This window comes from Acidobacteriota bacterium (assembly GCA_009861545.1).
In the GTDB taxonomy this organism is placed as follows: Bacteria; Acidobacteriota; Vicinamibacteria; order Vicinamibacterales; family UBA8438; genus WTFV01.
In genome coordinates this window covers 1-48598 of record VXME01000099.1, presented here as the reverse complement: position 1 = coordinate 48598, position 48598 = coordinate 1, and the positions used below count along the sequence as shown (strand labels likewise).

The following is a 48598-nucleotide window of genomic DNA, read 5'->3' as shown; positions in this document are numbered from 1 at the left end:
CCCCCCCCCCCCCCCCGCCTATTTATATACCACCCCCCCCGCCCTCCGCAGCTTCCCTCTTGTCCGGTGGGCTCGCTGATGTGTATACGTCACAGGGGCCGGGTGGACGGCGCTCCCCTGCTTTCGCCCGGAATTCGCGGGCGGGCAGTCCGGTCGAGGCTTGAGAAACGTTGCGAAAACAGCCTATACTGCGCGGAATAGCGAACTCGCAGTCCGACGACCTTCCCGGAAGGCCGCTCGTCCGTTTACCGTCCGGCTCGGCGCGGGAGGAGGGCAGGATGTTCAGGCCGTTATGCGTCGTTCCGTTGGGGTGCATCGTCGTCCTGGCGGCGGCGTTCTCCCTGGGCGCCACGCCGCTCCAAGCCGCGGAGGCCGGGCCGGGTCCGGCGCAGGCCCCCACGGTTCAGGCGGTCTCCGCCGGCTCCGCATCGCCTGCGACCGATGCGCGAGCCTTCCTCGACCGCCACTGCGTCGCCTGCCACAACGACCGGCTGCGGACCGCCAACCTGCTGCTCGACGAGGCCGACGTAGCTCACATCGGCGCCGGCGCTGCGACCTGGGAGAAGGTGGTCGGCAAGCTGCGGAGCGGCGCGATGCCGCCGGCCGGCCGCCGGCGGCCCGAGCCGGCCGCGCTCGACTCGTTCGTAACCTGGCTCGAGACCGAGCTCGACAGCTACGCCGCCGCGCATCCGAATCCGGGCCGCGTCGCCGATCACCGCCTGAACCGCTACGAGTACGGCAACGCCGTCCGCGACCTGCTGGCGCTGGAGATCGACACCGACGAGCTGCTGCCGGCCGACGAGTCGGACCAGGGCTTCGACAACATCGCCGAGGTGCTGTCGATGTCGCCGACGCTGCTCGGCCGCTACATGTTCGCGGCGCGGCGCATCAGCCAGCTTGCGGTTGGCGATCCGACCATCGGGCCGGCGGTCGAGACGTTCAACCTGTCGCGCGGACTGCGGCAGGACGAGCGGATGAACGAGGGCCTGCCGTACGGCACGCGCGGCGGCACGCTCATTCGCCACTACTTCCCGCTGGACGGCGAGTACCTGGTGAAGATCCGGCTCGGCCGGAACTTCACGAACTCGCGCATCCGCGCCATCAGGACGCGCGAAGAGATCGACGTGCTGCTCGACGGGGCGCTCGTCACCCGGTTCGCGATCGGCGGCGAGTGCAACGACGCCGACTCCGACTCGCCGCTGTGCACGGGGTCCGGGATATACCGCACGTCCCCGTATCACCTGACGGCGGACGACACCCTGGAGGTGCGGTTCTCGGCGTCTGCGGGCATGCACGACCTGGGGGTGGCGTTCGTCCGCAAGAGCGTGCTGACCGAGGGCATGGCGCCGACGCTGCTGCCGCCGCGGCACACCAGCTCCACCTACGAAGCGCCGCGCATGGACGTCGACACCGTGCGGCTGGAGGGACCGTTCGACCCGACGGGGCCGGGCGACACACCCAGCCGTCAGCGCATCTTCGTCTGCCGTCCCGCGGGAGAGGCCGACGCGGAGCCGTGTGCGCGGGAGATTCTCGGCACGCTGGCGCGGCGCGCCTATCGCCGTCCGGTGACCGACGCCGACATCGATACGCTGTTGCAGTTCTACCGGTCCGGATACGGCGAGGGCGGATTCGAACGGGGCATTCAGGAGGGGCTGGCGCGGCTGCTGGTCTCGCCGCAGTTCCTGTTCCGCATCGAGCGCGACCCGGCGCAGCTTGCGGACGGCGGCGTATACGAGATCAGCGCCCTGGAGCTCGCCTCGCGGTTGTCCTTCTTCCTGTGGAGCAGCATCCCCGACGATGAGTTGCTCGCCATCGCCGCGGACGGCAAGCTCCGCGACCCCGGTGTGCTGGGCGCCCAGGTGCGCCGCATGCTGGCCGACCCGCGGGCGGCGGCCCTGGCCCGCAACTTCGGCGGCCAGTGGCTGTACATCCGCAACCTGCAGGCCGTCGATCCCGACGCCAGCGCCTATCCGGAGTTCGACGACAACCTGCGCGAGGCGTTCCAGCGCGAGACCGAGCTGTTCATCGAGAGCCAGATGCGCGACGACCGTCCGCTGACGGAGCTGTTGACGGCCGACTACTCGTATCTGAACGAGCGCCTGGCGCGGTTCTACGGTGTGCGCAACGTGTATGGGGCGCATTTCCGCCGCGTGCCGCTGCGCGATCCGAACCGGGCCGGGTTGCTGGGCCACGGCAGCGTGCTGACGGTCACGTCCTACGCAACGCGGACGTCGCCGGTGGTGCGCGGGAAGTACCTGCTCGACAACATCCTGGGTGCGCCGCCGCCGCCGCCGCCGCCCAACGTGCCGGCGCTCGAGGACGCCGCCGGCGACGGGCACGAGCCCGCGTCGATTCGCGAGCTCATGGCCACGCACCGCCGGAGCCCGGCCTGCGCCACCTGTCACCTGCGGATGGACCCGCTGGGGTTCGCGCTCGAGAACTTCGACGGCATCGGCCGGTGGCGGGACATGGACGGCCCGACACCGATAGACGCCTCGGGCGTGCTGCCCGACGGAACGGCGTTCGACGGCCCAGTCGAGTTCCGTGAGGCGCTGCTGGACCGGAGCGGGGAATTCGTGCGCACGTTCGCGGAAAAGCTCCTGACCTACGCCCTCGGCCGGCCCGTCCAGCACTACGACATCCCGGCGGTCCGCTCCATCCTGCGCGACGCGGCCGCGGAGGACCACCGCTGGTCGTCGCTGGTTCTCGGTATCGTGGAGAGTCCGCCGTTCCAGATGCGCAGGGTGCGCGAGGAGCCGGCGACCGTCGCACAACAATAGCCCGTAATGCAGACCTTGCTCTGACCCGGCAATGAGGAGTCCCTGATGGTAATCACGAAGAAGTCGCTGTCACGCCGAACGATGCTGCGGGGCCTCGGGGCCAGCATCGCGCTCCCGTTGCTCGACGGCATGGTGCCGGCGTTCGCCGCCATCCGGAACACCGCGGCGAGGCCGGTCAAGCGGCTCGGCGCCATCTACGTGCCGAACGGCATGAGCATGGCCCGCTGGCTGCCGCCCGCCGAAGGCCGCCTCGAGATGAGCCAGGTCCTCTCGCCGCTGACCCCTGTGAAGGACCAGTTGCTCGTGCTGAGCGGCATGGCCAACAAGGAGGCCAAGCAGCGGCTGGACGAGGGCGACGGCGACCATTCGCGGTGCCAGGCGGCCTATCTGACGGGCGCGCATGCGGTGAAAGCGTCCGGGACCAACAGCACCCTCGAAGTGGGCGTGTCGATGGATCAGCTCGCGGCGCGCGAGCTCCGCGAGGACACGCAGCTTGCCTCGCTGGAGCTGTCGCTGGAGGCCAACGAGCTGGTGGGGCAGTGCGAGGACGGCTATGGCTGCGCCTACAGCGCCACCATCGCCTGGCGCGACGCCAACACGCCGATGCCGATGCAGACGAACCCGCGCGCGGTGTTCGAGCATCTGTTCGGGGCCGTCGACAGCACGGAGCCGGCCGCGCGGGCGCGGGCGCTACGCCGGGACAAGAGCATCCTCGACTCGGTGAACGCCGAGATCTCCGACCTGCAGCGGCAGCTCGGCCGCGGCGACCGCTCGAAGCTCGCCGGCTATCTCGATTCCGTCCGCGACATCGAGCGGCGCATCCAGATCGCCGAGTCGCAGAGCGATCGCGCACTTCCGGAGGTGGAGCAGCCGGCCGGCATCCCCGGCGACTTCGAGGAGTACGCCGACCTGATGTTCGACCTGATGCTGGTCGCTTTCCAGGCCGACCTGACCCGCGTCTCCACCTTCCTGGTGGGTCGCGAGAAGAGCGTGCGCACCTACCCCGAGATCGGGGTCGCCGAGCCGCACCACCCCGTCTCGCACCACCGGTTCCGCGAGGAGCAACTGGTCAAGCTGGCCAAGATCAACACGTTCCACATGTCCATCTTCGGGCGCTTCCTGGAGAAGATGCGGGCGACGACCGACGGCGACGGAACGCTGCTCGATCAGTCGATGGTCGTCTACGGGGCCGGCATGGGCAACAGCAACGCGCACGACCCGCTCGACCTGCCGATGGTGGTCGCGGGCGGCGGAGCAGGCACGCTGAAGGGCAACCGCCACGTCCGCCTGCCGGAAGGCACGCCGCTGGCCAACATGCACCTGACGCTGCTGGAGAAGATGGGCATGCCGGCCGAGCGTTTGGGCGACAGCACCGGCGAGCTGCCGATCCTGTCGGGTGTGTAGGAGAACAAGATGCGCACAATCATCCGACTCATGAGCGTCCCGGCCGTCGTTCTGTTGTCATCCGCCATTGCCGTCGCAGCCCCGCCGGATCCGCGGGTGGCCGACGCGGCGAGGAGCCAGAGCGTGGAGGCGGTCCGTGCGTTGCTCGAGGCCGGGGCCGCGGTGGACGGCGTCCAGGCCGACGGCTTCACCGCGCTGCACTGGGCGGCGCAGTGGGATCGCACGGACCTCGCCGACCTGCTCATCGGCGCCGGCGCGGACGTGGATGCGGCCGACCGCTACGGAGTCACCCCGCTGGTGCTGGCCTGCACGAACGCCAGTCCCGGAATGGTCGAGCGGCTGCTGGAAGCCGGAGCGGATCCGCACGGTGGCCAGGCGACGGGCGAGACCGTGCTGATGACGTGCGCGCGCGGCGGCGTGCTGGATACCGTGACCTCGTTGCTCGACCGCGGCGCCGACGTGAACGCGGGCGAAGCCACGAACGGCCAGACGGCGCTGATGTGGGCCGCGTGGGAAGGGCACACGGACGTGATCCGTACGCTGCTTGCGCACGGGGCCGAGGTGGATGCGCGCACGACCACGGGATACACGGCGCTGGTGCTCGCGGCGCGGGAGGGCTATCGGGAGGTAACCGAACTGCTGCTGGAAGCGGGCGCGGACGTCAACGCCTCGGCGGTGGACGGCACCACCGCCCTGCTCGTCGCCACGGTTCGCCGGCATCTCGACTACGCGGAGTTTCTGCTGGACCAGGGGGCGAACCCGAACCTCGGGCCCGGTTTCTCGCCGCTGCACTGGGCCGCGGGGAAGTGGGACACGGAGCTGAACGACCTCTCCAACGGCGTCGCCGAGGGCAACCAGTGGAGCCCGTTCGGCGGGCTGCACGCGGCCGACCGGCTACGGATGGTCAGCGCGTTCCTCGAGCACGGCGCCGACCCGGACCGCCAGACGGCGCGGACCCCCGGGTTCCACATCCAGGTGAAGGGCCATCTGGGGAACATGCGCGGGGCGACCGCGTTCGCGATCGCGGCCAAGGCGAACGACCTGCCGGTGATGCGGGCGCTGCTCGACGCCGGCGCCGATCCGTTCATTCCCACCGTCGACGGGACGACGCCGCTGATGCACGCGGCCGGCATCGGCCACGAGCCGGGCATCACCCGGTCGACCGAAGTCGAGGCGCTCGACGCCATCCACCTGATCGTGGAGATGGGCGGTGACGTGAACGTGGCCAACGACCGGGGCGACACCGCGCTGCACGGCGCGGCGTGGCGGGAACGCGCGGACTCGATCGTGCAGTTCCTGATCGACCGCGGCGCCGACATCGACGCGAAGAACAACCGAGAGTGGACGCCGCTCGTAGTCGCCGAGGGCATCCACACCGGCGGCAATTTCGCGAAGTCCGACACGACGGCCGCGCTGCTGCGCTCGCTGGGCGCGGAGCGGAGCCCGCCGGACATCGTGCGGGAGCCGGACGCGCGCTAGGAGTCTGCGCCGTAGAACGGCGTAGACTCCTAGTCAGGCCCGGTTGGGCGGCAATCGGAGCCGCAGGCGACGATTGTCGGGCTAGGAGTCCGTCGTGAAACGCCGCGTGGCAGGGAATAATCTGGCCTCACACCGGTTTTCTGCCGGCAAGAACAAGACCTGAGCGGGGAGGCGATGGCCTCCCCGGCTCCGTATCGCGGCTCCCGGGTTAGACTGATCCGGTGGGTGCCAGGATTGGTCGGGCCGCCAGCGGCTCGGACGCGCTCGTCGACGGGCTCATCCACCTCAGCCTCGAAGCCCATCCCACCACGCAGGCGATTTATCGGTACGGCACCTGGGCGACCGCTGCCCACCGTCCGGACAGCGACCTGGATATCGCCGTGCTCCTGCCGTATGGCGAGGCAATGCGGGTTGATCGCTGGCAGTGGCATCTGCTCGCGGTGAGGCTCGCCGGCGCGGCAGGCACGGAGCATGTGGATCTCGTCAATCTGCGGCGCGCCGACACGACGCTTCAGGCGGAGATCCTGCGCACCGGTCGCTTGGTGTACTGCCAGGACGACGGTGTCCGGCTGGAGTTCGAAACACTTGTCCTGTCGATGTATCAGAGGCTGAACGACGAACGCGCCGGGATCCGCGCTGCGATCGTCGAGAGCGCACGGGCGCCGGCACCGTGAGCGATGTCCTGATCGGGAAGCAGCAGAGCCTCGATCGCTGTCTGCTGCGCGTGCGTCGTAAACCTGAGGAGGCTCGGCTGGCCTCGGACCAGCGGGGAGAGTTTCGATCTGCTCGCGCGGGCGGGAGTAATCCCGGTGCAGATGGCGGCGAACATGAAGGCGATGGTCGGCCTGCGCAACGTCGTCGTCCATCAGTATCAGGATTTGGACCTCGACATCATCAAGGCAGTGATTCGAGACCATCTGGACGACCTGTCCGACTTCGCAAGAGTCATGGTCGCCGGAATGCACGATGAGATCGATCCGGAGACATTCGAGTGAGTCGGCCGCCCACGCCTGGCTATTCGTGAGTCTGAACAAGCGCATCGACAACTTGACGGTGCGAATCGACGGGCTGTACGAGTTACAGACAGCAGATCGGAAGCCTTGATGCCCACACTCCAGGAGGATCGGGGCGGCGCTGCTACCGGGCGCCCTGCGAGGTCGGCCTCGGCGGGGCGCTCGGACCCATCAACTTGCGCAACAGCGCCGCTGTCTCGTCGTGCGCCCGGAAATAGGGGCCCGCGACGACGCCGTCGGCGATCGTGACCGGCATGCGCCCCAGATCGTCCTCGATATCCAGCCGGGCGCCGTGGTCGATCAGGTACATCGCGATGGAGTTCGCACCCCGGTAGGCGGCGCCGTGGAGCGCCGTCTCGTTCTTGTCGTTGGTCGTGTTGACGTCCTCGCCCCGCTCGACCAGCATGCGGACCGCTTCGAACGCCTTTTCCTCCGACGCGATGATCTGGCCTTCGATGTAGCCGATACCGGCCGCCACGAGCAGCGGCGTCGTGTTCTCGTCGTTCCCGATCGCCGGGTCGGCGCCATGATCGAGCAGGAGGCGGGTCATCGTGGTGTCCGAGGCCTTCACCGCGAGGAACAGCGGTGTCGCCCCGACGTGACTCATGTAGGTGTAGTCGTAGGTCCCGTTCTTCGGTGGATCGGCGCTCATCCGCGCGTTGACATCGGCGCCGCGGGCAAGCAGCAGCTCGGCCAGCGCAACGCTGTCCAGCGGGCCGGAGCGCACCGGGCAGGGGAGGGCGGTCCGCTCGCAGTTGCGCGTCCGCACCAGGCCGTGCAGCGCGGTTCCGCGCGGGCCGTCCGCGTTCAGGTCGGCACCCTCCGAAACCAACCAGGCCGCCAGGTCGTAGTGCGCGTTCTCGATGGCCGTGGCCAGGACGCTCGAGCCGAGGCGCGGCGGCACGTTTTCGTCGGCGTGCTCCTCACGGCGCCGCGCCGGGATGGCGTCCATGGCCGTCTCGTCGATGCTCGCGCCGCCCGCCAGCAGCGCCTGGACAGTATGCAGGTCGCCGCTACGCGCCGCGAACAACAGTGCCGTCAATCCTCGGGAGGAGCGCGCGGCCACGTCGGCTCCCGCCTCGACCAGCACCCCCGCGGCCTCGGCGTTGCCTTCCGCCGCCGCCCACATCAGCGCGGTCTGTCCGCGCCAGGCTTCGGCCCCGTTGACGCCGGCGCCACCAGCCAGCAGCAGGCGGAGCACCTCCGGGTTCCCGGTGCGTGCCGCGGTCATCAGCGGGGTCTCGCCCTCCGGGGCGGCGAGGTTCGGATCCGCGCCGGCGTCGAGCAGGAGCGCGACGGTCTCGGCGTTTCCGTTCGTGCCGGCCAGCGATAGCGGAGTGATGCCGTAACGGTTCGCCGCGTTGGCGTCGGCCCCGGCCCGCAGCAGCAGCTTGGCGATCCCGGACCGGTCCTGCCGCACCGCCCAGTGCAGGGCGGTCGTGCCGTCGGGCTCGGCCACGTCGACGTTTGCACCTGCTTCCACCAGCGCCCGGACGGCGGCGGAATCGCCGTTCCGTACCGCGTCGACGAGTCGCTCGGCGGCGGCTGCAACCGCGGGACCGGCTGACGAAAGCAGGAGAATCAACAACCCGTACAGGCAGGTGACGCGCATGTCGATGCCCTCCGATAAGAATGAGCGGACGGCGGTGGCGGAAACGATCAGCCGCAGTATAGCGCCGCCAACCCGTCGCAAGGCTCCGTGTTCGGGTCCACCGCCCCACGGGTCTGCACCGTGGAACTCGTTCCGTTGCGTTCTACGGCGCAGACCCATAGACTACGGGAACTCGCTTCCACAGCTTGATTCGGGTCGACGGCGTCGGGAGTCTCGCGGCGTCTTGCAGCAGGTGATGCACGGCAACTTGGCCGGGCCAAACGGATTGCGGCGACTGTTCCGGAGCGCCGGGAGTCTGCTCCGCAGGAGACTGCTCGGGCGCAAACACCCGGCCGGAGGGGCGGCTCTTCCGGAAGAACGGCGCTGCCCTCGGGCGATCTGCCCGGGCGTCCTGGGCGCCTGCTGTCTGGTGTTCCTTCTGGCGTCCGCGTCGAATTTCCATGCCGTCGGCGGCCCGCGGCAGGAGGCAGTCCTCGCGCAGCAGGAGGATGGGGCATCCGGCGGCGATGCCGCTCCGTCGCGCGAGCTCCTCGACCGCTACTGTGTGGCCTGCCACAACGAGCGGGTCGTGCAGGGCCGTGGCGGCGCGGCGTCGCCGCTCGCCGCGCAGCTCCGCGCGGTCGGGCTGACCCTCGACACGCTCGACTTGTCGAACGTCGGCCGCGACCCGGAGATCTGGGAAAGGGTCGTCCGCAAGCTCCGTGCGGGGGCCATGCCGCCCGCCGGCCGTCCGCGCCCGGACGCGGAGATGCGCCACGCGTTTCTCGCGCGCCTCGAGGCCGATCTCGATGCCGCCTGGGCGGCGCGGGCCGATCTGCCGCGGACTGCCGTCTTCCATCGGCTCAACCGCGCCGAGTACGCCAGCGTCATACGGGATCTGCTGGCCCTGGACGTCGACGTCGCGTCCCTGCTGCCGCCGGACGATGCGAGCTACGGGTTCGACAACATCGCCGATGCGCTGGGCGTATCGCCGCTGCTGCTCGAGCGCTACCTCGGCGCGGCCCGGCGCATCAGCCGGTTGGCCGTCGGCAGCGCAGCGATCAGTCCGGCCATTTCAACCTACCTCGTGCCGACGGTGCTGACCCAGAACGACCATCTCGACGGTCTGCCGCTCGGCACGCGGGGCGGCATCGCCGTGCGGCACCGGTTTCCGCTCGACGGCGAGTACGTCGTCCGCGTGCGCCTGCTGCGAACGGTCATAGACACGATTCGGGGATTGGGAGAGCCGCACCAACTCGAGGTCAGCCTGGACGGCGAGCGTGTGCGGCTCTTCACCATCGGCGGCGCCCAGCCGCGGGCGGACGCGTTCGAGGTGGATGACGACGCCGACGAGGAGGCGCGGGAGGCGGCGCGGCGAGCCGCGCGGGAAGCGGCGCTGGCGTACTCGATGAACGCGGATGCGGCACTGGAGGTGCGGCTGCCGGTCCAGGCCGGAACCCGCACGCTCGCCGTGGCGTTCCTCAGGAAGACCTCGGCGCAAGTGGCCACGATTCGCCAGCCGCTGCTGCGCAGCAACATCGATCCGGCCGACACGTCGGGCCCGCCGCACGTGCGGAGCGTGGCCATCGGCGGACCGTACGGCGCGACAGGACCGGGGGACACGCCGAGCCGGCGCCGGCTGTTCGTCTGCCGTCCGGATCATGCGGAAGAGGAAACGGCGTGCGCGCGGCGAATCATGGCGCAGGTCGCTCGTCGCGCCTATCGCCGGCCGGTGACCGCGGCGGACCTTCAGGTATTGCTCGGGTTCTACGCGGCAGGGCGCCGGGAAGGCACTTTCGAGGACGGCATCGGGCGGGCGCTGCAGCGCGTTCTCGTGAGCCCGGAGTTCCTGTTCCGCATCGAGCGCGACGCCCCGACAGACAGCGCCGGCACGGCGAGGCCGCTGCGCGACCTGGAGCTGGCGTCGCGCCTGTCGTTCTTCCTGTGGAGCAGCATTCCCGACGACGAGTTGCTCGACGTGGCCGAGGCCGGGCGGCTCGGCGATCCCGGCGTGCTCCACGGGCAGGTGCGCCGGATGCTGCGGGACCCGCGCTCGAAGGCGCTCGTGGACAACTTCGGGGGGCAATGGCTGTACCTGCGCAACCTGGCCGGCACGGCGCCGGATCCCATCCAGTTTCCGGATTTCGACGAGAACCTGCGGCAGGCGATGCAGCGGGAGACGGAGTTGTTCTTCGACCGGGTGATCCGCGAGGACCGCAGCGCGCTGGAGTTCCTGACGTCGCGCACGACGTTCCTCAACGAACGGCTGGCCCGGCACTATGGGATTCCGCGAGTCTACGGCAGCCACTTCCGCCCCGTGACGTTGACGGATCGGAACCGGTCGGGCGTGCTGGGACATGCCAGCCTGCTGACGGCGACCTCCTACGCGAACCGGACGTCACCGGTGACCCGCGGCAAGTGGATCCTGGAGAACATCATCGGCGCGCCTCCTCCGCCGCCACCACCGGATATCCCGGAACTCGAAGAGGAGACCGCCGACGGCCGGGTGCGGTCGATGCGGGAGCGGATGGAACAGCACCGCAAGAATCCGAGCTGCGCGGTCTGTCACGCGCAGATGGACCCGCTGGGGCTGGCGCTGGAGAACTTCGACGCGGTCGGCCGCTGGCGGGAACGAAGCGAGTCGGACGAACCGGTGGATGCCTCCGGGGTGCTGCCGGACGGCACCCGGTTCGACGGGCCCCAGGGGCTGCGGACCGTGCTGGAGAGCCGCGCGGAGGAGTTCGTAACGACGCTGGCCGAGAAGCTGCTGACCTACGCCGTCGGCCGGGGGGTGGAGCTGACGGATGCGCCCGTGGTACGGCGGATCGTCCGCGACGCCGCCGGCGACGCCTACCGCTTCTCGTCGCTGATTCGCGGCGTCGTCGACAGCAAGCCGTTTCGGATGCGGAGAGTACAGCCATGATCATCACGAAGAAGGCCTTGCCTCGCCGGACGGTGCTCCGGGGCATGGGAGCAGCGGTCGCTCTCCCGTTGCTCGACGCCATGGTGCCGGCGCTGACGGCCATGACCCGCACGCCCGCGCACCCCGCGCGCCGGCTCGCCTTCATCTACATCCCGAACGGCGCCTACCACGCGGCGTGGACTCCGAAGGGCACGGGCCGTGACTTCGAGTGGTCGCCCTCTCTCCAGCCGCTCGCGCCGTTCCGCGAGCAGGTCGTCGTGGTGACCGATCTGGCCCATCGCCAGCTCGAGTCGCTCGGCGACGGCGGGGGAGACCACTCCCGGGCGAGCGCAGGGTGGCTGAGCGGCGTGCACGCCAAGCGGACCGAGGGAGCCGACGTCGAGGTGGGCACCACCGCCGACCAGATCGCGGCGCGGGAGATCGGGACGGTGACGCCGCTCGCGTCGCTCGAGCTCGCCCTCGATGCCGCCGACATCGTCGGCCACTGCGACGCCGGCTACAGTTGCGCCTACATGAACACCATCTCGTGGCGCACGCCGACCACGCCCAACCCGATGGAGCGCAATCCGCGCGCGGTGTTCGAGCGCCTGTTCGGCGACGGCGACAGCACGGCCGACCGGCTGCGCGAGATGGAGATGGATCGCAGCCTGCTCGACTCGGTCACGCAGGAGATCGGCCGGCTGCACACGGATCTGGGCGCGCAGGACAAGCGGCGGGTGGACGAGTACCTCGAAGCCATTCGCGAGACCGAGCGGCGCATTCGCAAGACCGAGCAGTACAACCGTACGACGGAGTTTCCGGTCCCGGACCGGCCCATTGGCGTGCCGGAGGACTTCGAGACGCACGCCGGACTGATGATCGACCTGCAGGTGCTGGCCTACCAGGCCGATCTCACGCGCGTGACCACCTTCGCCTTCGGCCGCGAGGCCAGCTACCGGACCTTTCCGGCCATCGGCATCAACGATCCGCACCACGCCCTGTCGCACCACCAGAACGACGAGGGGAAGCTCGCCAGGCTGGGCAAGGTCAACGCGCACCACGTCGCGACCTTCGCGTCGTACCTGGAGAAGCTGCAGGCGACGCCGGACGGCGACGGCACGCTGCTCGACCACACGCTGCTCCTCTACGGGAGCGGCATGAGCGACGGCAACCTGCACAACCACTCGCCGCTGCCGATCGTGCTGGCCGGCGGTGCGGCCGGCAGGTTCAAGGGCGGTCGACACCTGCGCGCCAAGCCCGAGACACCCATGACGAACCTGCTGCTGAGCATGCTCGACATGGCCGGGGTACGGCCCGAGCGCCTCGGCGACAGCACGGGGCGGCTGACCGGCCTCTGATCGCGAATCGATCCTGGCCGGGCCGGCGTGCTGGATTCCCGCCCGACGGGCGGCGTCGACCGACTTGGCGGAGGTGCTCCGAAGCGGCGAGTGAATCCCGCGGCGCGCCGCCACTCCTCGCTTTCCTAGCGCGTCAGTCTCGCAGAGGCGGGGCAGCGCGCCTTCCAGCCTGTCCTCTTTCGGGGACGATTCGTGCCGCTCGCGGAACCAGATCGCGCACACCCCGCCGGGGAACAGCGCTTGCTTCCGGCCGCGATTCACTTGGCACGTGTCTTGCTCTCAAGTGCGGTAGCGCGCGCGGCCATCGAGTCCGGTGAGACACGCACGCGCGGAGAGGATACTCACGATGCACACTCTGTCGAATACACACCGAATCGCTCTGCCGCTGATGGCGCTCGCCATCGCGGCCCTGTCGGTGTCGCCGGCGGCCGCCGACGGGCCGAAGTACGATCTGTTCCAGCGAGTGCAGGAACAGGTGCTCCGGTACTCGTTCTTCACGGTGTTCGACAACATCGACGTGGAAATCGCCGGCGAGGGACACGTCGTGCTCAGCGGCCACGTCACCGCGGGGCACAAGGCGAAGAGCATTGAGGAGCGCGTCGAAGCGCTCGACGGGGTGACCACGGTGGGCAACGAGATCACCGTGCTTCCGGTGTCGGGGTTCGATGACCGGTTGCGATACGTCGTCGCCCGCGCGATCTACGGGAATCCCAACTTCTGGAGCTACGCCACGAGCGCGAATCCGTCGATTCACATCGTGGTGAATCGGGGGCACGTGACGCTCACCGGCGTCGTCGACAACGAGATGGACCGGCAACTGGCCAGGGCGCTCGCCGGGCAGTTCAACGCCTTCTCGGTCACCAACGAGCTACGGCTGCCGGAGGAGGTGACGGCAGAGCTCGAGGCGCTCGGATAGACCGAGGGGTTCGTACGAAGACGTGCTCGCGGCGGTCGCGCCTCGCGTGGCGACCGCCGATCACTCCGTGCGAGCCGACCACGTCGACGACATAAGATCCGCAATCGGGATGGATGCCATTCATCAGCTCCGGCGGTCACTGCGGTCCTTCGGCCGGCAACCCGGGCTGACCGCGATCATCGTGGGGACGCTGGCGCTCGGCGTCGGGCTCAACGCCGCGGTCTTCGCCGTGGCCTACACGGTGTTGTGGCGCCCCCTGCCGTACCCCGAGCCCGACCGTCTCGTCACGATCGAGCTGACCCACGGCGGCGAGCGGAGCGGCGGCGTACGAGCCGATTGGTATCGTGACTGGTCGGATCGACTCCGCGGCGCGGATCTGGCCGGGGTCCAGCAGCGCGAGCGCAGCGTCCGCGGGAACGGCCCGGCCCGGATCACGGCGACGGCATGGGTGAGCGAGAACTTCTTCGACGTGCTGGGGGTCGGGGCGGTCCGGGGTCCTGCGCCCCGCCTGGCGCCGGGGGATGGCCGCGCGGTGGTCAGCAGCAGGATGGCCCGACAGATCGCCGGCGAGAGCGACGTAGTCGGGCAGACGCTCGCGGTCGGAGACGAGCTGTTGGAGATCGTGGCGGTGATGCCGGACGCGTTGGGGTTGCCTTCCGGCGCCGTCGACGTGTGGACCGCTCCGCCACCGGGACGGGACCCATCCGACGGGCGGTTCGAACTCGTCGCTCGGCTTCGATCGGGCACGACGCAGGTCCAGCTCACGCAGGAAGCAAGCCGCATCAGCCGGGAATTGCGCGGCGACGACTGGAGCGCGGTGACGAACCGTCTCGATGACGTGCTGACGGGTGATCGCCGACCGGCGCTGCTGGCGGCGCAGGCTGCGGCGGGGCTGGTTCTGATCGTCGCCTGCTTTAGCGTCATCACGATGCTGATTGGCCGTTCGGTCGCCCGCCGGCGGGAGTTCGCGCTGCGACAGGCGCTCGGCGCCGGGACGATGCAGCTCGTGAGGATGGCCGTGGTCGAGGGCCTGATCCTGGCCGCGGCGGGCCTGACTATAGGTCTGGCCCTGGCCGCGGCGGGGATCGAGCTGTTCAAGGCGCGCGCGACGACCGTGCTTCCCCGCCTGCCGGAGATCGGTCTCGACCTGCCGATCCTGGTGGCTGCCTCGATCGTGGCGTTGCTCGCCGCGCTGGCCTGCGGCGGCGCATCGGCGGTGGGGGCGCTCGGCAGCCGGGGCAGCGAGCTGATCGCCGGCGCCGGCCGGGCCGTGTCTCCCGCGACCCGGCATCTGCGGGCGAGCCTGGTGGCGGGGCAGATCGCGCTGGCTGTCGTTCTCCTGGCCGGCGCAGGACTGTTCACCCGCAGCGTCGGTGCGCTGCTGGCCGAGGATGGCGGGTACGATACCGGCCGGGTCGTCACCGCCCGGTTGCTGTTGGACGACACCCCGTTCCCGGACGACCGCGCGCTGGTGGACTTCGTGAATCGGTTGCTGGGCGAGGTGCGGACGCTGCCCACGGTGACCGCGGCGGGAGTCGGCAGCATGCTGCCCCCGGCTGACGCTCCGATCTCGATCAATCTCTGGATGCGCGGCGACACGCGCGACGATCGGATGGTCCTCTCCTGGGGCGCCGTCACGTCCGGGTTCTTCGAAGCGCTCGGCACGTCGCTCGAGAGTGGACGCCGCTTCCGGGTCGAGGACGAACGGGCGGTGGTCCCGAACGCGATCCTGAGCGACTCGGCCGCGCGGTTCATCTTCCGGGACGACAGCGTGCTCGGCCAATCGATGGGGTGGGCCGTGGAACGGATGGGACTGACCCGCGACACCACCGTGCTCGGGGTGGTGGGCGACATGAAGTATCGCGGGCTCGCCGCCGATCGGGACGCCTCGATCTACGTGCCCTGGTCGCAACGCCCGATGGGGATGTCCTACCTCGTGGTTCGCAGCAGCGGCGATCCCGCGGCCCTCGTCCCGACCCTCCGGCGGCTCATCGCCCGGCTCGACCCGACGCTGCCGCTCCCGGAGGTGCGCACGCTGGAAGATCACGTCGCCGACTCGATCGCGGGCCGCCGCCTGCAGCTCGTGCCCACCGTGACGGTGGCTGCGCTGGCGCTGGCCGTGTCGATGGTCGGGCTGTTCGGGGCCCTCGGGCGCGCCGTGACCGAGCGCCGGCACGAACTGTCCATTCGCGCCGCCGTCGGCGCCTCTCCGGGGCGACTCGTCCGCCTGGTCGCGGCCGGGAGTCTCGCCATTGCAACCGCGGGCCTCCTTGCCGGTCTGGGGGCGGCCGCAGCGGCCGGTCGCGGGCTCGCCAGTCTGCTCTACGGCGTGAGCCCCTACGACCCGCTGACCTTTTTCGGCGTCGCCCTCCTGGTGATGGGAGGCGCACTCTGCGCCACGCTGGTGCCGGCTCGACGGGTTGCGCGCCTGGATCCGGTCATCGCCCTGAAGGGCGACTGATGGCGCCGGATCCGAACGGCTGCCGGCGGGCGATGACCGCGGGATCCCGCTATTCGGTGCCGCCGAGGGAGCGGAGCAGGTTCGCCGTGGGCGTCCGTCCCTGGCTGGCCGCCCAGGCGGCGTAGATCTCTCGATAGCGCCCGAGGGCGGCCCCGCCGATGGCCGATCCGTCGGGTGCCTCGGGCGGCGCGAGCGCAACCGCCAGCGGTGTCTGTCCCATCCGGTTGCGCGCATTCACCTGCGCGCCGCGCTCGGCGAGGAGCCGAATGACGCTGTCGAACTTGCTGTCCGCCGCTACGTGCAGGGCGGTGTCGCCCGACTGACTCGCGGCGTTCGCGTCCACACCGAGATCGAGGGCCGACCGGACCGTTTCCAGGATCTGCCATTCCGCGATCCGGAGTCGACGAAGGCCCGTGTTCTTCCCGGCCGCCGCGACCATTGCCGCCGTTCGGCCATCCTGCAGCGGCAGCGACATGTCGGCGCCGCCGGCCGCGAGCAGATGCATGATCCCGGTATCGGACCGCCGGGCCGCCAGCACGAACGGCGTCGCGCCGACCAGGAACTTGTCGAAAGCGAACGCACCCCGGTCGTGCTTGAGGAACGAGCCCTGCGTGAGCCGCACATCCGGATCGGCGCCGTGGGCCAGGAGGGTCTCCACCAGCGCACGGTCGCCGCGCAACGCGGCCCAGTGCAGGGCGGCCTGCCCCGCGCCGGCGGCGTCGGGGTCCGCTCCCCTCTTCAGCAGCACCGCGGCGACCTCGTTGAAGCCGTGCTGGGCCGCGACGACCAGCGGGGTGGTGCCGATTGCGGCCGTGTCGTCGACTGGCGCGCCGGCGGCCAGCAGGAGATCGGCCGAAGCCGCGGCCCCGTGCCGCGCGGCGAACAGCAGCGGCGTGAAGCCGCCCTGCTCGATCCAGATGGTTCCCTCGGTCTTGCCGAGACTCTTCTGGCAGCACAACAGGACATGCCGGCGTGACGACTTCGTCCGGGCGTGCGGATCCGCTCCGACTTCCAGCAGGACCCGCACGACCTGCGGATGCCGCCGCGCAACGGCCCACATGAGCGCGGTTTGTCCCTGTGCGCCCTCCGTCGCGTTCATGTCGGCGCCGTGAGCGAGCAACGCCCGAACCGCGGCGACGTTGCCCTGGCGGGCGGCGATCATGAGGGGGGTGCCGCCGGTGTCCGGCGCGATGTCCGGTTCGGCGCGCGCCTCGAGCAGTTTCGAGACCATTGCCGCGCTGCCGCCCGTCGTCGCGACCCAGAGCGGGGTGACGCCCAGATCGTTCGCCGCGTCCACGGCCGCGCCGGCCCGGATCAACAAGTCCGCCGCTTGGAGGTCGTTCAGGTGGGCGGCCCAGTGGAGGGCGGTCGCGCCGTCGCCCTGCCGCGCATCCACGTCGGCGCCCCTGTCGAGGAGCGCGCGCACCGCGGTCGCATTGCCGTTCTTGACCGCTTGAATCAGCTCGACATCGGCGGCGCTCGCGCCGTTGGCGGCGCTTGCCGCGAGTGTCGCGATGGTCAGCAGGCGGATCGACAGTCTGCAAAGCCGTCTCGTCGAGATGCGCATGTTCGTGCCCTCCCTGTACCGCGACTCGACGCGTACGCGACCGGAAAACCCGCTGGTTTGCCGAGTCTACCACGCGGGCCGAGCGCTGCCCGTACTCGAAAACACTGAGCTTTCCGCGGCCGCGATGCTATCATGCGACTTGATCGGCTGCAGGGAGGCAAGGACATGTCGCGCTGGCGCTCCGTCGGCGGGCTCGTCGCGGCGGCGTGGTTCGTTCTACTGGCGCCGCCGGCAGCCGGCCAGACGGCCGCTTCACGCCCGCAGGCTTCGCCGGCGGAACCTTCACCGCTGCGTCCCGTACTGAACCGCTACTGCGTCGGTTGCCACAATGACCGGCTCCTGACGGCGGACCTTTCCCTGGAGGCGATGGATGCCGTCCACGTCGCCGGGGGCGCGGAGGTGTGGGAGAAGGTCATCCGCAAGCTGCGGAGCGGCGCGATGCCGCCGCCGGGCCGGCCGCGGCCCGACGCGGCGGTCGTCGAGGACGTGCTCGCGTGGCTGGAAACGGAGCTGGACGGCGGCGCCGCGCTCGATCCCGACCCGGGCCGGACGGACAGCGTCCACCGGCTCAATCGCGCCGAGTACCGGAACGCGATTCGCGACCTGCTGGCGCTGGACGTCGACGTGACGTCGCTGCTGCCGGCCGACAGCGCGGACGAGCACGGCTTCGACAACATCGCGAGCATGCTGTCGGTCTCGCCGACGCTGCTGGACCGGTACCTGTCGGCCGCGCGGCGGCTGAGCCGGCTGGCGGTCGGACTGCCTCCGGCCGCACCCACCACCGACGAGTACCGGGTCCGGCTCGATCAGGACGAGTACCTGGGCGAGGACCTGCCGTTCGGGTCGCGGGGAGGCGCCGCGATTCGCCATCGCTTTCCGGTCGATGGCGAGTACGTCATCGACGTCCGCTTGTACCGCCAGTTGTTCGACGTGGTCGTCGGACTCGGGTCGCCGCACGAGGTCGAGATCCGGGTGGACGGCGAACGGATTCTCTCGTCGGTGGTCGGCGGCGAAGAGACCGGCGGCGCCCCGCCGGCCGGATTCGTAGGCGACATCTTCGGAAGTCCGGCTTGGGAACGGTACGCGCGCAACGCCGACGCCGGCCTCGAAGTGCGGTTCCCGGCGCAGGCCGGCTGGCGTCTGCTGACCGTTTCGTTCCTCGGGCGCCCGACCGAGGTCGAGGACGGCGTTCCGCACCCGCCGAGATACCCCGAGCGCGACGAGTCGCTCGAGAGCAACCCGTGGGTGCACACCGTCGCCATCCGCGGCCCGTACGGCGTGTCGGGCCCGGGCGATACCCCGAGCCGTCGCAAGATCTTCGTCTGCCGACCGGCGGAACCGCGCGAGGAGGAGCCCTGCGCGGAGCGGATTCTGACGACGCTCGCCGGCGAGGCGTATCGCCGGCCCGCGACCGCGCGCGAGGTGCGGACGCTCCTGCGGTTCTACGGGGAGGGCCGCAGCGACGGCACGTTCGATGACGGCGTGCAGTTCGCGCTGGAGCGGCTCCTGGCCGACCCGAAGTTCCTGTTCCGTATCGAGCGGGAGCCGGTCGACATCGCCCCGGGGACGGTCTATGCCGTCAGCGATCTGGATCTCGCAGCGCGTCTGTCGTTCTTCCTGTGGAGCAGCATTCCCGACGCTGAGCTGCTCGGCGCGGCGGCCCGCGGGGAACTGAGCGCTCCCGGCGAACTCGAGCGGCAGGTGCGGCGGATGCTGGCCGACGAGCGCTCGCAGGCCCTGGTGGACAACTTCGTCGGCCAGTGGCTGCTGTTGCGCAATCTGCCGAGCGCGGCGCCGGATCCGAACGCCTTTCCCGCGTTCGACGAGAACCTGCGCGAGGCGTTCGAGCGGGAGACGAGGTTGTTCGTCGAGAGCATGTTCCGGGAGGACCGGAGCGTGGTCGACCTCCTGCGGGCCAACTACACGTTCCTGAACGAGAGACTGGCGCGGCACTACGGCGTCCCGAACGTGTACGGCAGCCACTTCCGGCGCGTGACTTTCGGCGATGACGAGCCGCGCGGCGGGTTGCTCGGGCAGGGGAGCTTTCTGACGGTGACGTCGTATCCGAATCGCACGTCTCCGGTGCTGCGGGGCCGCTGGGTACTCGAGAGCCTGCTGGGCACGCCGCCGCCCTCGCCGCCGGCGGACGTGCCGGGTCTGCCGGACCGCGGCGAAGACGGACGGCCGGCGTCGGTGCGCGAGCGGCTGGAACGGCACCGCGAGAGCCCCGCCTGCTCCACGTGTCACGCGCCCATGGATCCGCTGGGCTTCGCGCTGGAGAACTTCGATGCGGTGGGCGGCTGGCGCGACGCCGAGGGCGGAGCGCCCGTGGACAGCTCGGCCGTGCTGCCGGACGGTACGCGGTTTCGGGGCCCGGCCGGACTCCGCGCGTTCCTGGTGGAGCAGCGCCGGCAGTTCGTCGAAGCGATGACCGAGAAGCTGCTGGCGTATTCCCTGGGCCGCCGGCTCGAGTACTATGATCGTCCGACGGTGCGGGGCATCGTGCGGGAAGCCGCGGCGAGCGACCATCGCCTGTCCGATATCATTCTGGGCATCGTCCGGAGCCCTGCGTTCCAGATGCGGCGCGCGGCCGGGGATCCCGTGCCGGCACGGTCGGCGGCGGCCGCCAACCCCTGAGGAGTGCCGGCCGCCATGCGGACCCTTGTGCAACCGGCGCGGAGAACGGTTCAACCGAAGCGGAGAGCCCGACCATGATGATCACGAAGACGGCGTTGCCGCGGCGTACTTTCTTGCGCGGTGCAGGCGCTGCGGTGGCGCTGCCGCTGCTGGATGCGATGGCGCCCGCGCTCACCGCGTTCGCGAAGACGCCGGCGGCCCCGGTCCGGCGCCTCGGCGTGGTCTACGTGCCCAACGGGATGATCATGCCGGCCTGGACCCCGCCCGCCGAGGGCCCGCTCGAGCTGTCGCCGGTGCTTCAGCCGCTCGCGCCCTTCAAGGACCGCATGCTCGTCTTCTCGGGGCTGGACGGCGTGCAGAACCGCGGCGGGACCCATACGACCGCGGCGACGAGATTCCTGACCGGCGTGGTCGGGAAGCGGACCGCCCAGGGGATCGAGGCGGGCACGTCGATCGATCAGATCGCGGCCCGGCAGTTCGGGCGACACACGCAGTTGGCCTCGCTCGAGCTCGCGCTCGATCGCCTCGATCTCGTCGGCACGTGCGACAACACCACGTGCGCCTTCATCAACTCGCTCTCGTGGACCAGTCCGACGACGCAGGCGCCGGCCGAGGACAACCCCCGCGTGGTCTTCGAGCGGCTGTTCGGCGACAGCGGGACGACCGACCCGGCCGAGCGCAAGGTGCGCCTGCGGCGCAGCCGCAGCATTCTCGACTCGCTGCTGGACTCGCTCTCGGACCTGGAGCGGGAGCTCGGCTCGGGCGACCGGTCCCGGCTCGACGAGTACCTGACCGCCGTGCGCGACGTGGAGCGCCGCATCCAGAACGCCGAGGCGCAGAGCGCGATGGATTTGCCGCTGGTGGAGCAGCCCGGCGGCATCCCCGCGGACTACGAAGACTACTGTGCGCTGATGTGCGATCTGCAGGTGCTGGCCTACCAGTGCGATCTGACGCGGGTCGTGACGTTCATGCTCGGTCGCGAGTACAGCGGGCGGACGTACCCGCAAATCGGCATCGCCGAGGCCCATCATCCGCTGTCGCATCACCAGGACGATCCCGAGAAGAAAGCGCTGCTCGCCAAGCTGAACACGTACCACGCCGCGCTGTTCGGTTCCTACCTGGAGAAGCTGCACCGGACGCCGGACGGCGATGGATCGCTGCTGGACCACACGCTGCTGCTGTACGGGGCCGGCATGGCGGACGGCAACTCCCATGACTCGCAGAATCTGCCGCTGATGCTGATTGGTTCGCGGGAGCACTTCCGCTTCCAGGGCGGGCGCCACCTGCGGTACGAGCACGGGCCGGCGGCATCGCTGCTGGTCACCGTGCTGGACAAGCTCGGCGTGCCCGTCGAGCGGATTGCCAACAGCAGCGGCCCGCTCGACCTCGATGCGCCTCCGAGGCCGCTGGCCGGGATCTGACCGGGGGCGCTACCTCGCCTCCACGTTCAGCAGCCGAAACGCCGGGGTGCCGAACGTCTCCCTGAACGTCTCGACCGCGAGCCGGCCGTCCGGATCCAGGTGAAGCCGGGCGGCCACCACCAGCACGCCGTCGCCTCTGCCGTTGTGGCCGAGCCGGAGCTCGATCATGCCGAAGGGGTATTCGCGGCTCCGGGCCCGACCCACCGACTCGTCGAAACCGAGGTGCCGCACGGTGAACACCCGCACCACGCGCCCGCTCTCCGTCGGCGTGGAGCGCGCCAAGGCGATGTCGTAGCCCAGGCTGTTGATGACGATCCGCCCTTTTTGCGACCGCAGGAACGCGTCCTCGAGCCGGCGCGGACCGCCGCCGGCCAGGATCTCCAGGAACTCGATGAACTCCTCGTCGCTCGTGTACTCGTCGACCTGAATGCTGAAGAAGTTGCTGCCCGCGTTGCCGAACGTGCCCGTGTTGGCGATGCGTCCTTCGAAGCGCTCGGGTCCGGCAGGCCGGCTCTGGGCGAGGACCGAAGCGGTGCAGGAGATCAGTGCGCCGGCGAGCAGCATACCGATGACCGGGGAGTGCCGCCATCCGGGGGGAATGCACCGCTGCTCGATTGCGGCGGGGCTGCTGCCCAGGGCTCCCGGCGGGACCCCGCGGTCGCGTTGGGAGTCTCGACGGCTCAAGACTCCTACGGCGCAAGCCCCTGGCTTCGTTCCACGCATCCCGACCTCCCCCGGCCCGAAGACGACGGGCCGCGCCCCGATCGGAACGCGGCCCGTCGGCCAGTCGGCCAGACCTGGATCCTGGAATCCTAGAAATCGTAGGTCGCGCTGATCCGCGCGATCCGCGGCGGGATGTTCTCGAGCACGTTGCCGAACGACGGGCCCGAGACCTGCTGAACGCGCAGGATGTCGTTGGCGTTGAGCAGGTTGAACACCTCGACCGCCATCTGGAACCGGCCCGGCCCCATGTCCAGGAACTTCGACAGGCGGACGTTCCAGACGTGCTGGGCGGTGAGCTTCGACGCGCCGTACGGCTCCACCCGGATCGTCTGCGTGCCCTGGTTGCGGAAGTGGAACAGCCCGTCGGGGTCGTTCCGCAGGAACCGCGCGGTCCGCTGCAGCGGGAAGCCGCTCAGGGCCTGATAGAAGACGCCGAGCTGGATGTCGCCCGGGAACATGTAGCTGCCGTGCGCCTTGAGGCCCCACTCCCAGGACTCGTCGAGCCCGTTGAGGGCAACCTGCGGGGGGACGAAGTCGGTCAGGGCGGCGTTCGGGAGCCAGCGGTGGTTCTGCGTGCCGATGAACGACACGAGGCCCTGCCAACCGTCCCGCAACCGTCTCTCCAGGGTGAACTCGTAGCTGTGGTAGAAGTCCGGCTCCGGGTAGTTGATCCGCTGGTTCCCGACGAACTCGGCGCCCCGGTACTCGTCGCCGTAGTCGGCGAAGTGGATCATGTTGCCCGTGTCGTCGGCGGTGTCCAGCACCCCGTCAGGTCCGGGATCCCGGCGGCTCACCGGAATGGTATAGGCGCTGAGGGGGCGGAGAATGTTCGGACCGCCCTGCGTCCCCGAGGCCGTCGATCCCCGCGTGTCGAACAGGCCCGCCTCGCGCTTGTAGACGTACACGGCACGAGCTGCCACCGAGGGCATCAGCTCGTGCTGGACGCCGACCGACATTTCCTGCGTGTTCGACTGGTAGAGTTCGCGGCCGAATCGCGGGTCGTTCGGGAGGATGGAGTTGGCCGCCCCGGTGATGCTGACGAAGTCGGGGCCGTTCAGGCTGAGGTCCACTTCTCCCGGCGTGTAGGTGTTGTCGGGGATCGCGTCGTTCCAGACGTACGTCGCCGAGGCGATCGCGTTGAGGTTGTACGTCGAGGCGAAGCTGTCGCCGAGCGACTGCTGGAAGTAGTTGTACGCGCCCCGGATCACGGTCCTGCCGTCCCCGCGCAGGTCATAGGCGAGCCCTATGCGCGGCGCCAGGCCCTTCCAGTCCACCACGTCGAGTCTGTCGACGTTTCCCTGGAAAAAGATCCCGAAGTCGTCGGGACCCTTGAATTGCTCCGGTACGTAGGAGAGGTAGTGGTCGTACCGCAAGCCGATGTTGGCGGTCAGCCGCCTGGTCACACGCCATTCGTCCGTGACGTACGCCGAGTTCACGTCCACCCGGTTGGTGGGATCCAGAGGATAGTTGAACAACCTGACCCGGTACGGATTGCCCGCCATCCCCGTATCGAACAGGGTCGCTCCCTCGTACTCCAGGATGAAGTTGCCGCCCGCGTGACTGGCCTGCCCCGTGCCGTGCGTCTCCCGATAGATCTGGACGCCGCTCTTGATCGCGTGGGCCCCTCCCGGATAGTAGGTGACGCTTCCCAGGTACTGCCACCGGTTGCGGGGGCGCCTGTCGGCGCGGGCCGCCGAGCCCGTATACAGGCGGGAGACGCGATCGAAGCGGGTGGGGGTGTCGACGCCGGCCCGCGGCTGGTAGTCGGCGAGGTAGTAGTGACGGCCCAGTGTGAGGGTGTACACGAGCCGGCTGCTGGGCGTTCCGTTGAGCTCGATCTTGCCGGTCTGCGGGTTGAATAGGTAGTCGTTCGTGGTCTCGAGCGGCCGGAACTGGGTGCCGAACCGCTCGGGCATGACCTTGCCGCTGCGGTGATAGAACGCGTCCATCCGGTAGCCCTGCGAGAGCTGGAACGTGGTTTTGATGGTCTGGCTGTTGAGCTCCCGCCGGCCGTCGCCGCGCCCGTCCTCGGTTGTGTCGTCCGGCGTCAGGTAGATGCCGTCGGGCCCGCCGTCGAGCGCGAAGTTGACCTCGTTCTGCGCCTTTCGCTGGCGCTTGTAGTCGCCGTAGAACCAGATCCGGTTCCTCCAGATGGGCCCGCCCAGCGACCCCGAGATGTCGCTGTAGTCCTTGAACGAGCTGCCCTGGGTGACGCCCCGTTCCATCAGCGCCGCATCCAGGTTGTCCGACTGCATCCGCCGGTTCTGGTACGCGCCGAAGTAGCGTCCGTGGAACTCGTTGGTGCCGGACTTGATGATGGCGGCGAAGTTCATGCCCGCCGTCGCGACCTCCGCGGTGTTGCCGACGGCGGTGATGGTGACCTCGTCCAGCGACGCGTAGTCGTAGTAGGAGCCCATCGAGGACGTGTACTGCCTGGTGTTGATCCCGTCGAGGGTCGGCGTGATCTGGCCGCGCTGGCCGTAGGCGCGCGCGGACTGGTAGTTGGCCATCGTGCTGCCGCCGACGTCGATCCGGCCGACGCGCATGCCGGGCGCCATGGCCATCAGCTCGAACTGGCTGCCCGAGTTGGGGACCGACTCGATCACTTCCCGCGTCAGGGTCTGCACAGTGGCCGCACTCGTCACGTCGACGACGGGGCTCTGGCCGCTGACCGTAATGGTCTCCTGGACGGTCGAGAGCTCCAGTTCGACGTTGATCCGCGCCGTGAACCGATCCGTGAGCCGGATCCCTTCGCGGATGACCGTGGAAAAGCCGGGCAGCGCGAACGTGACCGTGTACATCCCGATGCCCAGATCGGTGAACCGATAGGCGCCCTCGCCATCGGTTATCCGAGTGACCTGCGGCACGGTCAACTGCGGGCTCTCGAGCGTTGCCGTCACGCCCGGCAGCACGCCGCCGGTCGCGTCCGTCACGATCCCTTCGATGCCGGACGCGTTGACCACCTGCGCGTTCGTCTCCGATGCGCCGACGAGAGCCAGCGTCAGCCCGAGACAGATCGTCAGACCTCTCGGATCCGCCCGGAACTTGCGATGCAGCATCTGAACACCTCCAAACCGTGCTGTGTGGCGTACTGCGCGTCGTGCGGCCGATAGTGGCGCCGGTATTCGTCTACCGGATGGCGGCCGGAAAGCAGACCACGAGATTGCGGGTTCGGGACGTCTGTGCCGATGCGAAGCAACGGGAGCGGGAAAGCACGCGACGACGGGAGAACGGAAAAGCCCGCAGCGCCGGGAGAGGATCGAGGTACAGGACGACGGGGAGTACAGAGCGGGTTGCCGGGAAACCGCCCCCTGCGCCGGCAACGGACGGCGCGGGCGCTGCGGAGCGTCGTGATCGGGTACGGAGGTGGCGCAACCTCGGCGGCTTCCCGCCGGGACGGCGTCCGGGTCGGCCGGCTTCCCGGTGCGAGCCGGCCAGCGGCCCGGGTGGCAAGCCGCGAGACCTGAATCCCCACAGGCACCCCGTCGCCGCTCCAGGACTCGGATGCTCGCGCGCCTTCAGCCCTGTCTCCTGGCGACGCCCGCCCACGTCATCCTACGCCTGCCCCGCGGGAAACGCAATGGGTATCGGCGCAGACGCGGCGACCAGCCCGCACGCGTACACGCACGCGAACCGCAGGTCCCCGGCGCCGTCGGAGCTCCAGGTGACCAACGGATCCCGTTGCGAGCGGGCATCGTGCGCGCCGGTGCTCGGTCAGCGCGGGCGCCGGTATCGACGGCCCTCCGAGTACAGGTCCAGCAGTTGCCGGATCGTGGCAGCGAGGTCGCTTCCGCTGTCGTGCGGCAACGCGAGGGCCGCGCGAGCGGTCGCGGCAGCCTCGTCGAAGCGGCCCGCCGCGGCATGGGCCGCCGCGAGCGTGTTGAGCACGCGCGCGTCCCGGCGACTGGTGAGCTGCGCGGCATGTTCGGCAAGGCTCACCGCCTCTTGCACGTCGCGCGGCGTGGGATCCGGGTGGGTCGCCAGAAGCCAGGCGAGCTCGGCGAACGGCTCCGGCGAATCCGGCAGCAGCGCGAGCACCCGCCGGTAGAGCGCGATCGCCTCGGTGAACTCCCCCCGCAGGGTCAGCGTGCTCGCCAGGTTGTAGAGGGCGTCCTCGTCGTCGGGGCGGGCCCGTACCGCCTGCCGAAAGCGGTGGGTCGCCTCGTCCAGCCTGCCCTGCGACCGCAGCGCCGCGCCGAGATTGTTGTGCACCGGCGCGTAGTCGGGATCGAGCCGGAGCGCCCGCTCGAAACGGGCGACGGCTTCGTCGAGCTCTCCCATCCGGAGCAGCGTCGTCCCCACGTTGTACTGCGCGGCGGGAGAGTCGGGCTCCAGGCGCGCCGACTCCCGGAAGTGGGCGAGGGCCTTCGCGACCTCCCCGAACAGCAGGTAGAGGCGGGCCACGTCGTCGTGCACCGTCACCTTGCCGGGCTCGGCGTCGAGGACCGTCTCGAATCCCACGATGTCCTCGGCCATCTCGAGCGGCCGGCGGTCGGCGGCGAGGATCTCGCGGTCGGAATCGCTCCGCGCCAGGACCTGAATCGACAGGTCGCCCATCGTGTTCGACGACCGCGGGCCCCAGGTGACCCGCCGCGGGGGGAAGTGCGGGTTGCGCCGGTTGCCGGCGGAGTTGTCGAACCGGAACTCCATGGTCAGCTCCGTGCTCCTGGGAAGCACGAAGGGCTCGGCGTAGTAGTAGTAATCCTGCCAGGAGGCGTCCCAGTCCCGGATGTAGAGGAGCCAACGGCGCGTCCCGTCGGGAAGCGTCGCCAGCGCCCTGACTTCCTGCGCCAGGTAGTGCGCGTGCGGATGAATGCCGTGCACCTCGACGTCGACCGGGAGCACGTACGCGTCCCGGCTGCGGTAGTCGGTCGCCCCCGGCGGGATGTCGAGATCCTGCTTGCCCAGCCGGATCGTGAACGGGATCTTCGTCGGGGGTTCATCGGTGAAATAGAAGCCGATGCGCGACTGCACGACCTCCGGCTGCCCGCTCGGCATCAGGTGCAGCTCGAGGAGCATGTCGGTGCCCGCGTCCAGGCGCCAGGCCATCCCTTCCGCGACCAGCGGCCGGTCCTGTCCGGGCGTCCAGCCGAGCAGGTGGCCGAAGGGAAACTGTGCGTCGAACGGCGTGACGTCGTCGAAGCCGGGTGCGGGATCGCGCGCGTCGAGCGTGCGGGAGGCCGGCGTCGGGTCGAGCCGCATGTTGGCGTGGTGGATGACCCTGGGGTTCGACGCCCACGTGGAACCCGCGCCCCGGACGGCCGGCTGGAACTCGAGGCCCTCCACGAATCGCGTCTCCTCGATCGGGATCGGAATCGCGAACTTGCGAAAGACATCGTCCCCGTCGGCCTGTAGCAGGAAGGGCTCGGGCATTTCGATCACCAGGTCCGGCTCGCCGAGCCGCCATGCCCCGAACCCTTCCGGCAGCGGCGGAAGGTGGGCAGGGTCGCCCGCAGGCGCGCCGGCATCGACCCACCTGGCAATCAGAGCGATCTGGGCGTCGCTCAACCGCCGGTCGCCGATGAACGGGCCGCCGTATCCCGGCGCCGGCTTCCAGGGCGGCATCGACCGGCTCAGAGTCGCCTGCTTGATGGCGCGGGCCCAGGGCCGGGCGTCGCGGTAGGTCAGGAGGCTGAACGGAGCGGCGGTGCCGGGGCGGTGACAGGTGGCGCAGTGCTCGAAGACGAGCGGTGCGATGTCCCTGTTGAACGTGATGGCGCGGGCGGCGTCCGCCGCCGGGCGGGTTGCGCGCCGCTGCGTCGGGGCCGGCTCCGCAGACGCCGCCAGACTCGTTGCCACGAGTAGTCCGACGACCGTACCGATAGACGCCGGAGCGTACCGTGCTCCGCCGCGGATCGGACCGTCGAACAGCCCAGCCAGCATCGGACGCCAGTCCAGCATCGGACGCCAGTGCGGCAGCCGCTTTGCGGCTGCTACACGACGGTTGCCCGTCAGGGTGAGTCGTCGCCTGCCGCGGCCTCCCTCGCTTCCATCGCGCGCGCACCCGAGAGCGAGCTGGCCATGGAATAGTTGCCTTCGTGACACGCGTACTCGTACAGCGGTTCAGAGGTCCGGTTCATCTGCACCTGTGCGGTCCAGGGGCCCGCCCAGCTCGTCGGATCGTTGACCGTGAACTCGTAGATCAGCGTGTCGGCGCCGGCGCGCGTGAACCGCTCGACCAGGTGCAGGTTGGCGCTCGAGCCCCGCAGGGAGGTCTCGCCGAGAAAGTTCCGCGTCTCGATCACGAGCGTGTCGCCGTCCCAGCTCGCCCGGGAATCGCCGACCCACTGTCGAAGATGCGCCGGCAGGTGCGGGCGGCCGTCCAGGGGAACGATGCGCGCGTTGTGCACCATCTCGTTGAGGATGACCACGTGGTCGGCGGTCTGGAAGAGCTGCACGTTGTTGTTGTAGGCGCTCGGGGTCATCGGCGGCCCGGAGTTGAACCCGAGCAGACACCGCTCCGAGGCGCCGCGGTCTTCGGGGCCGTGGGCGTGCCTCCCGCGCAGGAGGCTGCGCAGCTCCGCCCGCGCCGCTACCTCCGGCCGCACCGCGGGAATGCGTCCGTCCGGCGGATCGATGACCAGCGAGGTCCGCTGCTCGGAGAGCGTATGGCCGTGCTCGAACCAGACACGGACCGAGTAGCCGAGGCGCGCTCCCAGCGGGGCGTCCTCGCGCTCCGACTCGTTGGCGGCGCGCTGCTCCGCGAGCCGCTGCTCCCAGGCGGCGGCTTCCTCCGCCGTCAACGTCGTCTGACCGGCCAGGTCCTCCGGCCGTTCCATCGGCGTGGCGGTCGAGAAGTTCCAGACGCCCTGCAGGTCCGGGTGACCGTCGGGGGTCCGGAACGACGTCTCCTGGCCGGCGGCGCCGGCGGGCAGGAGAGCGACGAGGGCAACCGCCATCGCGGCGGCGCCGGCGGCGTTCGAGAGTCTACGGGTCATGAGCAACCTCCTGGCCACGAGCGGCTGTCACGAACGGCTGGACGCCTCCTGGAGAGAGCCCATTGTAGCAGCCGGCGGTCGTATCACTTGCCATGGCGGGCATGCTTCGACGGGCATGCTTCGACGTGCGGCCGACCACGCCGCGACGAACCGGGTTTCGGTCGTCGCCCTCCGGTCGCCGCCGGACCCGCCGCCGACGCGGGCGCCTGGCGTTTCGCTACGCGCCGCGCTGGTGATAGCACAGGCGAGGGTCGCACTACAATGGGGGCCGCCACCGTTCGTCCGGTCACCACCGGCTGACCGGCCGCCGCCACCGTCCCGTTTCGCTGCGGAGGAGATCATGACCACGCCATGGCCCGTCGATCGTCGAAGATTCCTCGCCGGCAGTGCCGGCGCCCTGGGCGCCGCCGTCTTCGGGCGGCTGCCGCTGGATCTGCTGGCGGAGCAGGGCGCGCCGCCGGAAGCCCGGGATTGGGACGCCGGGCGCGTGCGTCACCTGCTGCCGGCGGTCAACGACTCGCGCGTTCTGCTGAAGGCGTCGTTCGACGGTCCGCTGTCCGGCGCGCCGACGCTGCGGGTCGGAAGCGCCGGCGTCACCGGCCGCATGAACGACACGGCGGGGGAGTACTGGCAGTTCCACGCTACCGGCCTCGACCCGGCGCGCCGCTACGAGCTGTCCCTGACCGCAGCCGACGGGGCCGCGCTGTGCGAGCCGTGGCCGCTGTCGACGTTCCCGTCGCCGGACGCGCGTCCCGAGCGGTTCCGGATGCTCTTCTTCACGTGCGCCGGCGGCCCCGGCGGCACCTACTCCGGCATCGGCGACCGGAGCGGCTTCCTGCCGACCGCCATCCGCAACCGGCTCCTCCGCCGCGCGTTGTCGTTCGAACCGGACGCGGCGATCGCCAACGGCGACCACATCTACTGGGACCTCCACACCTGGCAGGGCGAGAACGCGGGCCAGCTCAGTCCCAGCGGCCGGCAGTCGAACTTCGACTTCTCGGCGTCGGTGTTCGGCGCCAGCAACGAGGCGGCGATGAAGGCGGCGGCCGGCCCGCAGATCGTGCCGGTCTACGGCACGGACTTCCGTTCGACGCCCATCTGCTTCCTGCAGGACGACCACGACCACTGGGAGAACGACGCGGTCACCGACGACATCGCCAACTTCCCGATCCCGTGGTTCCAGCTCCAGCTCGCGCGCGCCACGCAGCAGCTCTACTACCCCGAGTTCCTGCCCGACGCCCGGCGCCCCGCCGGCCTGCCGTGGTCGGGGACGAGCGATCGCGGCGACCTCTCGGAGAGCTTCGGCACGCTGCGTTACGGCAACCTGACCGAGATCCTGCTCTACGACGTGCGACGCACGGTGAGCCTCGCGGGTCGGAACGCGGTGTTCATCGACCGGCAGGTCGAGAACTGGCTGCTCGATCGTACCGCGGCGACCGACACGCGGCACCTGGTCCACGCGCCGTCGAACCCCTTCGGGTGGAGCGCCGGCAAGTGGGGCGAGTGGTACCCGGACGTGCTCGACCGCGACACCGGCGAGTTGACGACGGCCATCGAGAAGGGCTACTGGCAGGAGGGTTGGCTGCGGCAGCACGACCGGCTGGTGGCGGCGATCGCTGCCCAGCAAGAGCGCGTGCCGCTGGTGGTGAGCGGCGACCTGCACGCCATCGGCATGGGCCGGATGCATCGCGCCGGTGCGCTCAACCTCAATGCCCGGCCGGTCACGGCAGTACTCAGCGGCCCCATCGGCACCTCGGTGCGGGGCTTTCCGTCCGTGGTGCGGGGGGTGGGCGCTACGCCGCCCGAGCACCTCGACATGGAGGAATCGGTGGCGCCGATCGAGGACCACGGGTTCACCATTGCCGACTTCCTGCCCGATCGCATCGTGCTGCGCCAGTTCCGGTGGGACGTCGACCGGCAGCCGATCGAGGCCATCGACACGATCGAGGCGTTCCACACGGTCGAGCTGCCCGCGCCCGGCTAGGGCGTCCAGCCGCGGCAGACGGTCGTAGCGGGCCAGCCGAGCGTGACCTCGACCGGCCAGGTCCGACCCGTCGCGCTCGATCAGAGAGTCGCTCTCCCGCCCACGCGCGCCGCGAGGGTCTCCGCCACGCCTGCCATCACCTGGTAGCTCTGGGAGCCGGTCAGACGGATGGCGTCTACTACGGATCTGCCAGATATTTGCGGCAGATCCGTGCCTTGTTGAGGATCTGCCGCATTCGGCGCGGGCAAGCGGTGTGCGACGATTGTCGGGCTATAGTCGGGAACGCAACAGGGGAGGGACGCCGATGACCGCAGCGGAGAGACGGGCGCGGAGTCTGTTGGCGAAGCGGATCGAACGCGCGGCGGGGGCGGCGCTCATCGTGTTCCTCGGCTGCGCCGCGGCGGGTGCCCAGGACCGCGACATCTCGCCGGTCACCGACGAGATGCTGCAGAACCCCGACCCGGCCGACTGGCTGAACTGGCGCCGCACCCTCGACGGCTGGGGCTACAGCCCGCTCGATCAGATCGACCGGGACAACGTCGACCAGTTGCAGCTCGTCTGGGGCTGGCAGCTCGGACCGGGGCTCAGCCAGGCGGCGCCGCTCGTGCACGACGGGGTGATGTTCATCCCCAGTCCGCGCAACATCGTGCAGGCGGTGGACGCGGTGACCGGGGACCGCATCTGGGAGTACAGCCGGGAGTTCGACGCGTCGACGGACTTCCTGGATTCGGTCGGCGCCGGCATGCGGACGCGCTCGATCGCGATCTACGGCGACAAGATCTTCGCCAACACCTCGGACGCCCATATCGTGGCCCTCGACGCGGCCACCGGCGAGGTGGTCTGGGATCACACCGTCGCCGACTACCGCCTGGGGTATCGCTACACGAGCGGCCCTATCGTCGTGAACGGCAACATCGTCTCCGGCATGACCGGCTGCCAGAACTACAAGAACGACGTCTGCTTCATCTCCGCCCATGACCCGGACACCGGTGAGCAGGTGTGGCGCACGTCCACCATCGCGCGCCCCGGCGAGCCGGGGGGCGACACGTGGGGCGACCTGCCGCTGACGTTCCGCGCCGGCGCCGACTCGTGGATTCCGGGCAGCTACGACCCGGAGACGAACCTGACCTACTGGTCGACCTCGCAGGCCAAGCCGTGGGCGCGCGTCTCGCGCAAGACGGACGGCGACGCGCTGTACACGAACAGCGTGCTGGCGCTCGATCCGGCGACCGGCGAGCTGGCGTGGTACTTCCAGTTCGTGCCGGGCGAGACGCACGACCTCGACGACGTCTTCGAGAGCGTGCTCATCGACCACCGCGGGCGGAGGTCGCTGTTCAAGATGGGCAAGCACGGCATCCTCTGGGAGCTCGACCGGGCCACCGGCGCGTTCGTGGCCGCGCACGACCTCGGCTACCAGAACGTCCTGGACGTCGACCCGCAGACCGGCGAGGTGACCTACCGGCCGGAGATGATTCCGGTGGCCGGCGTCGAGCTCGATTTCTGTCCCGACTTCGGCGGCGTCCGCAACTGGCGCGCGAGCGCCTACCACCCGGAGACGCAGGCGCTCTACATCCCGATCCACCCGACCTGCGTGACGGGCATGTTCACCGAGCTGGAGCAGGTCGAGGGGAACGACTACTACGCCGACCGCGGCTGGTTCTCCCGCGGGAGCCGGGTGCACCCGGACAGCGGTGAGCATGCGGGACACCTCATCGCAATGGACATCGACAGCGGCGAGATCGTCTGGCGCCACTCGACGGCCACGCGTCCGGGCGGGGCGGCCCTGACCACAGCCGGCGGCCTGGTGGTGAGCGCCGACACGGACCGCAACCTGTTCGTCCACGATGTGGAGACCGGCGAGGTGCTGTTCCGGACACGCCTGCCCGGCTCGGTGCAGGGCTTCCCGATCACCTACGCGGTCGACGGCCGGCAGTACCTGGCGGCGCCGGTCGGAGGCGGCCGGGCGAACGCGGTCTACGTGTTCGCCCTCCCGGAACGTGCCGTCTCGGCCCGTTGAGCGGGACCGGAGCCGCAAGTGCCCGCCACGGAGGGAAGAGTCGTCACGCGCCGCCGGAGTTGTACAAGGGGAAGAGACATGCACGGGAGAATCATCGCCGGCTTGCCGGCAGTCGCACTGGTCCAGCACCTCCAGCGTTGCGCGATCGAGCACGTGGATGTGCAGGAGTTCACGTTCATCGGCATGGCGTCGACGCGATGAGGGTGGCACGCTGGGCGACGTGGGGTGCGGCGGCCGGCACCGTCGCCGTCATCGCCGCTCCGCTCGGATACCGCATCGGCATCGCGCCGCTCGGGCCGGCGTTCTTGCTGCTGGCCGGCGGCGTGCTGCTCATCGCCGTCAGCGCGGGAGTCCTCGGCGCGCGGATGGCGCGCGAAACGGGGCCCAAGGGTTGGACAGCCCGGTCGGCTCTGGTTGCGGCGGTGGCGGTGGGCGCCGTTCCGGTGGCGACGCTGGTCTCGTCGCTGGGCGCACCGCCGATCCACGACGTCACGACCGACACCGAGGATCCGCCGTCGTTCGTCGCGGCCGTCGCGCTGAACACGCCGGGGCGTACCGACTACGGCGGCCCGGGCCTCGCCGAGCGGCAGCGGGCCGCCTATCCGGGCCTGAGCCCCGCGATTCTGTCGGTAGCGCCGGCCGACGCGTTCCGCCGGGCTCTGGCGGTCGTGCGGCGGATGGACTGGGAGGTCCTGGCGACGGATCCGGACACGTTCCGGATCGAGGCGACGGATCGCACGTTCTGGTTCGGGTTCCACGACGACATCGTGATCCGGGTCGCGGCGGCCGGCGAGGGCGGCAGCCGGGTCGACGTGCGCTCGCTGTCGCGCGTGGGTGTCGGCGACCTCGGGGTCAATGCCCGTCGCGTGAGGGAGTTCCTGGATGCGCTGAGCGAGGAGTAGGAGCCTGTCGTGAACGCCGCCTGGCAGCCGGAGCGGCGAGGCGCCTCCCCCCGGGCAAGGCGCGACGAAGGGCATGCCCGGCTCCCTCGCGACGGCGCGGGGCCGCCCGGCTCCCGCCGGACAGCCCCGCTCGCCGTGCTCGACCGGACTCAGTTCCCTTTGAGCTCGTCGACGATCACCTGGACGCTGTTCGTCAGGCCGGCCGGCGCCGGGGCGCGGTACCCCTCGTAGCCCTCCGGCATCGTCCAGCCGGCCACGATCTCGTCGACGCTCCGGCCCGCGGCGTGCCCGGCCCGCACGGCGGACAGGAAGTCGCGGTTGAACGCCGCGTACTCGTGCAGGTCGCTCCACGTCATCTGGGTGCTGTGCCCGGTGATGATGGTGTCGACGCCCGGGATGTTGTCGTGCGCCTTCTGCAGGCTGTCCGGAATGTCCACGCCGCTGCCGCCGTTGTTGGCGTCGAGGAAGGGCAGGTTCTTGCCCGGGAAGATGTCGCCGGAATGCAGCGTCCCGTGCACGGGAAAGACGATCCACGCGTCGCCGCCCGTGTGTCCCCGCCCGAAGTGGTAGAGGTCGACCCGGTCGTCGCCGGTCCCGATCGACATGCGTTCCGAGAAGGTCTGCGTCGGCAGCCCGCGGCCCATCGAGTCGGCGAAGACGTTGGCCGGCGGCTCCGTGCGGCCGCTGTAGGCCCGCATCACCTGCATGTTGGCCGCGGTGACCTCGTGGGTGACGATGTCGACGTTGGCCGGGAACGCGACGTTGCCGCTCACGTGGTCATGGTGGCTGTGGGTGTTGACGAGGGTGGTCACCGGGTTGTCGGTGAGCTCCCCGATCGCGTCGAGGATCGACTGGCCCCAGCCGGGGTTCTTGGAGTCGACGACGACGACCCCGCCGCTGGTGACGAAGACCGCCGTGTTGCCGCCGCCCCCCTGCCCGCGCAGGACGTACAGGTTGTCCTCGAGCTGCTCGACCTCGATGACCATGGCGTCCTGCGCGCCGACGATCCCGAGCGACAGGACGCCGGCGCCGAGCACCGCCGCCAGAACGATGATGCGTTTCATGTTTTCCCTCCCCATGGATTCGGTAGGGCGCCATGCTAGCAGAGGAGCCGTGGCCGGGGAACACCACTCCATCGGCCGTCCCGCCGGCGCGGGCGGCTCGGCGGTGCCGAGCGTTTGCAACACCGCGGCGGCCGTGGTCGTATAGGGGAAAGGGTGCGAGCGGCGCGGTGCCCCGGGGACCCGCACGCCACGCTTCATCGACGATCCCGCGAGACAGACGGAGTCGAACCATGTTCCACCGCGAAGCCACGCCTCCAGGCCGCCTGACGGCATTCCTCGCCTTCCTTTGCACGGCGGCCGTTGCGACACCTTCAGCCGTGCAGGCCCAGGGCACCCGCTTCCTGCGGCAACCGGACGTCAGCTCGTCGCACGTCGTCTTCGTGCACGCCAACGATCTGTGGATCGTGGGGCGTGCGGGCGGCAACGCCGTCCGGCTGACCAGCTCGGAGGGGGCCGAGACCGATCCGGCGTTCAGTGCCGACGGGCGGTGGATCGCGTTCTCCGGACAGTACGGCGGCAACACCGACGTCTACGTGATGCCCGCCGCGGGCGGACAGCCGGAACGGCTCACGTGGCATCCGGCTTCGGACGTCGTCCAGGGCTGGACCCCGGAGGGAGCGGTCCTCTTCCAGTCGGGCCGGGACGCGTTGCCCACGAAGCTCTCGAAGTTCTACACCGTTCCCCGCTCGGGCGGGCTGCCGGCGCCACTCCCGCTGCCGCAGGCGTACCTGGGGGAGATGTCCGCGGACGGCGGCCACATCGCCTACCAGGAGACCGTGTACTACGACCCCGAGTGGCGGAACTACCGGGGCGGTCAGGCACAGCCGGTGAGCATCGTGTCCACGTCCACCTGGGAGCGCGCGACGGCACCCTGGGAAGGCGAGCGCCACATGCATCCCGTGTGGATGGACGGGCTCGTCTACTACCTGTCCGAGCGCGACTGGGCCGGCAACGTCTGGTCGTTCGACCCGCGCACGGGAGCGGAGCGGCAGCTCACCCGCCACGCGGACTTCGACGTGAAGTCGCTGGGCGCGGGCGCCGGCGTCGTGGTGTACGAGCAGGCGGGGTACCTGCACGAGCTCGATCCGGCGTCGGGCTGCACCCGAAAGCTGGAGATTCATGTCGCAGGCGACATGAACTGGTCGCGGCCGCGGTGGGAGGAGGTCCCCCCGACGCGGTTCCAGAACATCGGTCTGTCGCCGACGGGGAGACGCGCGCTCTTCGAGTGGCGCGGAGAGCTCTTCAGCGTGCCCGCGAAGGAAGGTTCCTGGCGCAACCTGACCCGCAGCCCCGGGGTGGCGGACCGGCATCCGGCATGGTCGCCCGACGGCTCGCGCATCGCGTGGTTCAGCGACGCCGGAGGCGAGTACGGCCTGGTCATCGCCGAGCAGGACGGGTCGAACCCGCGCCGCATCGAGATCCCCGATCCGACGTTCTACTTCCGGCCCGAGTGGTCGCCCGACGGCACGAAGCTAGCGTTCACGGATACGCACTACCGCGTGCTCGTCCTGGATGTCGAGTCAGGCGGCGTGGAGCACGTCGACACCGACCTCTACGCCCACCCGCAACGCTCGCTGAACCCGGTCTGGTCTCCCGATTCGAGGTGGATCGCATACGCGCGCCGCCTCGACAACCAGTTGCGGGCCATCTTCATCCACGACACCGAAGCGCGGGAGACGCACCAACTCACCGACGGGACGGTCGACGCGATCGCTCCCGTTTGGGACGGGTCGGGGAAGTACCTCTACTTCCTGGCGTCGGCCGACTACGCTCTCAATACGGGCTGGCTCGACATGACCTCCTACGACCGTCCGGTGACCCGGACCCTGTACCTGGCGCTGCTGTCCGCAGGAGAGCCTTCCCCGTTCCTGCCCCGCAGCGACGAGGAGGAAGTTGCGGCGGAAGGGGAGTCGGAGGAGTCGGAGGAAGAGGAGGGCGAGGAGGCACAGGAAGACGAGGCGCCGGCGGACGTAGAGATCGACTTCGAGGGGATGGATCGGCGCATGGTGGGTGCGCCGGGACTACCGGCGAAGGACTACAGAGGGCTGGTTCCCGGCCCGAGCGGCTCGGTCTTCGTGACCCGGGTCGGCGGGGAAGCGGGCGATGCGACGCTCCTGAAGTACACGGTCGCGGACCGCGCGGCGGAGGATTTCCTCACGCTGGTTCACGCCGGAGGTCCGCGCGTGACGCCGGGAACCGAAATCGCCGCCTCGCATGATCGGAAGCACCTGCTCTACCGGTCCGGCTCCAACTGGCGCGTGGTCGGCACCGAGCAGCCGCCGGGGGACGGCGACGGACGGCTCGAGCTGGGCGGCATGCGGGTGCGCGTCGAGCCGAGGGCCGAGTATGTCCAGATGCTGCGCGACGGCTGGCGCTTCATGCGCGACTTCCTGTACGTCGACAACCAGCACGGGGCGCCCTGGAACGACGTGTGGGAGTGGTACGCCGCGTGGCTTCCCGACGTGCGTCACCGCGCGGACTTCAACCACCTGCTGGACATGCTCTCGGGAGAGATCGCGGTCGGCCATTCCTACGTGTTCGGCGGCGACTATCCCGACCTGGAGAATCCGCACACCGGGTTGCTCGGCGCGGACCTGGAGGAAGCCGACGGGCTCTATCGCCTCGCGCGCATCTACGCGGGCGACGCGTGGTGGCCTGGCACGACCGGCCCGCTCTCAATGCCGGGGCTGGAGGTCGCCGAGGGCGACTACCTGCTGGCCATCGATGGAGTCGAGCTGCGTCCGCCGACGAATCCCTACCGCCTGCTGGAGGGTACGGCGGGGCGGACGATCACGGTGACCGTCTCGTCGTCGCCTTCCGCGGAGCAAGCACGGGACATCGTCGTCGAGCCGATCGCGAACGAGTCCTTCCAGCGCATGTGGGCATGGGTCGCGGCGAACCAGGCACGTGTGGACGAGCTGAGCGGAGGACGACTCGCCTACGTCTGGCTCCCGAACACCTCTCGGAACGGGTACGAGTTCTTCAACCGCATGTATTACGCGCAGAAGGATCGCGAGGGCGCGGTCATCGACGAGCGCAACAACGGCGGCGGCTCGGCCGCGGACTACATCGTCGACATGCTGGACCGCGAGCTGACCGGCTATTTCAATTCGCCCGGCGCCGGCCGCAAGCCCTGGACCCAGCCGATGGCGGGGCTCTTCGGGCCGAAGGTGATGATCATCAACGAGAGCGCCGGCTCCGGGGGAGACCTGCTGCCTTACCTGTTCCGCTTCCGGGGCATCGGCCCCCTCGTCGGTACGAGGACGTGGGGCGGGCTGGTCGGGTCGTGGGACACGCCCCCGCTGGTCGACGGCGGCTTCTTCGTTGCCCCCCGCGGCGGTTTTTTCGACGTCGACGGCAAGTGGGCCGTGGAGGGCGAGGGCGTCGCACCGGACATCGAGGTCCGCAACGACCCGGCCCCGGTGATCGCGGGTGGCGACCCGCAGTTGGAGGCGGCCGTCCGCGAAGCGTTGCGGTTGCTGGAGACGGAGAAGGTCGAGCTCAAGGAGGAGCCCGCGCCGCCGGTGCGGTGGCGGAGGCCGAGCCGATAGGGGCTGCCGCCAGACCGTATCGCTAGAATGCCGTGGTGGCTTCCAGGCTCCTCGACTGGCTCCGTCAGGCGAAGGACTCCGACGATGCCATCGTTTGCGCCGAACGACTCATCGGCTCGGTAGATTGACACCCTCCGAAAGTTCCCCGGATACTACGGGGGTCTCACTGGATTCATGCCCTCACAAGGAACGTCCGCCCCTGTGTCCGGGTGTCTCGCGATGCTGCTTGGCGGCACGCTGGCCGTCTTCGCAGTCGCGGCAGTTCCGGCCCGGGCGGCAGGGCCCGCGCCCTCCGGTTCGGCGACTGCCGCGCACGTGCAGGACGCCCTTGCGGAGGGCTGGCAGCGGGCACTTCTCGACCGCTACTGCGTCGCCTGTCACAACGAACGGCTGCGCACCGCCGACCTCACCCTGGACACCCACGACGTGACCCGCATCGCCGATGCGCCGGACGTCTGGGAGACCGTGGTCCGCAAGTTGCGGGCCGGCGCGATGCCGCCCCTGCCGCGTCCGCGGCCGGACGCGGCGACCTACGACCGGTTCGTCGGCTGGCTGGAAGCCGAGCTCGACCGGGCCGCGGACGCCGATCCGAATCCGGGACGGACCGAGGCGTTCCATCGCCTGAACCGGACGGAGTACCACCACGCGGTCCGTGACCTGCTCGATTTGGAGGTCGACGTCGCCGAGCTGCTGCCGGCCGACGGGGCCAGCTACGGGTTCGACAACATCGCCGGCGTGCTCGGCGTGTCGCCGACGCTGCTGGAGCGTTACCTTGCCGCCGCACGCAAAATCAGCCGGGTGGCGGTCGGGCGTCCAGCGCCGTCGGCTACCGCCGAGGTCTTTCGTCTCGCGAGCGACCTGCCGCAGGACGACTGGGTGGCGGGCATGCCCTTCGGCACCCGGGGCGGCGGCGCGTTCCGGCACGTGTTCCCGGAGGACGCCGACTATGCCTTCCGCATCCGCCTGGCCCGCAACGCCGGCGACAACCTGGCCGTGTTCGAGACGCCGCACACGCTGGAGGTGAGCCTGGACGGCGCGCTGGTTCGTACTTTCGCCGTCGGCGGCCCGCCGCCGTCGGATGCACCGCGCGACAGCGACGAGTACCGCGCCTGGCGCGACCGGCAGCGGACCATCGACGGCGACTGGGAGTTCCGCCTCCCGGTCAAGGCGGGGCCGCACGAGCTGCGCGTGACGTTCGTGCGGAAGACCGCGGCCTATCCGGAGACGTTGCGCCAGCCGTACCTGCGGCCGTACACCAGCATCACCGGCGGCGATACGCGCGTGCAGCCGTACCTCGGCAGCGTGACCGTCACCGGGCCGTTAGCCGCCAGCGGCGGGCCGCCGGGGGAGGAGCCGCCGAGCCGCCGGCGCATCTTCGTCTGCCGCCCGGCCGGCGCCACGGACGCCGATCGCACCGAGTGTGCCGGCAGGATCCTGTCGAACCTCGCGCGCCGCGCCTACCGCCGGCCGGTTACGGACGCCGATCTGGACGTTCTGCTCGGGTTCTTCCAGGAAGGCCGGCGGGAGGGCGGCTTCGACGCCGGCATCGAGATGGCCCTGCGCTGGCTCCTCGCCAGTCCGGAGTTCGTGCTGCGGGTCGAGCGGGACCCCGTCGGCGTCGCGCCGGGGACGAACTACGCCATCAGCGACCTGGAGCTGGCGTCGAGGCTGTCGTTCTTCCTCTGGAGCAGCATCCCGGACGACGAGCTGCTCGACCTCGCCGCGGCCCGCCGCCTGCGCGACCCGGCGGTGCTGGAGCAGCAGGTCCGCCGCATGTTGGCCGACGAGCGGGCGCGCGCCCTGGTTACGAGCTTCGCCAGCCAGTGGCTCTACCTGCGGAACGTGCCGGCCGTCGTGCCCGATGAGGACCGCTTTCCCGACGTCGGCGAGGGGCTGCGGCAGGCGATGCGGCGCGAGACCGAGCTGTTCGTCGAGAGCGTCTTCCGTGAAGACCGCAACGTGCTCGACCTGCTGACCGCGGACTACACGTTCGTCAACGAGCGCCTCGCCCGTCACTACGGCATGCCGCGCATCTACGGCAGCCACTTCCGGCGGGTGCCGGTGGCGAACGCGGCGCGGCGGGGCCTGCTGGGCCACGCCAGCATCCTCGCGGTCACGTCGTACCCGAACCGGACGTCGCCCGTGCTGCGGGGCAAGTGGGTGCTGGAGAACCTGCTCGGGACGCCGCCCGCGCTGCCGCCTCCCGACGTGCCGGCGCTGGAGGAGACGACCGACAGTGGGGAAGCGCTGTCGATGCGCGAGGCGACCGAGCGGCACCGGGCGAACCCGGTGTGCGCGAGCTGCCACCGGCTGATGGACCCGCCGGGATTCGCGCTGGAGCAGTTCGACGCGGTCGGGCGCTTCCGTACCCGCACTGCCGCCAACACGCCTATCGACGCCACCGGCGAACTGCCCGACGGCACGCGTTTCGACGGCGCCGCGGGGTTGCGCCGGGCCCTGGCGGCCAATCCGGAGCGCTTCGTCGGCACCCTCACCGAGAAACTGATGACCTACGCGCTCGGTCGCGGCCTGGAGCACTACGACGCGCCGGCGACCCGCGCCATCGTGCGCAAGGCTGCGGAGAACGACTACCGGTTCTCGTCGCTCATCGTCGGGATCGTCGAGAGCATGCCGTTCAGGATGAGGAGAGCGGAATCATGATCATCACCAGGAAGACGCTGCCGCGGCGCACGTTCCTCCGCGGCGCCGGGGCTGCGCTTGCGCTGCCGATGCTGGATGCGATGGCGCCGGCGCTGACCGGGATCGGCGCAGTGCGTGCGGCGGAGCCGGTGCGCCGGCTGGGCTGGGTCTATCTGCCGAACGGCATGGCGATGGAGTCGTGGACGCCGGCGGCGAAGACCGCGCTGGAGCTGTCGCCCACGCTCAGCCCGCTCGGCGACTACCGCGACCGGATGGTGGTGCTCAGCGGGCTGGCCCAGGGGCAGGCCGAGGCGCTCGGCGACGGCAACGGCGAGCACACGCGGGCGACGGCGACCTGGCTGAACGGCGTCCACCCGAAGGAGACCGAGGGGGCCGACGTGCGGGCGGGGATGACCGCCGATCAGATCGCGGCGGCGCAGCTCGGCCGGACGACGCCGCTGCCGTCGCTGGAGCTGGCCATCGACCGCGACTTCCTGGTGGGCAACTGCGAGAACGGCTATAGCTGCATCTACATGAACACCATCGCGTGGCGCGATTCGACGACGCCGCTGCCGATGGAGAACAACCCGCGCGTCGTCTTCGAGCGGCTCTTCGGCGAGGGCGGCTCCACGGCCGAGCGGCGGGCGCAGTTCCGCAAGGACCGCAGCATCCTGGACGCCATCACCGACGACCTCGCGCGGCTGCGGCGGGAGGTCGGCGCGGGCGACCGGGCGCGGGTGACGCAGTACCTCGACGCGGTGCGCGCCATCGAGCGGCGCATCCAGCTCTCCGAGCAGAGCGACACCGAACTGCCGGAGCTGGCCCGGCCGATCGGCATCCCGGAAGCCTATCCCGAGCACGTCGGCCTGATGTTCGACCTGACGGCGCTGGCCTGGCAGGCGGACATCACCCGGGTGTTCACCTTCATGCTGGGCCGCGAGCTGAACGGCCGCGCCTATCCGGAGATCGGCATTCCGGAGTCGCACCACGGCATCTCGCATCACCGCTACGACCCGCTGAAGCTGGCCCAGCTCGCGAAGATCAACACGTATCACGTCACGCTCTTCCGAGGCTTCCTGGAGACGCTGGCCTCGACGCCGGACGGTGACGGCTCGCTGCTCGACCACTCGCTGCTGCTGTACGGGGCGTCGCTGAGCGACAGCAACAAGCACCTGCACTACGACCTGCCGCTGATGCTGGTCGGCGGCAGCGGCGGACACCTGAAGGGCGGGCGGCACCTCGTGTATCCGCGGGACACGCCGATGACGAACCTGCTCGTCAGCCAGCTCGACAAGGCCGGCGTGCGGCTCGACGACGGGCTCGGCGACAGCACGGGGCGGCTGAAGGAGCTGGCGCGGTTGGCGGATGTGTAGAGTCGAGTGTGCGTGGTGTCGGCATCATGCGTATCGACGTTCGGGGGCTTCCGTGAATGGTAGAGTGCCGCTGCCTCGGCGGTCGGGCGCCGAGCCGGGCTCTTTCTGCGGGTTCTTGCGTTTCCGCGTGGTCCCGATGGTCGCGCTGGTGGTCGGTGTCGTCGGCGTGCCCGTGTCCGCCGCGGGACAGGCGGCGGACGATGCCACGGCGCTGCACTGGGCGGCCCACGAGGGAGATGCGGCGACCGTCGAGCTTCTTCTGAATGCCGGCGGGGAAGTCGATGCCGCGACACGTCACGGGGTGACTCCGCTGGCCCTGGCGTCCGCCCGCGGCCATGCGGCGGTGGTGGAGACACTGCTGGATGGCGGTGCGGACCCGACCGGCACTTCACCACAGGGCGAGACCCCGCTGATGGTCGCGGCCAGAACCGGAGTCGTCGACAGTGTCGAGGCGCTGTTGCGGCACGGCGCCGGGGCAGGGGTCGACGCGCGGGAGGGGTGGCGCGGCCAGACTGCCTTGATGTGGGCCGCGGCCGAAGGCCACGCGGCGGTCGTCGCGCCACTCGCGGCGGCGGGAGCGGGCGTCGACGCGCGCTCCGACGGCGGATTCACGCCGCTCGCGTTCGCCGTGCGCGCCGGCCACGGCGACACGGTCGAGGCGCTGGTGAAGGCCGGGGCCGACGTCGATCTCGCCCTGCCCGACGGCACGAGCCCATTGCACCTGGCGGTCATCAACGCGCGGTACGACGTGGCGCTGCAACTCCTGGAACAGGGCGCCAATCCCGCCGCGGCCGAGCCGGGCTGGACGCCGCTGCACCAGCTCGTCTGGACCCGCCGCCCGAACCGGCACTACAACAATCCCGCCGCGTTTCCGACCGGCACCGTAACCGACCTGGAGCTGGCCCGCGCGCTCGTCGCCCACGGGGCGGACGTCGACGCCCGCCAGACCGCGGAGCCCCGCGACGGCTACCGCAACATGCTGAACCGAAGCGGCGCCACGCCGTTCCTGCTCGCCGCCAAGGCGGTCGACCTGCGGATGATGCGCCTGCTGCTGGAGCTGGGCGCCGACCCGCTGCTGGAGAACGAGGACGGCACCACCGCGCTGCTCGTCGCCGCGGGCGTCGGCATCTGGTCGGCGAGCGAGAGCCCCGGCAGCGCCGAGGAAGCGCTCGAGGCCGTCAAGCTGATGGTCGAGCTCGGCGATTCGGTCACCGCCGTCGACGACAACGGCGACGCGGCGCTACACGGCGCCGTCATGCGCGGCTCGCCGGAGCTGGTCCTCTACCTGCTGGAGCACGGCGCCGCGCTCAATCCGGTCAACGAGCGCGGCTGGACGCCCCTGACCATCGCCCAAGGCATCTTCTACGCCAACCTCGGGCGGCGTTGGCCGGACATGGAGGCGCTGCTGCTCGGGCTCGGCGCCACGTCACCCACGGCCCCCGAGCCTCCGCGGTAACCTCGATGGAGGACGCTTCGGAGCGATCGAGCCCTCCGGATCGCTTCCGTACGCGTGGGCTGACTCTGCCCAGTGAACGCACGTTGAATGTGATCCGTACCGCATGGCGGTACGCGCTGGTCGTCGTCAGCGTCCTCGTCGTCGTCGTTCCCTTCGGCTATGCGGCCTCCGGCGACTACCCGGCATGACCACTGTTCAGGTCCTTGCCGACCTGCCTCCCTCCCTGCAGGGCCCGGCGCGGACACTGCCGACGGCCATGGCCCTCACGATGGCTCTGGTCGACGGTTTCGGCGAACCGCACCTGCAGGGCTATCGTGACGCGATTCGAGAGACGTGCATCGTAAGTTTGCTGTTCACGGGGCTGGCGTTCGTGCCCGGAAACAGCGCGTTGTTCGTAGCCCCCTGGTTTCTGATGCCCTCGACCGCCGTCATTGCCGGGTTCTTCAGCCGGACGGCCGGCGGGAGACGCTACGTCCGGCCCCCGGTCTGGCTGATTGCCTTGACTCTGGTGATGATGGTCCTGCTCGGCCTGCTGCTGATGCTGGAGGAACAACCCGGCATTCAATCCGCAGCGCGGACGGTGTTGGCGGACACCATCGCTGTGCCGGTCGCCGTCTTTCTTTGTGCGCGGGCCGTCGCCGTGTGGCTCCATCCGCGCCTGCTGGTCTACAGTCAGCTCGTCGCCTACCTGCGCGTGATGTGGGTGCCTGTCGGCAGCTTCGCGATCGGCTACTTGGCCATCATCGTCCTCTTCGCCGGGTTCTACGGCATGCTGGCGCACTTCAGCCCCGGGGCCTTCACCGGTGTCGCCGAAGACGCGGGGATCATGGCATGGGTGTCGTTCGCCTTCTTCACTGGTGTGGGACGCGACTTCACGAGCATCGTTCCGGTCTCGGCCGGCGCGCGGCCGCTGGTGGGCGCACAGTTGATCCCCTCCATTGGCTGGGCGTTGGTGGTGTTCGCGGCCGTGATGGCGCACATCCAGCCGCAACTCGAGAGGATCGCGCGTCGCGATGCGGAGCGGGATGGTGAGTGAAGTAGCTGCCGCGGACTCGACGGGGCGCACGGCGCTGCGTTGGTTCGCGGGCGGACTGGTCGCCGCACCTCTCGGCATCCTGCCGCACGAGATCGGCCACTTTCTCGTCCTGCTTGCACTCGGGGTTCCCGATCTCACGCTCCACTTCGTGGGGGTCACGTGGGATCTGGAGGAGTTCTGGCTTGCTGTCTGGCGTGAGGACTACGCGACCGCCGCCACTATCGCACCGCTCTGGGGGGTGGCGCTCTCGGACGCCGCCGGCCCGCTGGCCACCTACGTACTCGTGCTCGCGTGCTGCTACGGCTGCGCGACCTGGCGTCCGCACCCGGCGCTCGTTGCTGTCGCGTACTTCGCTCAGGCCCGCATCAACGTCGCAACGCAGTACGCGTGGCGACGCTTGTTCAACAGCGAGTTGCCGAGCGACCTCGAGGCAATGGCGGCCGGCGCGAATTTCGACGAGTTGCGGGTCGCCATACTGACCGGCGTCCCGGTCCCCCTGCTTGTTGGATTCGCCCTCGTGTTCCTCGCCGCCACCGGCGCGTGGCTGCTTCGCTACCTGCCGCGCGGCAGACGGATCGTGGCGGCCGTGTCCATGGTGGTCGGGATGATTGTCAGTCTGGTGGCATACGCCGGCTACGTCGGCCCGTGGCTGCTGCCATAGGCTGCGCGGTGATCGTCGAGAGAACATCGTGCCCGTTGTGCAACTCGATCCCGGTCGTTCGCGGTTCTTGGCAGCGAGCCGAGTGGTCCGGCGATCGTGCCGGATATCAACCTGCTGGTCTACGCCTACAATGGCGGCGCACCGGACCACGAAGCGGCCAAGCGCTGGCGGGAAGGCTTGGTGAACGGCTCGCAGCGAGTCGGTGTGCCCTGGATCGTCGCAACCGGCTTTCGTCCGACTGATGACGCACCTGCGGGCGCTGACGGCGCCCGTCTCGCCGACCGACCCGATCGCGCTTGGTTTCCGGTACGCTCACGACTCCCAAGGGTATCCATATCCCAATTGACACATTTCAACTGACTCACTACAATTTACACATGCGCAGGACGCATAAGGTCCAGGTCACGCTCGACGAACGGCAGTACGCCGCCGTGTCACGCATTTCACGCGCAGGCCGGCGGAAGCTGGCCGCAGTCGTGAGAGAGGCGGTCGAGCGGTACTGCGTCGCACCCGAAGCGCGGCGGCGGCGGCTGGATGCGATCGAAGCGCTCTACGCCATGGAGCCCGCGCCCGCGCCAACCGACCTGGAACAGTGGGAGAGAGACTACGGCAACCTCAAGACGGGACTCGCGACCGGTTGCGCCCCTCGCTCCGAGGGTGACGGCGTCGGGACACGTAAACGGCGATGACCGGGGTAGAGGCTCTCTTCGTCGACGCCAACGTCTTCATGTACCTGGCCGGCAGCGATCCGGTCCTCCGCACGCGATGCCGGGAAGCCCTCCGCGCGGCGGACGAGCAGGAGATGGCGCTCGTGACCAGCGCGGAGGTGTTGCAGGAGATTCTCCATCGGTACTCCGCGCTGGATCGCCCCGACGACGCCCGAGTGGTCTACGACTCGGCGACCGCCATCTGCTCGGACATCGTGCCCATCACGGAGCGGGAAACGGAACGTGCGCTCGAGCTGCTCCTGCGGCACTCGCGCCTGCCGGCGCGCGATGCCCTGCACGTAGCGACCATGGAGACCAACGGTATCCACCGGATTCTCTCGGCGGACCGGCACTTCGACCGACTGGAAGCAGTGGAGCGCGTCGACCCGGCCGACCTGGCCCGGCCGGCATAGCCTTCGGGACTCACAGCATCAACTGCGTGTGCTCGACGTCGAGCCAGCGGCCGAACTTGTAGCCGACCTCCTTCAGCACGCCGACCGTCCTGAAGCCGAGCGCGCGCTGCAGGGCCAGGCTGGCCTCGGCCTCGGTGCAGGCGCCGCCAATCAGGGTGCGGTGACCGAGTGAACGCGCCCGTTCGACGAGGTCCGCCAGCAGCGCTCGCCCGATGCCCCGGCGATGCCGCTCCGGGTGGACGTAGACCGAACCCTCGACCGAACGCCGGTACGCCTCGCGCGGTCGCCACGGCGAGAGGTACGCGAATCCGGCGGCCGTGCCATCGACTTGCGCCACTGTCACCGGATGGAGGTCGGTGCGGTCGCGGAACCACGCCGCGTACTCCTCCGCGGTGCGCGGCTCGAGATGGAACGTGCACGTCGACGTCGCGATGTAGTGGTTCATGACCGCGGCGATGAAGGGCAGGTCCGCCGCAGCGGCCAGCCGAATGGTGATCATCCCGGTTTCCGGCATTGTCGCCACTCCTCGCGGGTTGAAGACCCGCGTGCCGAGATCATCATTGCATCGACTGGCGGGTCACGACACATCACGAGGGTGACGCTGGTACCATCCGTCCGAGCCCATGCCCCTCATCCAGCTCGAATCGGATCGTCCCTGGCCGTCAGCGGCGAGGCACGCGTTCTGGCGATCCCTGCAGGCGGCGGCCGGGATCCTCGTCGTCGTGCCGTTCGGCTACGCGATCACGCCCGTGCACGACTCGGTCATGATGGCGGCGGGCGCAGGCTTCGCCGTGGGCGTCGGCCTCAGTCTGCGGATGGGCGATCACGGCGGCCGGCCGGCCGGCATCCTGATCGGCTCGGTCGTCGGCGTCATCATCGCGTTCCTGGCCGGACTCCTGCCGCGCGGCGCGGGGTTCCTGTTCGTGATCGGGCCGTCCCTGCCCTTCACCGTCGGCCTGTGCGACGGGCTCGGGGCGTCGCGCACGCAGGGCTACCGCGATGCGACCCTGGAGTCCGTCACGATCGCCGCATTGTTGGGGCTGGGCCTGCTTCCTGCACCTGTCCGCTGGGGCGCAATCATGATCGCCCTGGCCTGCGTGCCGACGACGGCGCTCGTGGCGGGCTTCTTCAGTCACGATCGGGAAGGACGGCGCCACGGTCGGCCGCCGGTGCTGCTGATCGTCGCAGTCCTCGCCGAGATGGGGATCGCGGCGGGTGTCGGGATGCTCGAAGGGTCGAATCTGGAGACCACGCTCCTGTTGCTGCCGACCATGCTGCTGCTGCTGCCCGCTGCGGCCTTCCTGTCCGCCCGCGCGGCGGCGGCGTGGCTGCGGCCGCGACTCCAGGTCTACCTGCAGCTCGCGGAGTATCTCCGCGTGATGTGGATACCGATTGGCGGGTTCGCAGCCGGCTACATGGCGATCATCCTCGTGTTCGCCGGGTTCTGCGGCATGCTCGAGCGCTTCAGCCCGGGGTCGTTCGCGGGCGCGGGGGGGGGGGGGGGGGGGGGCGGGGGGGAGGGAGGGGGGGGGGTGTGGGGGGGCCCGGGGGGGCCCCGCCACAGCACACAGCCCACCCCGGCGGCCGGGGCGCGGGGGGGGGGG

Annotated in this window: 30 protein-coding genes and 1 pseudogene; 23 read left to right on the top strand and 8 right to left on the bottom strand. The window is 70.0% G+C overall.

Features of this window, described 5'->3' with window-relative positions; all coding sequences use genetic code 11:
- Nucleotides 1-278: 278 nt before the first annotated feature.
- The 5 genes from F4X11_16305 to F4X11_16285 all read left to right on the top strand — a co-directional run bounded on the left by F4X11_16305 (nt 279) and on the right by F4X11_16285 (nt 6658).
- Nucleotides 279-2780, top strand: coding sequence for a DUF1592 domain-containing protein (locus F4X11_16305; GenBank protein ID MYN66567.1), 2502 nt, complete (start codon nt 279-281; stop codon nt 2778-2780).
- Nucleotides 2781-2825: 45 nt separating this feature from the next.
- Nucleotides 2826-4184, top strand: coding sequence for a DUF1552 domain-containing protein (locus F4X11_16300; GenBank protein ID MYN66566.1), 1359 nt, complete (start codon nt 2826-2828; stop codon nt 4182-4184).
- Between the two features lie 9 nt (nt 4185-4193).
- Nucleotides 4194-5663, top strand: coding sequence for a hypothetical protein (locus tag F4X11_16295; protein MYN66565.1), 1470 nt, complete (start codon nt 4194-4196; stop codon nt 5661-5663).
- A gap of 221 nt (nt 5664-5884) precedes the next feature.
- Nucleotides 5885-6337 carry a nucleotidyltransferase domain-containing protein gene (locus tag F4X11_16290; protein ID MYN66564.1) on the top strand — a complete coding sequence of 151 codons (453 nt, stop codon included), beginning with the start codon at nt 5885-5887 and terminating at the stop codon, nt 6335-6337.
- A 33-nt stretch (nt 6338-6370) separates the two neighbouring features.
- Nucleotides 6371-6658, top strand: coding sequence for a DUF86 domain-containing protein (locus F4X11_16285; GenBank protein MYN66563.1), 288 nt, complete (start codon nt 6371-6373; stop codon nt 6656-6658).
- A 142-nt stretch (nt 6659-6800) separates the two neighbouring features.
- Here F4X11_16285 and F4X11_16280 read toward each other — a convergent pair whose 3' ends face one another.
- On the bottom strand, nt 6801-8447 hold the full coding sequence (locus F4X11_16280) for a hypothetical protein (GenBank protein MYN66562.1): 1647 nt from the start codon (nt 8445-8447) through the stop codon (nt 6801-6803).
- Here F4X11_16280 and F4X11_16275 point away from each other — a divergent pair.
- The 4 genes from F4X11_16275 (at nt 8287) to F4X11_16260 (ending at nt 15904) form a co-directional block, all read left to right on the top strand.
- On the top strand, nt 8287-11190 hold the full coding sequence (locus F4X11_16275) for a DUF1592 domain-containing protein (GenBank protein MYN66561.1): 2904 nt from the start codon (nt 8287-8289) through the stop codon (nt 11188-11190). The two genes, F4X11_16280 and F4X11_16275, sit on opposite strands and share 161 nt — an antisense overlap.
- Nucleotides 11187-12527, top strand: coding sequence for a DUF1552 domain-containing protein (locus tag F4X11_16270; GenBank protein MYN66560.1), 1341 nt, complete (start codon nt 11187-11189; stop codon nt 12525-12527). The genes F4X11_16275 and F4X11_16270 overlap by 4 nt, the downstream gene beginning before the upstream one ends.
- A gap of 346 nt (nt 12528-12873) precedes the next feature.
- Complete coding sequence (locus F4X11_16265; GenBank protein MYN66559.1) at nt 12874-13443, top strand: BON domain-containing protein; 570 nt, start codon at nt 12874-12876, stop codon at nt 13441-13443.
- Nucleotides 13444-13552: 109 nt separating this feature from the next.
- Nucleotides 13553-15904, top strand: coding sequence for an FtsX-like permease family protein (locus F4X11_16260; protein MYN66558.1), 2352 nt, complete (start codon nt 13553-13555; stop codon nt 15902-15904).
- Between the two features lie 49 nt (nt 15905-15953).
- On the opposite strand, the gene F4X11_16255 is transcribed toward F4X11_16260, so the two are convergent.
- Nucleotides 15954-17471 (bottom strand): hypothetical protein, encoded by a 1518-nt coding sequence (locus tag F4X11_16255; protein MYN66557.1) that lies wholly within the window; start codon nt 17469-17471, stop codon nt 15954-15956.
- Nucleotides 17472-17603: 132 nt separating this feature from the next.
- Here F4X11_16255 and F4X11_16250 point away from each other — a divergent pair, with 132 nt between their 5' ends.
- Together F4X11_16250 and F4X11_16245 are read left to right on the top strand one after the other, a co-directional pair.
- Nucleotides 17604-20108, top strand: a complete 2505-nt coding sequence (locus F4X11_16250; GenBank protein MYN66556.1) for a DUF1592 domain-containing protein — start codon at nt 17604-17606, stop codon at nt 20106-20108.
- A 74-nt stretch (nt 20109-20182) separates the two neighbouring features.
- On the top strand, nt 20183-21529 hold the full coding sequence (locus F4X11_16245) for a DUF1552 domain-containing protein (GenBank protein ID MYN66555.1): 1347 nt from the start codon (nt 20183-20185) through the stop codon (nt 21527-21529).
- A gap of 9 nt (nt 21530-21538) precedes the next feature.
- Here F4X11_16245 and F4X11_16240 read toward each other — a convergent pair whose 3' ends face one another.
- From F4X11_16240 to F4X11_16225, 4 genes are all read right to left on the bottom strand, one after another.
- Nucleotides 21539-22213, bottom strand: coding sequence for a hypothetical protein (locus F4X11_16240; protein MYN66554.1), 675 nt, complete (start codon nt 22211-22213; stop codon nt 21539-21541).
- A gap of 128 nt (nt 22214-22341) precedes the next feature.
- Nucleotides 22342-25311 carry a TonB-dependent receptor gene (locus F4X11_16235; GenBank protein ID MYN66553.1) on the bottom strand — a complete coding sequence of 990 codons (2970 nt, stop codon included), beginning with the start codon at nt 25309-25311 and terminating at the stop codon, nt 22342-22344.
- 655 nt (nt 25312-25966) lie between these two features.
- Nucleotides 25967-28051, bottom strand: a complete 2085-nt coding sequence (locus F4X11_16230) for a tetratricopeptide repeat protein (GenBank protein MYN66552.1) — start codon at nt 28049-28051, stop codon at nt 25967-25969.
- Nucleotides 28052-28203: 152 nt separating this feature from the next.
- Nucleotides 28204-29190 (bottom strand): hypothetical protein, encoded by a 987-nt coding sequence (locus F4X11_16225; protein MYN66551.1) that lies wholly within the window; start codon nt 29188-29190, stop codon nt 28204-28206.
- A gap of 340 nt (nt 29191-29530) precedes the next feature.
- Here F4X11_16225 and F4X11_16220 point away from each other — a divergent pair, with 340 nt between their 5' ends.
- The 3 genes from F4X11_16220 to F4X11_16210 all read left to right on the top strand — a co-directional run bounded on the left by F4X11_16220 (nt 29531) and on the right by F4X11_16210 (nt 34093).
- Nucleotides 29531-31174, top strand: coding sequence for a hypothetical protein (locus F4X11_16220; GenBank protein ID MYN66550.1), 1644 nt, complete (start codon nt 29531-29533; stop codon nt 31172-31174).
- 304 nt (nt 31175-31478) lie between these two features.
- The gene (locus F4X11_16215; protein ID MYN66549.1) at nt 31479-33191 is read left to right on the top strand and encodes a PQQ-binding-like beta-propeller repeat protein; all 1713 of its coding nucleotides are present in this window, start codon (nt 31479-31481) and stop codon (nt 33189-33191) included.
- A gap of 197 nt (nt 33192-33388) precedes the next feature.
- On the top strand, nt 33389-34093 hold the full coding sequence (locus F4X11_16210; protein ID MYN66548.1) for a DUF1499 domain-containing protein: 705 nt from the start codon (nt 33389-33391) through the stop codon (nt 34091-34093).
- Between the two features lie 149 nt (nt 34094-34242).
- On the opposite strand, the gene F4X11_16205 is transcribed toward F4X11_16210, so the two are convergent.
- Nucleotides 34243-35430: an MBL fold metallo-hydrolase gene (locus F4X11_16205; GenBank protein ID MYN66547.1), complete on the bottom strand. Its 1188-nt coding sequence runs from the start codon at nt 35428-35430 to the stop codon at nt 34243-34245.
- Here F4X11_16205 and F4X11_16200 point away from each other — a divergent pair.
- The 8 genes from F4X11_16200 (at nt 35388) to F4X11_16165 (ending at nt 46994) form a co-directional block, all read left to right on the top strand.
- The gene (locus F4X11_16200) at nt 35388-38708 is read left to right on the top strand and encodes a protease (GenBank protein MYN66546.1); all 3321 of its coding nucleotides are present in this window, start codon (nt 35388-35390) and stop codon (nt 38706-38708) included. The genes F4X11_16205 and F4X11_16200 overlap by 43 nt on opposite strands.
- Before the next feature lie 174 nt (nt 38709-38882).
- Nucleotides 38883-41369 carry a DUF1592 domain-containing protein gene (locus F4X11_16195; protein MYN66545.1) on the top strand — a complete coding sequence of 829 codons (2487 nt, stop codon included), beginning with the start codon at nt 38883-38885 and terminating at the stop codon, nt 41367-41369.
- On the top strand, nt 41366-42721 hold the full coding sequence (locus F4X11_16190; protein MYN66544.1) for a DUF1552 domain-containing protein: 1356 nt from the start codon (nt 41366-41368) through the stop codon (nt 42719-42721). The genes F4X11_16195 and F4X11_16190 overlap by 4 nt, the downstream gene beginning before the upstream one ends.
- Nucleotides 42714-44177 carry a hypothetical protein gene (locus F4X11_16185; protein ID MYN66543.1) on the top strand — a complete coding sequence of 488 codons (1464 nt, stop codon included), beginning with the start codon at nt 42714-42716 and terminating at the stop codon, nt 44175-44177. The genes F4X11_16190 and F4X11_16185 overlap by 8 nt, the downstream gene beginning before the upstream one ends.
- A gap of 184 nt (nt 44178-44361) precedes the next feature.
- Complete coding sequence (locus tag F4X11_16180) at nt 44362-45213, top strand: hypothetical protein (protein ID MYN66542.1); 852 nt, start codon at nt 44362-44364, stop codon at nt 45211-45213.
- Nucleotides 45206-45874: a hypothetical protein gene (locus F4X11_16175; protein MYN66541.1), complete on the top strand. Its 669-nt coding sequence runs from the start codon at nt 45206-45208 to the stop codon at nt 45872-45874. Before F4X11_16180 ends, F4X11_16175 begins: the two co-directional genes overlap by 8 nt.
- Before the next feature lie 377 nt (nt 45875-46251).
- Complete coding sequence (locus tag F4X11_16170; GenBank protein ID MYN66540.1) at nt 46252-46563, top strand: hypothetical protein; 312 nt, start codon at nt 46252-46254, stop codon at nt 46561-46563.
- Nucleotides 46560-46994: a type II toxin-antitoxin system VapC family toxin gene (locus F4X11_16165; GenBank protein MYN66539.1), complete on the top strand. Its 435-nt coding sequence runs from the start codon at nt 46560-46562 to the stop codon at nt 46992-46994. The genes F4X11_16170 and F4X11_16165 overlap by 4 nt, the downstream gene beginning before the upstream one ends.
- 10 nt (nt 46995-47004) lie before the next feature.
- Here the strand turns inward: F4X11_16165 and F4X11_16160 are convergent, their stop codons facing one another.
- A complete protein-coding gene (locus F4X11_16160) occupies nt 47005-47493 on the bottom strand; it encodes an N-acetyltransferase family protein (protein ID MYN66538.1) in 489 nt (162 codons plus the stop codon).
- Between the two features lie 967 nt (nt 47494-48460).
- Here F4X11_16160 and F4X11_16155 point away from each other — a divergent pair.
- Nucleotides 48461-48598 (top strand): annotated as a pseudogene (locus F4X11_16155) (single-stranded DNA-binding protein).

Bases quoted from the DNA above. Each gene is read 5' to 3' on its own strand.
- F4X11_16200 (MYN66546.1), top strand. From the start codon at position 35,388: ATGTTCCACCGCGAAGCCACGCCTCCAGGCCGCCTGACGGCATTCCTC.
- F4X11_16215 (MYN66549.1), top strand. From the start codon at position 31,479: ATGACCGCAGCGGAGAGACGGGCGCGGAGTCTGTTGGCGAAGCGGATC.
- F4X11_16235 (MYN66553.1), bottom strand. From the start codon at position 25,311: ATGCTGCATCGCAAGTTCCGGGCGGATCCGAGAGGTCTGACGATCTGT.
- F4X11_16180 (MYN66542.1), top strand. From the start codon at position 44,362: ATGACCACTGTTCAGGTCCTTGCCGACCTGCCTCCCTCCCTGCAGGGC.
- F4X11_16250 (MYN66556.1), top strand. From the start codon at position 17,604: ATGCGACTTGATCGGCTGCAGGGAGGCAAGGACATGTCGCGCTGGCGC.
- F4X11_16170 (MYN66540.1), top strand. From the start codon at position 46,252: ATGCGCAGGACGCATAAGGTCCAGGTCACGCTCGACGAACGGCAGTAC.
- F4X11_16270 (MYN66560.1), top strand. From the start codon at position 11,187: ATGATCATCACGAAGAAGGCCTTGCCTCGCCGGACGGTGCTCCGGGGC.
- F4X11_16225 (MYN66551.1), bottom strand. From the start codon at position 29,190: ATGACCCGTAGACTCTCGAACGCCGCCGGCGCCGCCGCGATGGCGGTT.
- F4X11_16220 (MYN66550.1), top strand. From the start codon at position 29,531: ATGACCACGCCATGGCCCGTCGATCGTCGAAGATTCCTCGCCGGCAGT.
- F4X11_16300 (MYN66566.1), top strand. From the start codon at position 2,826: ATGGTAATCACGAAGAAGTCGCTGTCACGCCGAACGATGCTGCGGGGC.
- F4X11_16260 (MYN66558.1), top strand. From the start codon at position 13,553: ATGGATGCCATTCATCAGCTCCGGCGGTCACTGCGGTCCTTCGGCCGG.
- F4X11_16210 (MYN66548.1), top strand. From the start codon at position 33,389: ATGAGGGTGGCACGCTGGGCGACGTGGGGTGCGGCGGCCGGCACCGTC.
- F4X11_16165 (MYN66539.1), top strand. From the start codon at position 46,560: ATGACCGGGGTAGAGGCTCTCTTCGTCGACGCCAACGTCTTCATGTAC.
- F4X11_16190 (MYN66544.1), top strand. From the start codon at position 41,366: ATGATCATCACCAGGAAGACGCTGCCGCGGCGCACGTTCCTCCGCGGC.
- F4X11_16305 (MYN66567.1), top strand. From the start codon at position 279: ATGTTCAGGCCGTTATGCGTCGTTCCGTTGGGGTGCATCGTCGTCCTG.
- F4X11_16280 (MYN66562.1), bottom strand. From the start codon at position 8,447: ATGGGTCTGCGCCGTAGAACGCAACGGAACGAGTTCCACGGTGCAGAC.
- F4X11_16195 (MYN66545.1), top strand. From the start codon at position 38,883: ATGCCCTCACAAGGAACGTCCGCCCCTGTGTCCGGGTGTCTCGCGATG.
- F4X11_16265 (MYN66559.1), top strand. From the start codon at position 12,874: ATGCACACTCTGTCGAATACACACCGAATCGCTCTGCCGCTGATGGCG.
- F4X11_16255 (MYN66557.1), bottom strand. From the start codon at position 17,471: ATGCGCATCTCGACGAGACGGCTTTGCAGACTGTCGATCCGCCTGCTG.
- F4X11_16295 (MYN66565.1), top strand. From the start codon at position 4,194: ATGCGCACAATCATCCGACTCATGAGCGTCCCGGCCGTCGTTCTGTTG.
- F4X11_16160 (MYN66538.1), bottom strand. From the start codon at position 47,493: ATGATCACCATTCGGCTGGCCGCTGCGGCGGACCTGCCCTTCATCGCC.
- F4X11_16185 (MYN66543.1), top strand. From the start codon at position 42,714: ATGTGTAGAGTCGAGTGTGCGTGGTGTCGGCATCATGCGTATCGACGT.
- F4X11_16205 (MYN66547.1), bottom strand. From the start codon at position 35,430: ATGCCGTCAGGCGGCCTGGAGGCGTGGCTTCGCGGTGGAACATGGTTC.
- F4X11_16245 (MYN66555.1), top strand. From the start codon at position 20,183: ATGATGATCACGAAGACGGCGTTGCCGCGGCGTACTTTCTTGCGCGGT.
- F4X11_16275 (MYN66561.1), top strand. From the start codon at position 8,287: ATGTCGATGCCCTCCGATAAGAATGAGCGGACGGCGGTGGCGGAAACG.